This window comes from Blastococcus sp. SYSU DS0619 (assembly GCF_054051035.1).
In genome coordinates this window covers 57,672-113,393 of the sequence record NZ_JBJHAM010000006.1, presented here as the reverse complement: position 1 = coordinate 113,393, position 55,722 = coordinate 57,672, and the positions used below count along the sequence as shown (strand labels likewise).

General features: G+C 74.3%; 55 protein-coding genes and 1 riboswitch (2 of these 56 running past the window's edge). Of the genes, 33 read left to right on the top strand and 22 right to left on the bottom strand.

The annotated features are described in order from the left end of the window. A protein-coding gene (locus ACI79T_RS10380; RefSeq protein WP_456609982.1) for an MFS transporter crosses the window boundary here: on the bottom strand, positions 1–1,058 show its 5' portion. The gene continues 214 nt to the left of window position 1, outside the view; 1,058 of the gene's 1,272 nt are visible here — the first part of the coding sequence; the start codon lies at positions 1,056–1,058; its stop codon lies beyond the left edge, outside the window. A 148-nt stretch (positions 1,059–1,206) separates the two neighbouring features. Between ACI79T_RS10380 and ACI79T_RS10375 the strand changes: the two genes are divergently transcribed. After that, positions 1,207–1,869 carry a YqgE/AlgH family protein gene (locus tag ACI79T_RS10375; protein WP_456609981.1) on the top strand — a complete coding sequence of 221 codons (663 nt, stop codon included), beginning with the start codon at positions 1,207–1,209 and terminating at the stop codon, positions 1,867–1,869. Positions 1,870–1,987: 118 nt separating this feature from the next. On the opposite strand, the gene ACI79T_RS10370 is transcribed toward ACI79T_RS10375, so the two are convergent. From ACI79T_RS10370 to ACI79T_RS10360, 3 genes are all read right to left on the bottom strand, one after another. Next, entirely contained in the window at positions 1,988–2,764 is a 777-nt protein-coding gene (locus tag ACI79T_RS10370) for a hypothetical protein (RefSeq protein WP_456609980.1), read from the bottom strand. 98 nt (positions 2,765–2,862) lie between these two features. Further along, positions 2,863–3,942, bottom strand: coding sequence for an inositol-3-phosphate synthase (locus ACI79T_RS10365; RefSeq protein ID WP_456609979.1), 1,080 nt, complete (start codon positions 3,940–3,942; stop codon positions 2,863–2,865). 93 nt (positions 3,943–4,035) lie between these two features. Further along, positions 4,036–4,686: a PadR family transcriptional regulator gene (locus ACI79T_RS10360; RefSeq protein ID WP_456609978.1), complete on the bottom strand. Its 651-nt coding sequence runs from the start codon at positions 4,684–4,686 to the stop codon at positions 4,036–4,038. A gap of 159 nt (positions 4,687–4,845) precedes the next feature. Here ACI79T_RS10360 and ACI79T_RS10355 point away from each other — a divergent pair, with 159 nt between their 5' ends. The 3 genes from ACI79T_RS10355 to ACI79T_RS10345 all read left to right on the top strand — a co-directional run bounded on the left by ACI79T_RS10355 (position 4,846) and on the right by ACI79T_RS10345 (position 9,381). Continuing rightward, positions 4,846–5,262, top strand: coding sequence for a DUF5318 family protein (locus tag ACI79T_RS10355; protein ID WP_456609977.1), 417 nt, complete (start codon positions 4,846–4,848; stop codon positions 5,260–5,262). Between the two features lie 144 nt (positions 5,263–5,406). Then, positions 5,407–7,842, top strand: coding sequence for a transglycosylase domain-containing protein (locus ACI79T_RS10350; protein WP_456609976.1), 2,436 nt, complete (start codon positions 5,407–5,409; stop codon positions 7,840–7,842). Between the two features lie 66 nt (positions 7,843–7,908). Beyond that, positions 7,909–9,381 (top strand): glycosyltransferase family 87 protein, encoded by a 1,473-nt coding sequence (locus tag ACI79T_RS10345; protein ID WP_456609975.1) that lies wholly within the window; start codon positions 7,909–7,911, stop codon positions 9,379–9,381. A 254-nt stretch (positions 9,382–9,635) separates the two neighbouring features. Here ACI79T_RS10345 and ACI79T_RS10340 read toward each other — a convergent pair whose 3' ends face one another. Then, the gene (locus ACI79T_RS10340; protein ID WP_456609974.1) at positions 9,636–10,451 is read right to left on the bottom strand and encodes a deoxyribonuclease IV; all 816 of its coding nucleotides are present in this window, start codon (positions 10,449–10,451) and stop codon (positions 9,636–9,638) included. 124 nt (positions 10,452–10,575) lie between these two features. Here ACI79T_RS10340 and ACI79T_RS10335 point away from each other — a divergent pair, with 124 nt between their 5' ends. The 7 genes from ACI79T_RS10335 (at position 10,576) to ACI79T_RS10305 (ending at position 17,468) form a co-directional block, all read left to right on the top strand. Continuing rightward, entirely contained in the window at positions 10,576–11,595 is a 1,020-nt protein-coding gene (locus tag ACI79T_RS10335; RefSeq protein WP_456609973.1) for a hypothetical protein, read from the top strand. A gap of 211 nt (positions 11,596–11,806) precedes the next feature. Next, a complete protein-coding gene (gene rpsF, locus ACI79T_RS10330; RefSeq protein ID WP_346620780.1) occupies positions 11,807–12,094 on the top strand; it encodes a 30S ribosomal protein S6 in 288 nt (95 codons plus the stop codon). 2 nt (positions 12,095–12,096) lie between these two features. Continuing rightward, positions 12,097–12,591, top strand: coding sequence for a single-stranded DNA-binding protein (locus ACI79T_RS10325; protein WP_456609972.1), 495 nt, complete (start codon positions 12,097–12,099; stop codon positions 12,589–12,591). 38 nt (positions 12,592–12,629) lie between these two features. Next, entirely contained in the window at positions 12,630–12,866 is a 237-nt protein-coding gene (gene rpsR, locus ACI79T_RS10320; protein WP_073422051.1) for a 30S ribosomal protein S18, read from the top strand. A gap of 11 nt (positions 12,867–12,877) precedes the next feature. After that, on the top strand, positions 12,878–13,324 hold the full coding sequence (rplI, locus tag ACI79T_RS10315; protein WP_456609971.1) for a 50S ribosomal protein L9: 447 nt from the start codon (positions 12,878–12,880) through the stop codon (positions 13,322–13,324). A gap of 654 nt (positions 13,325–13,978) precedes the next feature. Further along, on the top strand, positions 13,979–15,349 hold the full coding sequence (gene dnaB / locus ACI79T_RS10310; RefSeq protein ID WP_456569046.1) for a replicative DNA helicase: 1,371 nt from the start codon (positions 13,979–13,981) through the stop codon (positions 15,347–15,349). A gap of 256 nt (positions 15,350–15,605) precedes the next feature. Beyond that, positions 15,606–17,468 (top strand): hypothetical protein, encoded by a 1,863-nt coding sequence (locus ACI79T_RS10305; protein ID WP_456609970.1) that lies wholly within the window; start codon positions 15,606–15,608, stop codon positions 17,466–17,468. 86 nt (positions 17,469–17,554) lie between these two features. On the opposite strand, the gene ACI79T_RS10300 is transcribed toward ACI79T_RS10305, so the two are convergent. Together ACI79T_RS10300 and ACI79T_RS10295 are read right to left on the bottom strand one after the other, a co-directional pair. Then, positions 17,555–18,754, bottom strand: coding sequence for a fatty acid desaturase family protein (locus ACI79T_RS10300; RefSeq protein WP_456609969.1), 1,200 nt, complete (start codon positions 18,752–18,754; stop codon positions 17,555–17,557). 26 nt (positions 18,755–18,780) lie between these two features. Then, positions 18,781–19,890: a ferredoxin reductase gene (locus ACI79T_RS10295; protein WP_456609968.1), complete on the bottom strand. Its 1,110-nt coding sequence runs from the start codon at positions 19,888–19,890 to the stop codon at positions 18,781–18,783. Between the two features lie 93 nt (positions 19,891–19,983). On the opposite strand from ACI79T_RS10295, the gene ACI79T_RS10290 reads away from it, so the two are divergent. The 3 genes from ACI79T_RS10290 to ACI79T_RS10280 all read left to right on the top strand — a co-directional run bounded on the left by ACI79T_RS10290 (position 19,984) and on the right by ACI79T_RS10280 (position 22,597). Further along, positions 19,984–21,195 carry a PucR family transcriptional regulator gene (locus tag ACI79T_RS10290; protein ID WP_456609967.1) on the top strand — a complete coding sequence of 404 codons (1,212 nt, stop codon included), beginning with the start codon at positions 19,984–19,986 and terminating at the stop codon, positions 21,193–21,195. Between the two features lie 94 nt (positions 21,196–21,289). After that, complete coding sequence (locus tag ACI79T_RS10285) at positions 21,290–22,177, top strand: hypothetical protein (protein ID WP_456609966.1); 888 nt, start codon at positions 21,290–21,292, stop codon at positions 22,175–22,177. A gap of 114 nt (positions 22,178–22,291) precedes the next feature. Then, the gene (locus ACI79T_RS10280; RefSeq protein WP_456609965.1) at positions 22,292–22,597 is read left to right on the top strand and encodes a hypothetical protein; all 306 of its coding nucleotides are present in this window, start codon (positions 22,292–22,294) and stop codon (positions 22,595–22,597) included. Between the two features lie 191 nt (positions 22,598–22,788). On the opposite strand, the gene ACI79T_RS10275 is transcribed toward ACI79T_RS10280, so the two are convergent. The 3 genes from ACI79T_RS10275 to ACI79T_RS10265 are packed head-to-tail and all read right to left on the bottom strand — an operon-like array spanning position 22,789 to position 26,441. Then, positions 22,789–23,403, bottom strand: a complete 615-nt coding sequence (locus ACI79T_RS10275; protein ID WP_456609964.1) for a class I SAM-dependent methyltransferase — start codon at positions 23,401–23,403, stop codon at positions 22,789–22,791. Positions 23,404–23,412: 9 nt separating this feature from the next. After that, positions 23,413–24,990: an FAD-binding oxidoreductase gene (locus ACI79T_RS10270; RefSeq protein WP_456609963.1), complete on the bottom strand. Its 1,578-nt coding sequence runs from the start codon at positions 24,988–24,990 to the stop codon at positions 23,413–23,415. Next, on the bottom strand, positions 24,987–26,441 hold the full coding sequence (locus tag ACI79T_RS10265; RefSeq protein WP_456609962.1) for a DNA polymerase IV: 1,455 nt from the start codon (positions 26,439–26,441) through the stop codon (positions 24,987–24,989). The genes ACI79T_RS10270 and ACI79T_RS10265 overlap by 4 nt, the downstream gene beginning before the upstream one ends. A gap of 23 nt (positions 26,442–26,464) precedes the next feature. Here ACI79T_RS10265 and ACI79T_RS10260 point away from each other — a divergent pair, with 23 nt between their 5' ends. Both ACI79T_RS10260 and ACI79T_RS10255 read left to right on the top strand, forming a co-directional pair. Beyond that, positions 26,465–27,019 (top strand): hypothetical protein, encoded by a 555-nt coding sequence (locus ACI79T_RS10260; RefSeq protein ID WP_456609961.1) that lies wholly within the window; start codon positions 26,465–26,467, stop codon positions 27,017–27,019. Further along, entirely contained in the window at positions 27,016–28,551 is a 1,536-nt protein-coding gene (locus ACI79T_RS10255; RefSeq protein ID WP_456609960.1) for a flotillin family protein, read from the top strand. Before ACI79T_RS10260 ends, ACI79T_RS10255 begins: the two co-directional genes overlap by 4 nt. An 11-nt stretch (positions 28,552–28,562) precedes the next feature. Here ACI79T_RS10255 and ACI79T_RS10250 read toward each other — a convergent pair whose 3' ends face one another. From ACI79T_RS10250 to thiM, 4 genes are all read right to left on the bottom strand, one after another. After that, the gene (locus ACI79T_RS10250; protein WP_456609959.1) at positions 28,563–29,234 is read right to left on the bottom strand and encodes a thiaminase II/PqqC family protein; all 672 of its coding nucleotides are present in this window, start codon (positions 29,232–29,234) and stop codon (positions 28,563–28,565) included. Then, the gene (thiD, locus tag ACI79T_RS10245) at positions 29,231–30,043 is read right to left on the bottom strand and encodes a bifunctional hydroxymethylpyrimidine kinase/phosphomethylpyrimidine kinase (RefSeq protein WP_456609958.1); all 813 of its coding nucleotides are present in this window, start codon (positions 30,041–30,043) and stop codon (positions 29,231–29,233) included. Before thiD ends, ACI79T_RS10250 begins: the two co-directional genes overlap by 4 nt. Beyond that, positions 30,040–30,702, bottom strand: coding sequence for a thiamine phosphate synthase (thiE, locus tag ACI79T_RS10240; protein ID WP_456609957.1), 663 nt, complete (start codon positions 30,700–30,702; stop codon positions 30,040–30,042). Before thiE ends, thiD begins: the two co-directional genes overlap by 4 nt. After that, positions 30,702–31,496: a hydroxyethylthiazole kinase gene (gene thiM / locus ACI79T_RS10235; protein WP_456609956.1), complete on the bottom strand. Its 795-nt coding sequence runs from the start codon at positions 31,494–31,496 to the stop codon at positions 30,702–30,704. The genes thiE and thiM overlap by 1 nt, the downstream gene beginning before the upstream one ends. Next, positions 31,490–31,583: riboswitch (TPP riboswitch) on the bottom strand. (Overlaps the previous gene by 7 nt.) 87 nt (positions 31,584–31,670) lie before the next feature. Here thiM and ACI79T_RS10230 point away from each other — a divergent pair. Both ACI79T_RS10230 and ACI79T_RS10225 read left to right on the top strand, forming a co-directional pair. Further along, positions 31,671–32,174 carry a DUF3291 domain-containing protein gene (locus ACI79T_RS10230; protein ID WP_456609955.1) on the top strand — a complete coding sequence of 168 codons (504 nt, stop codon included), beginning with the start codon at positions 31,671–31,673 and terminating at the stop codon, positions 32,172–32,174. Continuing rightward, complete coding sequence (locus ACI79T_RS10225) at positions 32,171–32,842, top strand: Type 1 glutamine amidotransferase-like domain-containing protein (RefSeq protein WP_456609954.1); 672 nt, start codon at positions 32,171–32,173, stop codon at positions 32,840–32,842. The genes ACI79T_RS10230 and ACI79T_RS10225 overlap by 4 nt, the downstream gene beginning before the upstream one ends. A 6-nt stretch (positions 32,843–32,848) precedes the next feature. On the opposite strand, the gene ACI79T_RS10220 is transcribed toward ACI79T_RS10225, so the two are convergent. Continuing rightward, complete coding sequence (locus ACI79T_RS10220) at positions 32,849–34,612, bottom strand: helicase (RefSeq protein ID WP_456609953.1); 1,764 nt, start codon at positions 34,610–34,612, stop codon at positions 32,849–32,851. A gap of 229 nt (positions 34,613–34,841) precedes the next feature. Here ACI79T_RS10220 and ACI79T_RS10215 point away from each other — a divergent pair, with 229 nt between their 5' ends. The 5 genes from ACI79T_RS10215 (at position 34,842) to ACI79T_RS10195 (ending at position 38,760) form a co-directional block, all read left to right on the top strand. Continuing rightward, positions 34,842–36,089, top strand: coding sequence for a DUF3152 domain-containing protein (locus tag ACI79T_RS10215; RefSeq protein WP_456609952.1), 1,248 nt, complete (start codon positions 34,842–34,844; stop codon positions 36,087–36,089). Between the two features lie 48 nt (positions 36,090–36,137). After that, on the top strand, positions 36,138–36,983 hold the full coding sequence (locus tag ACI79T_RS10210) for an alpha/beta fold hydrolase (protein WP_456609951.1): 846 nt from the start codon (positions 36,138–36,140) through the stop codon (positions 36,981–36,983). Next, positions 36,980–37,315 carry a YnfA family protein gene (locus ACI79T_RS10205; protein WP_456609950.1) on the top strand — a complete coding sequence of 112 codons (336 nt, stop codon included), beginning with the start codon at positions 36,980–36,982 and terminating at the stop codon, positions 37,313–37,315. The genes ACI79T_RS10210 and ACI79T_RS10205 overlap by 4 nt, the downstream gene beginning before the upstream one ends. Before the next feature lie 162 nt (positions 37,316–37,477). Then, entirely contained in the window at positions 37,478–38,332 is an 855-nt protein-coding gene (locus ACI79T_RS10200; protein WP_456609949.1) for a helix-turn-helix domain-containing protein, read from the top strand. Continuing rightward, positions 38,329–38,760: a VOC family protein gene (locus tag ACI79T_RS10195; protein ID WP_456609948.1), complete on the top strand. Its 432-nt coding sequence runs from the start codon at positions 38,329–38,331 to the stop codon at positions 38,758–38,760. The genes ACI79T_RS10200 and ACI79T_RS10195 overlap by 4 nt, the downstream gene beginning before the upstream one ends. Position 38,761: 1 nt before the next feature. Here the strand turns inward: ACI79T_RS10195 and glpK (ACI79T_RS10190) are convergent, their stop codons facing one another. Together glpK (ACI79T_RS10190) and ACI79T_RS10185 are read right to left on the bottom strand one after the other, a co-directional pair. Beyond that, a complete protein-coding gene (gene glpK / locus ACI79T_RS10190) occupies positions 38,762–40,264 on the bottom strand; it encodes a glycerol kinase GlpK (RefSeq protein ID WP_456609947.1) in 1,503 nt (500 codons plus the stop codon). 21 nt (positions 40,265–40,285) lie between these two features. Continuing rightward, positions 40,286–41,041: an IclR family transcriptional regulator gene (locus ACI79T_RS10185; protein WP_456609946.1), complete on the bottom strand. Its 756-nt coding sequence runs from the start codon at positions 41,039–41,041 to the stop codon at positions 40,286–40,288. A gap of 167 nt (positions 41,042–41,208) precedes the next feature. Here ACI79T_RS10185 and ACI79T_RS10180 point away from each other — a divergent pair, with 167 nt between their 5' ends. From ACI79T_RS10180 to ACI79T_RS10160, 5 genes are all read left to right on the top strand, one after another. Beyond that, positions 41,209–43,170 (top strand): alpha/beta fold hydrolase, encoded by a 1,962-nt coding sequence (locus ACI79T_RS10180; protein ID WP_456609945.1) that lies wholly within the window; start codon positions 41,209–41,211, stop codon positions 43,168–43,170. 2 nt (positions 43,171–43,172) lie between these two features. Continuing rightward, entirely contained in the window at positions 43,173–44,747 is a 1,575-nt protein-coding gene (gene glpK, locus ACI79T_RS10175; protein ID WP_456609944.1) for a glycerol kinase GlpK, read from the top strand. A gap of 91 nt (positions 44,748–44,838) precedes the next feature. Further along, on the top strand, positions 44,839–46,569 hold the full coding sequence (locus ACI79T_RS10170) for a glycerol-3-phosphate dehydrogenase/oxidase (RefSeq protein WP_456609943.1): 1,731 nt from the start codon (positions 44,839–44,841) through the stop codon (positions 46,567–46,569). 47 nt (positions 46,570–46,616) lie between these two features. Continuing rightward, complete coding sequence (gene pgm / locus ACI79T_RS10165) at positions 46,617–48,251, top strand: phosphoglucomutase (alpha-D-glucose-1,6-bisphosphate-dependent) (RefSeq protein WP_456609942.1); 1,635 nt, start codon at positions 46,617–46,619, stop codon at positions 48,249–48,251. A 91-nt stretch (positions 48,252–48,342) separates the two neighbouring features. After that, the gene (locus tag ACI79T_RS10160; RefSeq protein ID WP_456609941.1) at positions 48,343–49,071 is read left to right on the top strand and encodes a hypothetical protein; all 729 of its coding nucleotides are present in this window, start codon (positions 48,343–48,345) and stop codon (positions 49,069–49,071) included. A 10-nt stretch (positions 49,072–49,081) separates the two neighbouring features. On the opposite strand, the gene ACI79T_RS10155 is transcribed toward ACI79T_RS10160, so the two are convergent. The 3 genes from ACI79T_RS10155 to ACI79T_RS10145 form a co-directional block, all read right to left on the bottom strand. Continuing rightward, positions 49,082–49,648 (bottom strand): HAAS signaling domain-containing protein, encoded by a 567-nt coding sequence (locus tag ACI79T_RS10155; protein WP_456609940.1) that lies wholly within the window; start codon positions 49,646–49,648, stop codon positions 49,082–49,084. A gap of 10 nt (positions 49,649–49,658) precedes the next feature. Continuing rightward, complete coding sequence (locus tag ACI79T_RS10150) at positions 49,659–50,003, bottom strand: PadR family transcriptional regulator (RefSeq protein WP_456609939.1); 345 nt, start codon at positions 50,001–50,003, stop codon at positions 49,659–49,661. A gap of 72 nt (positions 50,004–50,075) precedes the next feature. Continuing rightward, complete coding sequence (locus tag ACI79T_RS10145) at positions 50,076–50,972, bottom strand: GGDEF domain-containing protein (RefSeq protein WP_456609938.1); 897 nt, start codon at positions 50,970–50,972, stop codon at positions 50,076–50,078. 154 nt (positions 50,973–51,126) lie between these two features. On the opposite strand from ACI79T_RS10145, the gene ACI79T_RS10140 reads away from it, so the two are divergent. The 3 genes from ACI79T_RS10140 (at position 51,127) to ACI79T_RS10130 (ending at position 53,335) form a co-directional block, all read left to right on the top strand. Further along, positions 51,127–52,062, top strand: a complete 936-nt coding sequence (locus ACI79T_RS10140; RefSeq protein ID WP_456609937.1) for a hydroxymethylglutaryl-CoA lyase — start codon at positions 51,127–51,129, stop codon at positions 52,060–52,062. Further along, positions 52,062–52,577, top strand: a complete 516-nt coding sequence (locus ACI79T_RS10135) for a flavin reductase family protein (RefSeq protein ID WP_456609936.1) — start codon at positions 52,062–52,064, stop codon at positions 52,575–52,577. Before ACI79T_RS10140 ends, ACI79T_RS10135 begins: the two co-directional genes overlap by 1 nt. Positions 52,578–52,651: 74 nt before the next feature. Further along, on the top strand, positions 52,652–53,335 hold the full coding sequence (locus tag ACI79T_RS10130) for a hypothetical protein (protein ID WP_456609935.1): 684 nt from the start codon (positions 52,652–52,654) through the stop codon (positions 53,333–53,335). A 19-nt stretch (positions 53,336–53,354) separates the two neighbouring features. On the opposite strand, the gene ACI79T_RS10125 is transcribed toward ACI79T_RS10130, so the two are convergent. Both ACI79T_RS10125 and ACI79T_RS10120 read right to left on the bottom strand, forming a co-directional pair. Continuing rightward, a complete protein-coding gene (locus tag ACI79T_RS10125) occupies positions 53,355–53,795 on the bottom strand; it encodes a hypothetical protein (RefSeq protein WP_456609934.1) in 441 nt (146 codons plus the stop codon). Then, positions 53,788–54,153, bottom strand: a complete 366-nt coding sequence (locus ACI79T_RS10120) for a hypothetical protein (RefSeq protein ID WP_456609933.1) — start codon at positions 54,151–54,153, stop codon at positions 53,788–53,790. Before ACI79T_RS10120 ends, ACI79T_RS10125 begins: the two co-directional genes overlap by 8 nt. A gap of 175 nt (positions 54,154–54,328) precedes the next feature. Here ACI79T_RS10120 and ACI79T_RS10115 point away from each other — a divergent pair, with 175 nt between their 5' ends. Together ACI79T_RS10115 and ACI79T_RS10110 are read left to right on the top strand one after the other, a co-directional pair. Then, positions 54,329–55,342 (top strand): siderophore ABC transporter substrate-binding protein, encoded by a 1,014-nt coding sequence (locus ACI79T_RS10115; protein ID WP_456609932.1) that lies wholly within the window; start codon positions 54,329–54,331, stop codon positions 55,340–55,342. A 37-nt stretch (positions 55,343–55,379) separates the two neighbouring features. Continuing rightward, positions 55,380–55,722, top strand: the 5' portion of a protein-coding gene (locus tag ACI79T_RS10110; RefSeq protein ID WP_456609931.1) for an ABC transporter permease. Its footprint extends 677 nt past the window's final position; only the first 343 of its 1,020 coding nucleotides appear in the window; it begins with the start codon at positions 55,380–55,382; its stop codon lies beyond the right edge, outside the window.

The following is a 55,722-nucleotide window of genomic DNA, read 5'->3' as shown; positions in this document are numbered from 1 at the left end:
CAGATCTTCACGCCCTGCCCCATCAGGCCCAGCCCGAAGCCGGCCAGCACGGCGGCCGGCGGCTGGACCAGCAGGCCCAGGGCGACCTGGGCCAGCCCGCCGCCGGTGAGCAGCAGCGCGATCCAGCCCCCCTTGCCGATCCGGCGCACCGCCGCCGGTGTCACCGCGGCAGCGGTCAGGGTGCCGACGGCGCCCGCGGCCACCACCTCGCCGAGGCCGACCAGGCCGCCGGGGAAGAGGCCGGATGCGTCGGTGAAGGTGTTGCGGTAGAGCAGCAGCGCCATCAACGTCAGGACGCCGTACCAGACCCGGTGCAGGGTGATGGCGGTGAGCGCGGCCGCCGCGTGCCGGTCCTGCCAGGCGTGCCGCGCGCCCGAGGCCATGCCGGCCAGCACCTGGCCGGCCGAGAGCCGGGCCGAGCGGGCCATGTGGTCGGGACCCAGGTGCGCACGGGTGAAGCCGGCGACGACCGCCGCCGCCCCCAGGTACGGCAGCGCCGCCGACAGGGCCAGGGAGGCGTAGCCGGCGTCGTCGGAGCCGGTGAGCTGCAGGAGGGCGAGGGCGACGCCGCCCCCGGCCACCGTGGCCACGGCGCCCGATGTCGTGGACAGCGCGTTGGCCGACACCAGCGAGGCGTCGTCGGTGGTGTGCGGCAGGCCGGCCGAGAGCGCGGCCAGCACGAAGCGGTTCACCGAGAAGACGGCGAGACCGGCCGCGTAGAAGGCCGGGCCCTGGACACCGGCGAGGACCAGCGCCGCGACGACGGCGACCAGGCCGGCGCGCAGGACGTTGGCACGGAGCAGGACCTGCCGGCGGCTCCAGCGGTCCAGCCAGACCCCGGCGAACGGCCCCACGAGGGAGTAGGGCAGCAGCAGCACGGCGAAGCCGGCGGCGACGTCCACGGGGTCGGCGGCCCGCTGCGGGTTGAACAGCACGGTGCCGGCGAGCGCCGCCTGGAAGACGCCGTCGCCGAACTGGGAGAGCAGCCGGGTCCCGAGCAGCCGGAGGAAGTCCCGGCGCGCCAGCAGGCTGCGCACGGTCGTCCCCGCCTCGGCCACCCGATCACCCTAGGACGAGGCCGCGCGGCCGCAGGGTGACCGCCGCCCCGGCGGCTGTCGCGGCGGGGCCGCGCGACGGTTCCGGGGGGACCGGGGGACGGGGGCCGGGGCCCGCCCCGACGGCCGTATCTGGGGCACACTGGGAAAGATGTCGCCGGCGTCTGCGTCACCCGAGCCCGAGTCCGGTCCGCCCACGCGGCCCGCGGCTGGTCGCCGCCGTGCCGGGGCGGTACCGCAGCTGTCCATCGGCTGCCTGGACGACGTCAGCGCGGGGGCCCTGCTGGTCGCCATGCCGTCGCTGACCGACCCGACCTTCGCCGGGGCGGTCGTCTTCGTCCTCGACCACTCCGACACCGGCACGCTGGGTGTGGTGCTCGGCCGGCCGAGCCAGGTCGAGATCCGGGACGTGCTGCCGGGGTGGTGCGACCTCGCCGTGACCCCCGGGGTCTTCCACGTGGGTGGACCGTGCGAGACCGACACCGCCCTGTGCCTGGCCACCGCGTCGGCGGACGAGCCGGTCGCCGGCCTGCGTCCGGTGGCCGGGGACGTGCACCTGGTGGACCTCGACGGCGACCCGGACGACCTCGTGGGCCGGCTGAGCGGCCTGCGGGTCTTCGCCGGGTACGCGGGCTGGTCCCCCGGCCAGCTGGCCGGGGAGATCGCGGAGGGCGCCTGGGCCTGCGTCCCGAGCCGCCCCGGTGACGTGCTCGCCGACCTCTCCGGTCCGGAGCTGTGGCGGCGGGTCATGGGCCGGCAGCGCGGCCGGCTGGCGGTCCTGTCGTCGGCGACGGCCGATCCGACGGCCAACTGATCCGCGCGCCGTGCGGCGCGACCGCCGGCGATCTGGTAGGAAGGTCTCCGGGAAGGGGCGGTCTGGGGAAGAGGCCGCCCCTTCCCGCTTTTCTCCCGGCGGTGACGTCCTCCCGCGCCTACACCCCGAACGCGTCGGCGATCTCCGGGTGGTCCGCCGCCGCCGCGGTCTCCTCCTCGCCGGGCAGCGCGAGCCTGCGGGTGCCGTGGTCGGCCAGCGTGACCGTCAGTTCCTGGTCTCCGCCGGGCAGCGGCGTGCGGTACTGGACCAGCGTCTCGTCGGAGTCGTCGACCGCGACCGTGCGCCCGTCCCGCAGCCGGTAGACCGTCGTCGGCTCTCCGTCGATCGCCTGATCCCCGCCCCACCGGTAGGAGCCGTCCAGGAAGTCCCCGGGGTCGTCGGCGTTCTCCGCCGAGAGGTTCTGCAGCACCCGGACGACGACGTCGATCAGCTCGGCCTCCCCCAGCCCGGCCTCCCCCGCCTCCGCGGGCAGCGCCCGGCGCAGGTAGCTCGCCGTGGGGTCGCCTGCGGCGGCGAGGGCCTCGGGCAGGCCCGGGAGGTCGCCGGACCACAGTGCGTCACGGTCGAAGAAGAGGGTGCGGGTGTCGCGGTCCTCCCCGTCGACGACGGTGACGGCCTGCGCCTGCCCGACCGCGCGGCGGAAGTCGATCTCCCCGGTGACGGTCAGCACCGCGTCCTCGGAGAACGGGACCGTGACGACGAAGTCCGCCCCGCCGTCCTGGTGGTTGCGGTGCAGCAGCTCGGCGAGCACCGCGGCGTCGTCCTCGGTGACCGGTTCGCCGACCTGCCGCTCGCTGCCGGTGCAGCCGGCGAGCAGCAGCACGATCAGCCCGGCGGCGCCCGCCCGGGGGACCAGCTGGCGGCGGGCAGGCATGGCGGCAGCGTAGGCAGCGCGGGCCGCGAACCGGGGGAGGAACGCGCGGGGCCCGCATCCCCGAGGAGATGCGGGCCCCGTGACAGGTCCGGCTGCGCTCAGCGCTCGATGTCGCCCCGGATGAACGCCTCGACGGCGTCGCGGGCCTGGCTGTCGTCGTACTGCACCGGCGGGCTCTTCATGAAGTAGCTCGACGCCGACAGGATCGGGCCACCGATGCCACGGTCCTTGGCGATCTTCGCGGCGCGGACGGCGTCGATGATGATGCCGGCCGAGTTCGGGGAGTCCCACACCTCGAGCTTGTACTCGAGGCTCAGCGGGACGTCGCCGAACGCGCGGCCCTCCAGCCGGACGTAGGCCCACTTGCGGTCCGACAGCCACGGCACGTGGTCCGACGGGCCGATGTGCACGTTGCCCTTGCCCATGTCGCGGTCGACCTGGCTGGTGACCGACTGGGTCTTGGAGATCTTCTTGGACTCCAGGCGCTCACGCTCGAGCATGTTCTTGAAGTCCATGTTGCCGCCCACGTTGAGCTGCATCGTGCGGTCCAGCTGCACGCCGCGGTCCTCGAACAGCTTGGCGAGCACGCGGTGGGTGATGGTCGCCCCCACCTGGCTCTTGATGTCGTCACCGACGATCGGGACGCCGGCCGCGGTGAACTTGTCCGCCCACTCCTTGGTGCCGGCGATGAAGACCGGGAGGGCGTTGACGAACGCGACCCCGGCGTCGATCGCGGCCTGGGCGTAGAACTCGGCGGCCTGCTGCGAGCCCACCGGGAGGTAGCAGACCAGGACGTCGGCGCCGGACTCGCGCAGCGCGGAGACCATGTCGGCCGGCTGCTCGTCGGACTCCTCGACGATCTCGCGGTAGTACTTGCCCAGCCCGTCGAGGGTGGTGCCGCGCTGGACGGTCACGCCCAGCGGCGGGACGTCGCAGATCGTGATGGTGTTGTTCTCGCTGGCGACGATCGCCTCGGAGAGGTCGCGGCCGACCTTCTTGGCATCGACGTCGAACGCGGCGACGAACTCGATGTCGGAGACGTGGTACTCGCCGAACCGGACGTGCATCAGACCCGGCACGGACGCCGACTCGTCGGCGTCGCGGTAGTAGTGGACGCCCTGCACGAGCGAGGCGGCGCAGTTACCGACGCCGACGATGGCGACCTTGACTGACCCCATGACTCTCCTTCTCCCTGGACCGTTGGTCCCGTGTACGTGAACCGCGAGCGGTCCGGATGACTGCGGACGGGGCCGGAGGACCCGCCGCCTGTTTCACGTGGTGCTCGGCTGCTCCGGGTCGGGCCGCGCGGCTCCGCCCGCTTCCCGGCGCTCTGTTCCTGGCTCCGTCGCCTCCCGGCGCGCGGGCTCCGTCGCCTCCCGGCGCTCGCTGTCGATCAGCTCCGAGAGCCAGCGGACCTCCCGGTCCACCGACTCCAGACCGTGGCGCTGCAGCTCGAGCGTGTACCGGTCGAGCCGCTCCCGGGTGCGGCTCAGCGAGGTCCGCAACCCCTCGCGCTGCTGCTCCACGGTGCGCCGGCGGCCCTCGAGGATCCGCAGCCGGACGTCGCGGGCCGTGTGCCGGAAGAAGGCCAGCCGGACGCCGAAGAGCCCGCCGTCGTCGTAGGCCTCCGGGCCGGTCTGGCCGACCAGCTCGTGGAAGCGCTCCTTGCCTTCCGCGGTGATCGTGTAGACCACCTTCCCGCGCCGGCCGGTCAACGGCGGTGCGTCGGCCGGCAGCAGGGCACGCGGCGTGGGCTCATCGGTGGTGATCAGCCCGGCCGCCTGCATCCGCCGCAGGGCGGGGTACAGCGATCCGTAGGAGATGCTGCGCAGCCCGCCGAGCACCTGGGCGAGCTGCTTGCGCAGCTCGTACCCGTGCATCGGGGCCTGGTGCAGCAGGCCGAGGATGGCGAACTCGAGCACCACGCCCTCCTCGGTCGGCCCTGCGCATCGATGTATCGGCACGATACATCGGCGCCATCGACGTATCCATCTGGCAGCAGTGGGGCGCGTGGGCCGCCCGGGACGGACGACGGACCGGAGAACCGCACGTCGGACGGGCTGGTGCGTACATTGGCCGCCGTGCCCGGACGTCGATCCGTCGTGGATTACTCGCTGCAGCGGCGAGCCGTCCTGGCGGGAGTACATGCCGGCCGCACCGGGTTGTTCGAGGTGTGCGACGCGAGCCCGTACCTCTCCCGCGCCGCCAAGTACCACGGGCGACCCACGGACGTGGCCTGCCCGGTGTGCCGCCGGGAGCGGCTCACCCAGGTGAACTACGTGTACGGCGAGCACCTCGGGCCAGTGGCCGGTCAGGCCAAGACCGAGGCCGAGCTCGCCCGCATGGACGCCGCCCAGGAAGAGTTCTCCGTCTACCAGGTGGAGGTCTGCCGCAGCTGCGGGTGGAACCACCTGGACTGCTCGTACGTCCTCGGAGCTGAGCCCGAACCGGGGCGCAGGCCCCGCCGCGGCCGGCGCCGGGCGGCCACCGAGCCGTGACCGGCCGGTCGGCACCCGGCCCGCGCGATGCGCGGACCCGAGCCCGCGACGACGCGGACCGGGCCCGCGCCCACAGCTGAAGTCGATTCCCCGTGTCCGGGCAGGTGCCCGGACGACCATGACAGTCCAGGAAGGGGTGTGCTCGTGCCCAGCCACGACGAGACCTCGCCCGTCGCACCGAGGGCCGGTTCGGTCCGCCGGCCGCCCGCCGCCCGTACCCGCAGCACCGGCGGCGGCGGGGGTTCCGGCCGCCCGCCCGGCGGCTCCGGCCGTCCCCCGGCGGGTGGCGCGGGGCGCGGTCGCCCCCCGGCCGGCCGCGGTGGCACCTCGTCGTCCCGGAACGGCACGAGCGCCTCGCGCGGCGGCTCCGGCCGCCCGGCTGCCCGGCCCGCGCCGAAGGGCAAGGCCCGCCCGAAGAAGCAGCGGCGCAAGCGCCGGCTGAAGATCGCCGCCGGCGTCATGGGCGGGCTGTTCGTCCTCCTCTGCGTCTTCGTGGGCGTGGTGTACGCCAGCACCGAGGTGCCGAGCCCCGACTCGGTCTCGACCAAGCAGACGACGGTCCTCTACTACGCCGACGGCGTGACCGAGATGGCGCGGCTGGGCGACGAGAACCGCACCAACGTGCCGCTGGCCGAGGTCAGCGAGGCCGCGCAGCGGGCGGTGCTCGCGGCGGAGAACCGCAGCTTCTACACCGACCCGGGCATCTCGTTCACCGGCATCGTCCGGGCGGCCTGGAACAACGTGACCGGTGGTTCCACCCAGGGTGGCTCGACGATCACCCAGCAGTACGTGAAGAACGCGTTCCTGACGTCGGAGCAGACCTTCAGCCGCAAGTTCCAGGAGCTCTTCCTGGCCATCAAGCTGGACAACAACTTCTCGAAGGAGCAGATCCTCGAGAACTACCTGAACACCATCTACTACGGCCGGGGTGCCTACGGCATCGAGGCCGCGGCGAACACCTACTTCGGCGTCTCCGCGGCCGAGCTGACCCCGCAGCAGGGCGCGGTGCTCGCCGTCCTGATCCGCAGCCCCTCTGGCAACGACCCGGAGGTCAACCCGGAGGGCGCGCAGGAGCGCTGGGGCCTGGTGCTGGACGCGATGGTCGACGAGGGCTGGCTCACCCCGGCCGAGCGGGAGGCCTCGGTGTACCCGCCGGTGCTGCCGCGTGGCGACTCGCCGCTCGGCACGCCCGAGGGCCCCGAGGGTCACATCGTCAAGCAGGTCCGGGACGAGCTGGAGGCCGAGGGCTACGACGAGCAGCAGATCAACGCCGGTGGGCTGCAGATCATCACGACGATCAGCAAGCCGGCGCAGGACGCCGCCGTCGTCAGCGCGCAGGAGACCCTGAACGGTCAGCCGGACAACCTCCGCACGGCCCTGGTCTCCATCGACCCGCGCACCGGTGGGGTCATCGCTTACTACGGCGGCAGCAACGGCGTCGGGACCGACTACGCGCAGGCGCAGCGGCAGCCGGGCTCGTCGGTGAAGCCCTACGTCCTGGCCACGGCCCTGGAGCAGGGCATCGGCATCCAGGCCCGGCGCGACGGCAGCTCGCCGCAGACGTTCCCCGACCGGGAGCAGCCGGTGACCAACTCCGGCGGCACCAGCTGCCCGGCCTGCACGCTCACCGAGGCGATCACGCGCTCGCTGAACACCACGTTCTACGGCCTGGCCTACGAGGTGGGCCCGGAGAACGTCCGGGAGACGATCCTGGCGGCGACCGGTCTGCCCGACACCTGGGAGAGCGGCAACCTCGAGGGCAGCGCGACCCTGGCGAACGCCAACGGGGGGACCGGCTCGTCCATCGGCATCGGCGAGTACGAGATGCGCCCCTTCGACCAGGCGCAGGGCTTCGCCACGCTGGCCGCGGGTGGCGTCTACCGGGATGCCTACTTCGTCTCCCGGGTCACCGACAACGCCGGCGCGCTGCTCTACGAGCAGTCCGGCGAGCCCGGTGAGCAGGTCCTGCCCGCCGACGTCGTCAACGACGTCACCGTGGCGCTCAAGGACGTCGCGTCCTACTCGCGCCGTTCGCTGGACGGCGGCCGAGAGGTGGCCAGCAAGACCGGTACCCAGGGCCTCAACCGTGAGGACAACTCCGACGCCTGGATGGTCGGCTACACCCCCTCGGTCTCCACCGCGGTGTGGATGGGTGCCGACGTCCTGGAGCCGATCCGGACGACCCAGGGCCAGATCATCTACGGCTCGGGGCTGCCCGGTGCCATCTGGCAGGAGTACATGAACGCCGCCCTCTCCGGGCTTCCCGCGGAGGAGCTGCCGGACAGGGCACTGATCAGGGGCGACTCCGGTCAGGGCGTCCCGGAGCCGACGACCGAGGCGCCGGCGCCGGTGAGCACCCCCGCCGCGCCGTCGACGCAGAGCACCCCGACGCAGACGGCGCCGCCGACGACGACCGCCCCGCCGACCACGACCGCGCCGCCGACCACGACCGCCCCGCCGGCCACGACGACGCCCGGCACCGGTGACGACGGCGGCGGGACCAACCCGGGCGGCGACACCGTGGGCGGTAGCCCCGCCAACGGCTCGCCGGGGCCCGTCGTCCCGCCGCCGGTCGACTGACCGATCCCGCACACTGCTCGTATGAGCAGCTCGCCCACGGGCCCGTCCGCCACCGCGGACGGGCCCGTGGCCGTTCCACGTGGAACGTCGGAGCCCGGAGCGCCCGACCGGGTCGTCCCCTCCTGGACCGATCCGGTGGTCCGGCAGGCCAGCGAGGCCGTGGGCGGCCCGTGGGGCCGCTTCGCGGTCACCGGGCGCGCCTGGTTCTGGACCCCGCTGCGCGTGTGCCTGCTGTTCGCCACGCTCGTCCTGGCCGCGGCGTGGGTGAAGCAGGCGCCGTGCTCGGACGGCAACTGGCCGGGGCAGCTGCAGTACACGCACCTCTGCTACTCGGACCCCGTGCCGCTCTTCGGCGTCTACGGGCTCGACGGGTCGCTCCCCTACCTGGACGTCGCGGTCGAGTACCCGGTCCTCACCGGTGGCTTCATGGCGCTCGCCGCGACCCTGTCCGGCGGCTACGACCGGGCGGCGGCCGCCACGCACCTGCTGCCCACCGTCCCCCCGGTGCAGAGCTACTACGTCGTCACCTGCCTGCTGCTGACCGGCTGCGCGCTGCTCGTCGTGCGCAGCACGCTCGCGCTCGCCGGCCGCCGCCCCTGGGACGCGGCCATGGTCGCGCTGTCCCCGCTGCTGCTCGTGCACGCGTTCACGAACTGGGACCTGGTCGCGGCCGCGCTGGCCGGCCTGGGGATGTGGGCCTGGGCGCGACGGCGTCCGGTGCTGGCCGGCGTCCTGCTGGGGCTGGGTGTCGCCGCGAAGCTCTACCCGCTGTTCGTGCTGGCGGCGCTGTTCCTGCTGTGCCTGCGTGCGGGGCGGCTCCGGACGTGGCTGCGCACCTCGATCGCCGCGGTCGCCGCCTGGGCGGCCGTGAACGTGCCCGTCGCGCTGGCGGAGCCCGCCAACTGGTCGTACTTCTTCGCCTTCAACAGCACCCGGCCGGTGGATCCCGACTCGATCTGGAACCTGGCGCTGCACGTCGCCGGGGACGGAGCGGCCAACGGCGTGCCGGGCGCCGGTCCGGCGCCGATCCTGGTCAACGCCGCCGTCGCGGTGTCGCTGCTCGCCGGTGTCGCGGCGGTCGCCTGGCTCACCCTGGCCGCACCGGTCCGCCCCCGGGTGCCCCAGGTGGCCTTCCTCCTGGTCGCCGTCTTCCTGATCACCAGCAAGGTGTGGAGCCCGCAGTACTCGCTGTGGCTGCTGCCGCTCGCGGTGCTGGCCCGGCCGAGATGGCGTGCGCTACTGGCCTGGCAGGCCACCGAGGCGCTGCTCTGGGTCCCCCGCATGCTCTGGTACCTCGGCACGGACAACATGGGCATCGACGTCGAGTGGTTCTTCCTCGCCGTCGCCCTCCGCGACGTCGCGGTCGTCGTCCTCGTGGCGCTCGTCGTGCGGGACGTCCTCGATCCCGACCGGGACGTCGTCCGCACCAGCTGGCCCGGCATGGACGACCCGGCAGGCGGCGTCCTCGACCACCACATGGACGCCGTGTCATTGCGGTCCTCCGGACCGCACCGCGGCCCGGTGCCGTCCCCCGGCTGAGCTGAGCGCGTCCGTCCCGCCTGCGCGGAGCTGTGTCATCGCGGTCCTCCGGACCGCACCGCGGCCCGGTGCCGTCCCCCGGTCGGGCTGAGCGCGTCCGTCCCGCCTGCGCGGAGCTGTGTCATTGCGGTCCTCCGGACCGCACCGCGGCCCGGTGCCGTCCCCCGGTCGGGCTGAGCGCGTCCGTCCCGCCTGCGCGGAGCCCTCCGGGCCCCACTCGGCGGGACCGTGCTGACCCCGTTCCGGGCTCCCGGTCAGCCGGCCAGCGCCTCGCGGAGCAACGCGATCTCCTCGGCGTGGTCGGCTGCGTCGCCGGGGGTCTCCAGCACGATCGGGCAGCCGGCGGCGCGGGCGACGTCGACCAGCACGTCCGCGGGGATCTCGCCGGCGCCCAGCGGCGCGTGCCGGTCCCGGCTCGACCCGGCGGGGTCGCGGCTGTTGTTCAGGTGCAGCAGGTCGATCCGGCCGGTGACCGCGCGCACCGCGTCGACGACGGTGGACAGGTCCCAGCCGGCGGCCCAGGCATGGCAGGTGTCGAGCACGAAGCCGGCGCCGAACTCACCGACGGCGTCCCACAGCCGACCGAGCGCGTCCAGGTCGCGCGCCATGGCGTTCCCGCCGCCCGCCGTGTTCTCGATGAGCACCGGGACCGGGAAGCCGCCCTGCTCCGCCTGGCGCGCGAAGGTCTTGCGCCAGTTGTCCACACCGGCCGCCGGATCGTCCTTCGCCAGCACGTGCCCGCCGTGCACGACCAACCCGCGGGCACCCACGTCCGCGGCGGCCTGCGCGTGCTTGCCGAGCAGCGTCCGGCTGGGGATGCGGATGCGGTTGTTCGTCGTCGCCACGTTGAGGACGTACGGCGCGTGTACGAAGACCGCGACGTCGGAGGCCTGCAGCTCCGTGGCGTCCGGGCGGGGACGGGGCGCCTTCCAGCCCTGCGGATCGGCGAGGAAGACCTGGACGCCGTCGGCATCCATCTCCGCCGCGCGGGCCAGTGGACCACCCCGGTCCAGCTCGCCGTCGTCGGTGAGGCCTGCGCCCACGTGTACGCCGATCGGGTGCACTGCCATGCCGGTTCTCCGCATCTGGACGAGTTCCTGGTTTACCCGTATCGCGTGCGTCACATCATCGTTGGGATCGTGACGGGGGTTACTCGCCGGTCGTGGTGTGACGTCGACGTGGAGGTAGCAGAACATGGCAGCGGATCGCATCCGTCGCACCGCCCGCCGGGGCATCGCCGTGGCCACCCTGAGCTGGCTGGGTGTGGCCGTCGCCTCGGTGGCGGCGGCTCCGGTCGCCGGCGCCGCGCCCACCGCCACCGTGCCGATCCGGGATCTGACCCAGCTGGTCGTCTCGGTGGACCAGGGCGGGTCGGTCACCTTCGTGAACGAGCTGCAGGACAGGACGGTCAAGGTCGGCGGCACCCTGCTGCCGGCGCTGGTCGACGTCACGGCCAAGACCTCGGTCACGCTGACCGTGCCGTCCGGTCAGAAGCCGCTCGCCCCGGGCGCCAGCGTCACCGAGACGTTCGACCGCAGCTGCGTGGCGGGCTGCTGGCTGACCTTCAGCTACACGTACGAGAGCGGGGCCTCGCTGACCCAGCCCCTCCTCGATGCGGCCGCCGCGCTGCTGCCCCCGCTGCCCCGGCCCCAGCCCCTGGTGGTCAACACCCTGCTGCCCCTGCCCAACCTCGAGGGCGTGAACCTGCCGCAGCTCCCGCCGGTGGCGCTGCCCGCCGCCCCGCCGCAGGTGGCGCCGCCCGCGCCGCCGACGGAGGGCGCTCCGGTTGCGCCGGCGCCCACGGCACCGGCGGCTCCGGAGGCCGCTCCCACCGTCCAGGGCGTCCCGGGTGACCAGTACACCTACGACACCGGCTCCGGCGGCGCCGCGCAGCTCGCCCCGGGTACCCGGTCGGCCGGCGCGGCCTTCGACCCGTCCCGTTCCGTGCGACCGGAGCCCGGTTCCGGCGGCGCCGATGCCGCCGGCAGCGGTGGCCTCACCGGCTCCTACGACAACGCCTCGGTCCCGGTGTTCGGTCAGCTGGCCGGCCTGAGCTCGGGGGGACCGGACGGGGAGGAGGCCGACCGGGTCGCCACGGTGTCCGGGACCGAGCCGGCCACCCTGCCGGCCGCCGCGCTCGCCGCGGTGGTGGCGCTGGCGACGGTCACCGCGGCGCTCGTGCGCACCGCTCAGGCGGCCCGCGGGACCCGCTGACGCAGGAGGAGACCCACGACGGCTGCTCTGCTCTCCGGGCCGGTGGTCGTCGTCGCGGGCAGCCCTGTGGACAGCGCCTGGTGGCCGGTCCCGCATCGCTGGTAGCCTGGGCCCGCGCGTTCCGGCTGCTGCCGGGGCGCGCGACGCATGTACGACCCTCCTGCTGCAGATCGTCTGCGGCCGCTGAGACCAGAGGAGGTGGGGTTTCTCCATGCGCAACTACGAACTGATGGTCATCCTCGACCCCGATCTCGAGGAGCGCACGATCGCGCCCTCGCTCGACCGGTTCCTGACCGTCGTCACCAACTCCGGTGGCACCGTCAAGACCGAGATCTGGGGCCGTCGCCGGATGGCGTACGAGATCAAGAAGCAGGTCGAGGGCATCTACGCGGTCATCGACATCCAGGCCGAGCCCGCCGCGGTCGCCGAGCTGGACCGCCAGCTCAACCTGAACGAGTCGGTGCTGCGCACGAAGCTGATGCGCCCCGAGGTCCACTGACCATGGCCGGCGAAACCGTCATCACCGTCATCGGCAACCTGACCGCCGATCCGGAGCTGCGCTTCACGCCGTCGGGCGCCGCCGTCGCGAACTTCACCGTCGCGTCGACGCCGCGCACCTTCGACCGCCAGTCCCAGGAGTGGAAGGACGGCGAAGCGCTGTTCCTCCGCTGCAACGTCTGGCGTCAGGCCGCGGAGAACGTCGCCGAGTCGCTCACCCGCGGCTCGCGGGTCATCGTCAGCGGCCGCCTCAAGCAGCGTTCCTTCGACACGAAGGAAGGCGAGAAGCGCACCGTCATCGAGCTGGAGGTCGACGAGATCGGCCCGTCCCTGCGCTACGCCACCGCGAAGGTCACCAAGGCCTCCCGCGGTGAGGGCGGCGGCGGCTTCGGTGGCGGCGGCGGCGGTGGCGGCGGCTTCGGTGGTGGCGGCGGCGGTGGCGGGGCGAGCGACCCGTGGTCGACGCCCGCCGGTCCGTCCGACGAACCGCCGTTCTGATCCTCTTCCTCTCTGACTGAATCTCTCTGGAGAACCAGGTGCCCAAGCCCCCTGTTCGCAAGCCCAAGAAGAAGGTCTGCCAGTTCTGCAAGGACAAGGCGACCTACATCGACTACAAGGACACGACCCTGCTGCGGAAGTTCATCTCCGACCGCGGCAAGATCCGTGCCCGCCGCGTCAGCGGCAACTGCAGCCAGCACCAGCGCGACGTCGCCACGGCCGTGAAGAACAGCCGTGAGATGGCGCTGCTGCCCTACACCTCCACGGCGCGCTGATCATGAGCACCATGAAGCTGATCCTGACGCAGGAGGTCACCGGTCTCGGGTCCTCCGGCGACACCGTCGAGGTCAAGGGCGGCTACGGCCGCAACTACCTCCTGCCCCGCGGGCTGGCCATCGTGGCCACCCGGGGTGCCGAGAAGCAGGTCGACTCCCTGCGCCGGGCGCGTGCCGCCCGCGAGGTGGCCTCCCACGAGGAGGCGCAGGCCCTGGCCGGCCGGCTCAACGGCCTGACCGTGCAGGTGCCGGCGCGCGCCGGTGACGGCGGTCGCCTGTTCGGCCGCGTCACCACCGCCGACGTCGCCGCGGCGGTCACCGCGGCCGGTGGCCCGGAGCTCGACCGTCGCCGGATCGAGCTGCCCAGCAGCATCAAGACCACGGGCCAGCACACCGTCACCGTGCGGGTGCACCCCGAGGTCACCTCCCAGCTGACGATCGACGTCGTCGCCGGATAGGCAGCAAGGCCCTCCCGCCGGAAGGCGGATGCACCGCCCACGAGGGGCGTCGGACACCTGTCCGGCGCCCCTCGTGGCGTTCCGGAGGTGTGCAATTGGCGCCGGACCGCCGGCCGGGTCGGAACCCGCTGAGACGGCCGGGGCCGGTCCGGGAGTGCCGGCCCGGACGTCGGACCGCCCACCGGCGCCCGCACGCCCGCAGGGGCCCGTCAGGGGCGCCGGCGCCCCGGCCCACTGCGACGCGGGCGGGCTCGGAACCGGGCCCGGGGCACCGCTGTGACACGTGGTGCGACGCCGCGAAGTTTCTCGAGAAGTTTCTTCCGTCCACACCCGGTGGGCGGCGTCCGTGCAGGTGGGGCGGGGTGCGCGCGGGTACGGCAGCTCGCCGTCCCCCGCTTTCTCCACATGTCGACACGCCCCCGTCCACCGACTTGTCCACAAGTTGTGCAGATCGACGTGCACAGCGGTGGTGGACTCTCCCGCCGCAGCTTCCTAACGTCCTCTCCGGCCACCACGGGGACGGCGGACTGTCGGTCCCCTCCGGTAGGCATGGATCGAACGGACGTTCGGTCCGGCGGCGCCCGCCGAGCTCGCGCACTTCCCCTGCGTGCAGTGGTCATGCGGGCGCGCCCGCAAGGAGATGGAGGTACCCCCGTGGCGGTGGCCGACGAGTTCAGCCGACCGTCCGTGACGGCGCCGGAGTACGACCGGCAGCCGCCCCAGGACGTCGCGGCGGAGCAGTCGGTGCTCGGCGGCATGCTGCTGAGCAAGGACGCGATCGCCGACGTCGTGGAGGTGCTGCACGGCAACGACTTTTACCGGCCGGCGCACCAGGTGATCTTCGACTGCATCCTGGACCTCTACGGCCGCGGCGAGCCCGCCGACGCGATCACCGTCGCCGCCGAGCTCAACCGCACCGACCAGCTGTCCAAGATGGGCGGTGCGGTCTACCTGCACACGGTCATCGCCTCGACGCCGACGGCGGCCAACGCCGGCTACTACGCGGCGATCGTCGCCGAGCAGGCCGTGCTGCGCCGCCTGGTCGAAGCCGGCACCCGAGTGGTGCAGCTCGGGTACGGCGCCGCCGGCGGCAAGGGGGACGTCGACGACATCGTCGACCGCGCCCAGCAGGAGATCTACGACGTCACCGAGAAGCGGATGAGCGAGGACTACTCGCGCCTCGAGGACGTCCTCCAGCCGACGATGGACGAGCTGGACGCCATCGCATCCCGCGGCGGCACCGCCCGCGGCGTCCCCACCGGCATCCGTGATCTCGACGAGCTCACCAACGGGCTCCAGGCCGGCCAGATGGTGGTCATCGCAGCCCGTCCCGGTGTCGGCAAGAGCACGCTGGGGCTGGACATCGCCCGCTCGGCCACGGTGAAGCACCAGATGCCGGCGGTGATCTTCTCGCTTGAGATGAGCAAGCACGAGATCACCATGCGTCTGCTGTCGGCCGAGGCGAAGGTGCCGCTGCACCACATGCGCGCCGGCACGCTCTCCGACGAGGACTGGGCGAAGCTCGCGCGGCGGATGGGCGAGGTGGCCGACGCGCCGCTCTACATCGACGACTCGCCGAACATGACCATGATGGAGATCCGCGCCAAGGCCCGGCGGCTCAAGCAGCGCAACGACCTCAAGCTCGTGGTCATCGACTACCTGCAGCTGATGACGTCGGGCAAGCGCGTCGAGAGCCGCCAGCAGGAGGTCTCGGAGTTCTCCCGTGCGCTCAAGCTGCTGGCCAAGGAGATCGAGGTCCCGGTCATCGCGATGTCGCAGCTCAACCGTGGCTCCGAGCAGCGTCAGGACAAGAAGCCGATGCTCTCGGACCTCCGTGAGTCCGGCTCCATCGAGCAGGACGCCGACATGGTCATGATGATCCACCGCGAGGACATGTACGAGAAGGAGTCCCCGCGGGCCGGCGAGGCCGACATCATGCTGGTCAAGCACCGCAACGGCCCGACGGCCAACGTCACCGTCGCTTTCCAGGGCCACTACAGCCGCTTCGTGGACATGGCTAACTGAGCAGCACCGATCGACTGCGTGAGCGAGGCCCGGGACCGGTCGGTCCCGGGCCTCGCTGCGTGACGGCGTCCGCCGGGGAGGGTGCATCTCCGACTGGGCGCGGAGCACTGCCGACGGACCGTTCCGTCCAGCACAGCGCTGCGACCTGCGGAGATGCGGGCATCCGGCGTTGTGGCCCGCGTCACCGTCGGCTAGGAAGAGGGCCCCCACAGTCATTGGAGACCTCTTGTCCTCACGTTCCTGGCGTCGGGCGACCGTGTCGGTCGTCGGCGCCCTGGCGCTGACCGCCACGGCCTCGCCGGCGCTCGCCGCCCCCGCCAAGGCCCAACCGGTCTCGGTGTTCCCCTCGAACGACCTGACCGTCCCCGACCCGCGGCAGCTCACCGGCCTGCGGGTGGCCCTGCCGACCGAGGGCTGCGGCGCGGCCCTCACCTGCGGCCTGGTCGAGCGCCTCAACGAGCTCGACGGCTTCGACCTGGACCCGCGCCTCGCGGTGCAGTTCGACGCCGCGGTCGACCCGGCCGAGGCCGCGCAGCGGATCACCGTCCAGGAGGCGCGCGGCAGCTGGCGGACCGGCGTCGACCGCGTCGTCTGGGACCCGGCCACGAACACGCTCTACGCCCACCCGGCCGAGCAGCTGGCGCCCGGGACCACCTACCGCATCAGCGTCCAGAACGGCCCCGGGGCCGCAGCCACGGACGAGACCTTCACGACCCTGAGCGCCACCGACGGGCTCGTCGACCTCAACCTCCAGATCCAGTCCGGCCGCGCCCTCCGTGCGGTCGGCATCGAGCGCCCGGGCCTGGAGATCGACGGCGTCTTCCCGGCGGCGGGGACCACCCTGCAGTTCCAGGCCGACGCCGGTCCCGTCGACCCCCTGCCGGCGTCGGTCATCCAGCCGGTGGCGAACGGCACCCTGGTCTTCGGTTCCTACCTGGCGCCGTCCTGGCTCCGTCCGGACGTCACCATCGAGCAGACCCCCACCCGGGACATCGGCCCGGCGCCGGTCGAGGCCGAGCGGCTGCCGTTCGTGGCCGTCCTCCCCGAGGGTCCCGCCCCGCGCGGTGGCTGGCCGGTGGCGGTGTTCGGGCACGGCTTCACCGGCTCGACGGCGAACGTCTTCCTCGCTGCCGCCACGAACGCGCAGAGCGGCATCGCGACGATCTCCACCAACGTCGTCGGCCACGGCTTCGGCCCGGAGAGCGGGTGGCTGGTCACCAGCGGCGGGGTCACCACGACGCTGCCCAGCTACGGCCGGGGTGTCGACCAGGACGACGCCGGTGCGGACATCGGCAGCACCGAGGGCTCCTCGGCCACCGGTGCCGCCGCCGCGGTCTCCTCGCGGGACGCGCTGCGGCAGACCGCGGCCGACATCATGACGCTGGTCCGGTCGCTGGACGGGACGGACGTCGACGGGGACCGGCGCGCGGACCTCTCCGGCGCGCGGGTCACCTACTTCGGCCAGAGCTTCGGCGGCATCTACGGCACCATGCTGGCCGGTGCCGACCGGACGATCGCCCGCTCGGTGCTCAACGTGCCCGGCGGTCCGGTGACCGAGATCGCGCGGCTGTCGCCGTCGTTCCGCCTGCTGATCACCCAGTCGCTGGCGGCGGCGGGGCTGACCAACAGCACCGACGCGACGCGGGCCTACTTCCAGGAGCAGATGCCGCTGCGCGGCGAGGGGCCGGTCACCGCGACCGTGCCCGGTGCGCTCGCGATCCAGGACTACCTGGCCAGGGCGACGTGGCTGACCCGGCCGGGCAGCCCCGAGACCTTCGCCCCGCTCATCCGGGACGACCGAGTGCTGGTGCAGGTCACCTACGGCGACCGGACGGTGCCGAACCCGACGTCGTACACGTTGATCGACGCCGGTGACCTGTGGGCGCGGACGAGCCTCTTCCGCAACGACAAGGCCCCGGACCCGGTGGCCAACCCGCACAGCTTCCTGCTGAACATCGCCTCCACGGGCGGGCTGCAGGGGCAGGCGCAGGTGGCTGCGTTCCTCGGCACCGGACGGGTCATCGACCCCGACGGCGCCGGCCCGGTGTGGGAGGTGCCGATCAGCGACCCGGCGCTGCTGCTCCCGCTGAACTTCGAGCAGCCGGCGCTCCGCCCCTGATCCCCGGGACGCCCTGAACCACGGAGGCCCAGAACCGATCCGGTTCTGGGCCTCTGTGGTTCATCCCCCGCAGGGGAGCTGCTGGGTCAGGCGGCGGCCTGCTGCTGCAGCGCGCGACGGACCTTGGGTCCGCCGGTGGTCATCTTGTACAGCTTGGCCAGCTGGGCCGGCGCGTTCTTCGGGGTCGTCTCCGCCAGCCAGCCGTTGGGCAGCGACAGGCGGATGACCTTGTGCCACGCGCTCGCGACCTGCTTGTACAGCGGGGCGGAGTGGTAGGTGAGGTCGTAGCGGTCGAAGATCTCCTTCACCCGCGGGGCGATCTCGGCGTACCGGTTGCTCGGGATGTCGGGGAACAGGTGGTGCTCCACCTGGTGCGACAGGTTCCCGGTCATGAGGTGCATGGCCTTGCTGCCGGAGATGTTGGCCGAGCCGAGCATCTGGCGGACGTACCACTCGCCGCGGGTCTCGCCGTCGATCGACGTCTTCTCGAACGTCTCGACGCCCTCGGGGAAGTGACCGCACATGATGACCGAGTGCGACCAGAGGTTGCGCACCACGTTGGCGGTGAAGTTCGCCGCCAGGGTCGGCAGGAACGACGGGCCCGACAGCAGCGGGTGGACGACGTAGTCCTTCGTCGCCTGGTTGCGGATCTTCTTCAGCACCTGCTTGGCGGCGGCGCGGAACTTCGGGTCGCTGCGGCGCTTCTTGGTGGCCAGGTTCTTGCCCAGCTCGAGGTCGTAGGCGGCGATGCCGTACTCGAAGAAACAGGCGTTGATGAAGTTCCACAGCGGCTGCGCCAGGTACATCGGGTGCCACTTCTGGTCCTCGTCGACGCGCATGATCCCGTAGCCGAGGTCGTTGTCCTTGCCGATCACGTTCGTGTACGTGTGGTGCAGCTCGTTGTGCGAGTGCTTCCACTGCTCGGCGGGGCTGGCCATGTCCCACTCCCACGTCGTGGAGTGGATCTTCGGGTCGCGCATCCAGTCCCACTGGCCGTGCAGGATGTTGTGCCCGATCTCCATGTTCTCGAGGATCTTGGCGACGGACAGGCCGGCGGTGCCGACCAGCCACGCGGGCGGGAACTTCGAGAACAGCAGGACGGCGCGGCTGCCCAGCTCGAGCTTGCGCTGCACGTCGATGACGGTGCGGATGTACTTGGCGTCGTCCTCGCCCAGGCTGTCGCGGATCTCCTGGCGGATGGTGTCGAGCTCCTTGCCGATGAGCTCGATGTCCTCGGGGGTGAGGTGGGCGATCGGGTTCTCGGGCTTCTTCTGGATGACGGTCATGTCCGGGCTCCTGGGGCTCGAGGTGGTCAGTGGTCGATGTCGCAGGCGCCGGCGGCGGCGCTGACGCAGGTCTGGATGAGGACGCCGTCACCGACGTCCTCGGCGGTGGTGATCTCGCCGTTGCGCAGGTCCCGGACCGCGCCCGAGCGCATGGGGAGCACGCAGCCGTAGCAGATGCCCATGCGGCAGCCGCTCGGCATGAGCACGCCGGCGTCCTCGGCTGCGTCGAGGATCGGGGTCGCGCCGTCGGCCTCGACGGTGGTCCCGTTCTTCGTGAAGGTGACCGTGCCGCCCTCGCCGGTCACGAGGATCCGGGGGCGGAAGCGCTCGGTGTACAGCCGGTCGGCGATACCCACCGACGCCCAGTGCTCCTCCAGCGCCTCGAGCATGCCCACGGGCCCGCAGGCCCAGGTGGCGCGCTCGTGCAGGTCGGGCACCAGCTCGGCGATGGACCGGGCATCGAGCATCCCGGCGCTGTCGGTGTGCTGCTCGATCAGCCGGATCCGGCCGTCGGCGGCCATCTGCCGCAGCTCCTCGCCGAAGACGACGTCGTCGGAGGTGGGCGCGGAGTGGACCAGGACCGTGTCGGCCAGCGAGTCCGCGTGGTTGCGCAGGATGCCCATGACCGGAGTGATGCCCGACCCGGCGGTGACGAACAGCGCCTTGCCCGGGACCTCCTCCGGCAGGCAGAACTCGCCGGTGGCCTGGTCGAGCTGGATGATCGTGCCCGGCTGGACCCGGTGCACCAGGTGGTTGCTGACCTTGCCGTCGGGGATGGCCTTCACCGTGATGGTGAAGCAGCCGTCGGCGCGATCGAGCACCGAGGTGATCGAGTACGCGCGCCACTGGCGGACGCCGTCGATGTCGATGCCGATGCGGACGTACTGGCCCGGCACGTGGGGCAGCCAGTCGCGGCCGGGGCGGATGACGATGCTCGCCGCGTCGCGCGTCTCCTTGTGCACGGCCTCGATGCGACCGCGCAGCGCCGCACCGGACCGGAGCGGGTCGAACAGGTCGAGGTAGTCGACCGGCAGCAGCGGGGTGGTCACCAGCTCGGCGGCCCGGAGCACCCGGTCGCGCAGCGCGACCCGCGCCGGCGGTCGAGCCGTCGGAGGACGGGGGGCGGTAGCGGTCATGCTCTTAGCTTTCCCAGTCCGACGGTCAAATACCTGTGCCGCGGACGTGAATCGGCAGGTAGGTTCTGTTCGCCGAAGACAAAGGAGCGCACGATGACGTCGGGCTACGACCCCTTCCCCGAAGCGGTCGCGGAGGCGATGCGCCGGGAGCTGTCGAAGGTGGCCGAACGCGCGGTCGAGGAGATCATCGTCGCGGTGCCGAGCTACGCCGACGCGTTCTCCGGCCCGATGGGCCGCAAGATCTCCGGCGCCGTCGAGCTGACCCTGCGCGGGTTCCTGCAGCTCGCGGCCGCCGGTGGCAACGCCGACGCGGCCACCCCGGGCGGCCAGGTCGTCGAGGCCGCGTACGCGCTGGGCAGGGGAGAGGCGCGCAGCGGCCGCTCGATGGATGCCCTCCTGGCGGCCTACCGGGTCGGCGCGCGCGTGTCCTGGCGGGACATGAGCGCCGCCGCGGTCGCCGCCGGCCTGGGGCCCGAGCCCGTGGCCCGGTTCGCCGAGCTGGTGTTCGCCTACATCGACCGGCTCTCCGCCGCGAGCGTGGCCGGGCACGCCGACGAGCTCGCCTCCAGCGGCCGGGCCCGCCAGCGGCTGCTGGAGCGCCTGGCGCACGGGCTGCTGACCGGCAGCCCGCACACGGAGCTCATCGCGATGGCGCAGCGGGCCGAGTGGACACCGCCGCGGACCCTGACGGCCGTGCTGCTCCCGGACGGCCGCACCCGGGGGGCGCTGGTCTCCCTCGACCCGCGCACGCTGGTCGCCGCGGAGGACCTGCCCGACCTCGACCGGACCGATGACCTCGCCGTCCTGCTGGTGCCCGATGCCGAGGGCGCCGCGCGGGGGGCGCTGCTCCGCGGGCTCGGCGGTCGCCAGGCGGTGATCGGCCCGGCGCGGACCTGGTGGAACGCGCAGGCGTCGTTCCACCGGGCGCTGCGCGCGCTGCGCCTCGGGATGGCGTCGGACGACGGCGACCCGCTGGACACCGATGCCCGCCTCGCGGAGCTGGTCGTGCGCGCCGACGAGGAGGCCCTGGCCGACCTGCGGGCCCGGGTGCTGGCGCCCCTGGAGTCGGTGGGGGACACCGCGCGCGAGAAGCTCACCGAGACCCTGCGCTGGTGGTTGCTGCACCACGGCCGCCGCGACCAGGTCGCCGCCGCCCTGTTCGTGCACCCGCAGACGGTGCGCTACCGGATGACGCAGCTGCGCCAGATCTACGGGCCGCAGCTCGAGGACCCGCTGATGGTCCGGGACCTCACCGTGGCCCTCGGTGTCGTGCTCCCCGCGGTCCCGCCGCCCGCCGAGGCATGAGGCCCCTGCCGGGCCCGGGTGTTTCACGGGAAACGGGCCGGCCGACCGGGGACGGCGGGTCGACCCGGTCGGGGCGGTGCGCCAGGGTGGGCGCATGACCGTCGACCTGGCCGCCGCCGCCGACTTCCTCGCCGGCGCGGGCCGCGTGCTGGACCGGCGGCGCTTCGACCTGCTGCTCGGCGGCGGTGGGCCGGACCCGGTGCTCGCCGCCGTCGACGCCTTCCGCAACGCCGACGGCGGCTACGGCTGGGGCCTGGAGCCCGACCTGCGGTCGCGGACCAGCCAGCCGGGTGGCGCGCTGCACGCGTTCGAGGTGTTCGCCGACGTCGCGCCGGTGTGCACCGCGCGGGCGCGAGAGCTCTGCGACTGGCTCGCCTCCGTCACCCTGCCCGACGGCGGGCTGCCGTTCGCGCTGCCCGTTCCGGACCCGGCGGCGAGCGCCCCGTTCTGGACCGGCGCCGATCCCGCCCGCTCCTCGCTGCAGATCACGGCCGTCGTCGCCGCGGTGGCGCACCGGGTGGCCGGCGCCGACCCCGCGGTGGCCGCCTCCCCCTGGCTGACCCGCGCGACGGAGCACTGCCTCGCCGCCATCGGTGGCCTGGACCGCGGTACGCACGCCATGGAGCTGGCGTTCGCGGCGCAGTTCCTCGACGCCGCCGCACCGGCGCGACCGGAGGCCGCGGACCTGGTGGACCGCCTGCGCCCGCTCGTGCCGGCCGACGGGCTGCTGCACGTGGCCGGGGGCGCGGAGGACGAGTACATGCGGCCGTTGGACTTCGCCCCGCTGCCCGGTGGGCCGGGGCGGAGCCTGTTCGCCCCGGCCGTCGTCGAGGCGGAGCTCGACCGGCTGGCTGCCGGGCAGCGGGCCGACGGCGGCTGGGCGGTCGACTTCGCCAGCTACTCGCCCGCGGCCACCCTCGAGTGGCGCGGCCACCGCACGGTGCAGGCGCTGGTGCTGCTGCGCGGCAACGGCCGCCTCTGACCACGCCCGCATCCACGGGGAACTGCCATGGCGCTCACAGGCGGGTGCCATGCGGGTCGGCGACCGTCGTCCTCGAGCGGCCCACCGGGGCCGACGGTCGAGAGGAGCAGTGCCATGGAGCACACCGCGGACGAGCAGCCCGCCCCCCGCGAGCGCATCGGCAGCCGCGCCTGGGTGCGCACGGTCGGCCTGGTAGGCGGCGGCCTGCTGGCCGGCGGCATCCTGGCCGGCACGGTGTCGGCGACGGCTGCCGAGGGGACGACGACCCCGGAGGTCACCCAGGAGCAGGGGACGACGTCGGCCGAGGACTGCCCGGAGGGCGGCGCCCGCGGGGACGCCGGCACGCTGCCGGGCAGCGGGACCGACGAGGCCACCCCCGAGAGCAGCACCGAGTCGACGGACGTCGGGTCGGCGGCCTGATCCGCCGGTGGGCGGCCCGGTCGGGGGGCCGGCGGGCCGCCCACCGGCACCCGGCGCTCCCCCATCCGGGGAACCGCCGGGCTGCGAACGCCGGGTGCGCCGTGCGGGCCGTCGCTGACCCTGACGGCCCGCACGGTGCCCCGGTGCGCGCCCTCCGTCAGGCGGGATCCCCTGTCAGGCGGGGTCCTCCGTCAGGCCGGGCGGAGGACGGCGACGAGGAAGTCCGACCCGGCGGTGAACGGCCGCAGGTCCCAGGTGGACAGCAGCAGGTCCGGCTCCCAGCCGGCGGTACGGGCATCGGCGAGGAACTCGTCGAAGTCGTAGCCCCGGCCGGCGCCGAAGCCGATGACGGCGCGGCCGTCGGGGGCCACGTGCGCCCGCAGCCGGCGCAGCACCGCACCGCGCGTCGAGGTGGCCAGGAACGCCATCACGTTGCCGGCGCTGACGATCGCGTCGAACGGCTCGGGGATGCCGTGGGCGGGCAGGTCCAGCTCGGCCAGGTCGCCGACCAGCCAGCGCGGGCCGGGGTGGTCCTGCTCGGCGGCCGCCACGAGGACGGGGTCGACGTCCACGCCGACGACGGAGTGCCCGACCTCGTGCAGGTGCGCGCCGACCCGCCCGGGCCCGCAGCCGGCGTCCAGCACCCGGGACCCGCGCGGCAGCATCGCGTCGACCAGCCGCGCCTCGCCGACCAGGTCCATCCCCTGCTCCGCCAGCGTGCGGAACCGCTGCACGTAGGCCGCCGAGTGCTCGGGGTCCTCCTGGGTCATGCGGATCCATGCGCTGGGTTCGGGGCGTTCGGTCATGGGGCCGTTCTACAGGGCGGGCTCCGTCGGGGCGTCCAGCAGGACGCCGGGGTTGAGGATCCCCGCGGGGTCCAGGGCGCTCTTCGTCGCGCGCAGCGCCAGGGCGAACGGTTCGGGGCGCTGCCGGTCGTAGCCGGGCCGGTGGTCGCGGCCGACGGCGTGGTGGTGGGTGATCGTGGCGCGCAGCCGCCCCAGCGCCTCGGACGCCGCCGTCTTCACGTCGTCCCACATGGCCACCTCCGAGCCGGGCCGGCCGGCGGCGAGGACGGTGAAGTACGGCGCCGCCCCGTCGGGGTAGACGTGGGTGAGGCGGCAGTTCAGCAGCCCCGGCGCGCCGGTCACCGCCGTCACGGCGGCCCCGACCTCGTCACGGACGGTCGCGTACAGCTCCGGCAGGCGGTCCCAGGTGCACGCCGTCTCGAACGTCTCGACGATCGCGCTCATCCGCGCCAGGCCGTCCCGGACGTAGGGCATCCGGAGGAACGTGCTGCGCCAGGCGTCCGCCGCGGCGTCCGTCCCGCCCTCCCCCGTGGCGACGACCCCGCCGGAGGCGCGGGCCAGGTCGGTCAGCTCCGTCAGCCGGCCGTCCACCGGGTGGGCGGCCGACTCGACGCCGAGCACCAGCACCGACTCCCCCGCCGACGCGCCGGCCAGCGCGGCCTCGCCCGGGTCGAGCAGCCGGCAGTTCGCCGGATGGAGGCCTGCTTGCGCGATCGCCCGGACGGCGTCGAACGCCGCGCCGACGTCGTCGAAGGTCACCGACGCCGAGGCCTTCCACCGGGGCCGGTCCTGCAGCCGCATCCACGCCTCGGTGATCACGCCGAGGGTGCCCTCCGAGCCGAGGAAGAGCCGGTCCGGCGACGGGCCCGCGCCCGAGCCGGGCAGCCGCCACGACTCGCTGACGCCGGCCGGGGTGACGACGCGCAGCGACTCCACCAGGTCGTCGACGTGCGTGTGCAGCGTCGCGTAGTGGCCGCCCGCGCGGGTGGCCAGCCAGCCGCCGAGCGTGGAGAACTCGAAGCTCTGCGGGAAGTGCCGCAGCGTCAGCCCCGAGGGGCGCAGCTGCGCCTCGAGCACGGGCCCCAGCGCGCCGCCCTGGATCCGCGCGGCCCGGCTGACCGGGTCGACCTCCAGGACGCGGTCCAGCGCCGTGAGGTCCATCGACAGCCACGGCCGGTCCCCGCGGTACTCGACCCCGCCGACGACCGAGCTCCCGCCCCCGAACGGCACGACGACCACCCCGGCCGATCCGGCCCAGTCGAGCAGGTCGACCACGTCGGCCTCGCTGCGCGGGAAGGCGACGAGGTCCGGCGCGCCGGAGAGGTTCCCGGCCAGCGCCCGGACGACGTCGCGGTAGGCCTTCCCGTACGTGTGCGCGGCCCGGTCGGCGGGCGCGGCGGACACCGGCAGGGACGGCGGCGCGCCGACCCGGGACGGCGGCAGCGCGACGTCGGCCAGGTCCGGCACCGCGCGCGGCCGGTCCGGCAGGCCGGGCAGCAGCGCGCCCAGGGTGGCGCACTCGTCGTCGCCGAGCGCGCGGTCGGTCGTGCCCCAGCCCCACCAGGAGCGGGTCGCGGTTCCGGTCACTCGGTCGTCCTCCAGGGCGGGGGGTCGGCGGGCTGCAGCAACGGGTCGTCGGCGGCCAGCGTGCGCACCGGCCCGGGCGGCGTCAACGGTCCCTCGAAGCGCACCGTCACCCGGCCGAGCCCCCGCCCCCACACCCAGCCGGAGCCGAGCTCCTCGTGCCGCACGTCCTGCCCGGGCCACCAGCGCTTCTCGGCCGGCAGCTCCAGTGGCTCCACCGGCTGCTCGGGGCCGGTGGGCACCGGCGACTCCTGCGGGAGCTCCTCGTCGTCGGCGAACAGGTCGCCCTGCGCGTAGAGCGACAGCCCGGAGACGCCGACGCCGAGCAGCCGCAGCCCCCCGCTGGTCCCGGCCTCGGTGAGCAGCCGGCGGGCGGTCGCGGCGATCGTCCGGGCGTCGTCGGTGGGCTGGGGCAGCGTCTGCGAGCGGGTGATCGTGGTGAAGTCGTACCGGCGCAGCTTCAGCGTGACGGTCCGGCCCGAGTAGGCCGAGGACCGCAGCCGGCTGCCCACCCGGGTCGCCATCGAGTCGATCTCGCGGCCGAGGACGTCGATGTCGGTGAGGTCGCGCTCGAACGTCTCCTCGTGCGATACCGACTTCACCTCCCGGTCGGGGACGACGGCGCGGTCGTCCTCCGCCCGGGCCAGCGCGTGGAGCCCCGCGCCGTGGGCCCGACCGGCCAGCGCCACCAGATCGGGCAGCGACTTCGCCGCCAGGTCGGCGACGGTCTTCACCCCGACCTGGTGCAGCCGCTCCGCCGTCGCGGGGCCGACCCCGCCGAGCCGGGTGACCGGCAGCGGGTGCAGCACGTCGAGCTCACCGCCCGGCGGTACGACGACGAGGCCGTTCGGCTTGTCGAGGTCGGAGGCGATCTTGGCCATGAGCTTGGAGCTGCCGATGCCGACCGATCCGGTGACGCCCCCGGTGGCCACCGCGATCCGTTCCTTGAGCCTCCGGCCGAGTTCCGTCACACCGGAAACGGTGAGGTCGTGTCCCGGCCCGGCGGCGAGGTCGACGTAGGCCTCGTCGATCGAGACCGGCTCCACCAGCGGGGAGAGTTCGCGCAGCAGCTCCATGACCACGTCGGAGGTCCGCCGGTACGCGGCGAACCGGCCGCCGAGGAACGCCGTGCCCGAGGGGCAGCGCCGCCGGGCCTCCGCCGTCGACATCGCCGACCGCGCGCCGTAGGCCCGCGCCTCGTACGACGCCGTCGCGACGACACCGCGTCCGCCGACGCCGCCGACCACGACCGGCCTACCGCGCAGCGACGGCTTGTCCCGCTGCTCGACGGCGGCGAAGAACGCATCCAGGTCCAGATGCAGGATGCTCGCCTCCCGCCGCATGCCCCCGATGATCCCCGGCCGACGGCGAGCGCTCGCCACGGCCCGCCGTTCCACCGCGCGGGGAACTTCCTTGCCCGCTCCGTCCAGCAACTGCCAGGCTGCGGCCTCCACGATCTCGGAGGAGGACGCGCGCGGTGACTGCGGTCTTCCTCGTCATCGGCGTCGTCGGGCTCCTGGTGCTCCTGCTCTCGCTCTTCGTCGGTGAGCTGGGCGATCTCGGCCTCGGTGACGTCGACGCCGACGGCCCGTTCTCGGTCCCGGCGATCGCCGCCCTGCTGGGCGGCACCGGATTCGGTGGTGCGGCGGCGACGGCGCTGCTCCCCGACGGCCTCCCCGATCCGGCCCGGGCCTCGCTCGCCGCGCTGGCCGGCCTCGCAGTCGCGGTGCCGTTGGCGTGGGGTGCGGTCCGCCTCTCCCGGGCGCTGAAGGACATGCCGACCCAGGAGACGCTGACCCGCCACCACCTCGCCGGCGCGCAGGGGGTCGTCGTCTCCTCGGTGCCCGTGGACGGGTTCGGCGAGGTGCGGCTGACGATCGCCGGGCAGTCGCTGAAGTTCGCCGCCCGCAGCGATGCGCCGCTACCGGCCGGCACCCCCGTCTACGCGACCGAGGCGCTCAGCGAGACCGCCGTCCACGTCGTGTCCACCGCACCCGATGCCCTGCCCGAACCCGGAGGCAACCACCCGTGACGCTGCTCTACGCGATCGGCGGCATCGCCGCGCTGATCATCCTGCTGGTCCTGCTGGTGCTGTCCCGGATCAAGGTCGCGGGGCCCAACCAGGCGTTCCTCGTCACCGGCCGCCAGGGCCGGCAGGTGACCGACTCCGCCGGTGTGGTGTCGCGGGACAGCTCGGGTCAGAAGGTCGTCATGGGCGCCAGCGTCTTCGTGCTCCCCGTCGTGCAGAAGCTGCACACGATGGACCTCTCCAGCCGCCGCATCCCGGTCGGCATCCGCGGCGCGGTCAGCAAGCAGGGCGTGAAGTGCGACCTGGAGGGCGTCGCGATCGTGAAGGTGGGCGGCACGGAGAGCTCGATCCGGGCCGCGGCGCAGCGCTTCCTCAACCAGCAGCAGGGCATCGACACCTTTACCTCGGAGGTGCTCGCCGGAGCGCTGCGCTCGATCGTCGGCCGGCTGACGATCGAGGAGATCATCCGCGACCGTGCGGCGTTCGCCTCCGCCGTCGCCGAGGAGGCCGAGTCCTCGCTCACCGGGCAGGGCCTGGTGCTGGACACCTTCCAGCTGCAGGACATCCAGGCCGAGGGCTCGTACCTGGCCGACCTGGGCCGACCCGAGGCCGCCCGGGTGCTCAAGGAGGCGAGCATCGCCGAGGCCCGCGCCCGGCAGGCCGCACAGCAGGAGCAGCTGCTGGCCGACGAGGCGATCGCCATCGCCCAACGACAGCTGGCGCTCAAGCAGGCCGAGATCACCGCGGAGACAGACGCGGCGAGGGCGCGGGCCGCGGCGTCCGGGCCGCTCGCCCAGGCCGCACAGGACCAGGCGATCCTCATGGAGCAGGAGAAGGTGGCCGAGCGGACGGCGGCGCTCACCGAGCGGCAGCTGGACACCCAGGTCCGCCGCCCCGCCGACGCCGAGCGGTACAAGGTGGAGCAGGAGGCCGAGGGCCGCAAGAACTCCGCGATCCTCACGGCCGAGGCGCAGCGGCAGGCGACCATCGCCGCCGCCCAGGCCGCCGCCGAGCAGGCCCGGCTCTCCGGTGAGGGTGAGCGGGCCCGCCGCTCCGCCCTGGCCGAGGCCGAGGCGATCGAGGGCGCCAAGCGGGGCGAGGCGGAGAAGCAGCGGCGGCAGGCGATCGCCGACGCCGTCGAGCGGGAGGGCGCCGCGGAGGCCGCCGCCATCCTGGCCCGCGGGCAGGCCGAGGCCGAGGCGCTGGACGCCCGCTCGGACGCCTTCGCCAAGTACGGCGAGGCCGCGGTCCTCGAGATGCTGGTCAAGGTGCTACCGGACGTGGTCGGCGCCGCCTCGGCACCGCTGTCGGCCGTCGACAAGATGACGGTCATCTCCGCCGACGGCGCGGGCGCCCTGGGCAAGTCGGTCGCCGCCAACGTGGCGCAGGGTCTGCAGCTGTCCGGAGACCTCACCGGCATCGACGTGGCGGCGCTGCTGCGCCGGCTCAGCGGGGCGGGCGGGACCGACGCCGTCACCCGCGTGCCGATCACCGCCGACGGCGACGGCGCTGCGCGGAACGGGTCGGGTGGCTGAGGGCAGCGGCGTCAGATCAGGACGGCCCAGCTCTCGCGGGCGTGGGCGGAGCGCCAGAACTCCAGCTCGTAGCGCGTCGCGACGGCGAACGCGGTCAGCATCGCCGGTTCGTCGGCGGGCGACGACCGGGCCGCGGCGTCGGTCAGCCGGCGCGCCTGCGCCGTCGCCACCTGGAACGGCTCGGCGTCGTAGGCGGCCACCCACCGGCGGTACGGGTGCTCCGCCGCGGCCCGTGCCTGCGGAGCCAGGCGCGCTCCGACGTCGGCGTAGATCCAGTAGCAGGGCAGCACGGCGGCCGCGGCGACGGCGTAGGGAGCGGTGGCCGCCGTCGCCACCAGGTAGGAGGTGTAGCCCAGGCAGGTGGGCGACGGGGTCGGCGGGGCGGGCGCCGGCCCGAGCAGCTCGGAGGCCAGCAGGTCGGCGTGCAGCTGGGTCTCCACGACGGCGCAGTTCTGCGCCGAGCCGGCCCAGAATGCGGCCGCGGCCGGGTCGGGGGCGCGGGCGGCCAGCAGGGCGAGCGCACGGGCGTAGCCGCCGAGGTAGAGGGTGTCCTGCTCCAGGTAGTGGCGGAACGACCCGGCAGCGAGCGTTCCGGCGCCGAGCTCGGCCAGGAAGGGCAGCTCGTCGATCGCGCGGCGGACCTCCGCGGTCGCCGCCCAGGCCCGGTCGCTGAACCCGCTCACGCCGGCCAGATCCCGGCGAAGTGGTGCACCGGACCGTTCCCGGAACCGATGCTCAGCGCGCTGCCCTCGGTGAGCGCCCGGTGCAGGTAGTCGCGCGCTCCCTCGACCAGCGGCGCCCAGTCGGGTGGACCACCGGTCCGCGCGGCCAGCGCGGCGATCGCCGAGGAGAGGGTGCAGCCGGTGCCGTGCGTGGCCGCCGTGCGCACCCGGGGCCGGCGGGTCACGGTCGTCCCGGCGGCCGTGGCGAGCACGTCCACGCTCTCCTCGCCCCCGAGGTGGCCGCCCTTGAGCAGCACGGCGCCGGGGCCGAGCCCCAGCAGCGCCCGGGCCTGCGTGCGCATCCCGTCGACGTCGCCGGCCGGTGCGGTCCCCAGCAGCGCGGCCGCCTCGGGGACGTTGGGCGTCACCAGGTCGGCCACCGGCAGCAGGTCCGTCCGGACGGCGGCGACCGCGTCGTCGTCGATCAGCCGGTCGCCGCTCGTCGCGACCATCACCGGGTCGCAGATCACCGGGCCCGGGCGGCGTTCGGCCAGCACCGCCGCCACCTCGCGGACCACGGCGGCGCTGCCCAGCATGCCGAGCTTGGTGGCGTGCACCTCGACGTCGTCGAGGAGCGTGCGCAGCTGCTCGCCCACGAACCCGGCCGGGACCGGGTGGACGCCGGTGACCCCGTGCGTGTTCTGCGCGGTGAGCGCGGTGAGGACGGCGGTGCCGTAGGCGCCGAGGGCGCTGAACGTCTTCAGGTCGGCCTGGATCCCTGCGCCCCCGCTGGGGTCGCTCCCGGCCACGGTGAGGGCGGTGGGGGTCACGACGCACGCGCCGGGGCCAGTGCCGCCCGGAGCCGGGCGGCGGCCGCCTGCGGGTCGGCTGCCGCGCAGATGTCGGACACCACGCAGATGCCGTCCACCCCGGTGGCCACCACCGCGGCCGCCCGGCCGGCGTCGATGCCGCCGATGGCCACGGTGCGCAGCCCGCCGGCGCGGGCCCTGGTGGCCAGCTCCCGGACGGAGTCCAGCCCCAGCCCGGGCCCCGCCTCGGGCTTGGTGGGCGTCGCCCACACGGGGCTGAGCCCGACCAGGTCCACGGTGCCCGGTGGCAGGCGCAGGGCCGCGGTCAGGTCCGCGGCGCTCTCGACGGACAGGCCGAGCAGCCGGTCCCGCCCGATGAGCAGCCGCACCTCGGCCGCCGGCAGGTCATCCTGGCCCACGTGCACGCCGTCGGCGCCGGCGAGCAGCGCGACGTCCACGGCGTCGTTGACGATCACCGGCACGTCCGGCCGGTCGGCCAGGGTGTCGCGCACCGCACGGGTCAGCGCCAGCAGCTCCCGGCGCGCGGCGTGCTTGTCGCGCACCTGGACGGCGGTGACCCCGCCGGCGACGGCCGCACGCACCACGTCGGCCACCGGTCGTGGCAGGCACAGCCGGGTGTCGGTGACCAGGTAGAGCGTGGGATCGAACGGGCGCCCCATCAGGCGGCCCGGACGTCGGCGCGGGCGAGGTCCTCCGGGGCCACCGAGTCCAGCGCGTCGAGCCAGGCGGCGGCGAAGGTGCCCGGTCCGGCGGCGGTGCGGGCGGCCTGCTCGGCGGCGAGGGCGACGTGGGCGTGGGCCGCCACGGCACCGGTCAGCGCGTCGCGGGTCGCGGCGACGTAGGCGGCGACCAGGGCGCCCAGTGCGCACCCGGCACCGGTGGTGCGGGTCAGCAGGGGGGAGCCACCGCCGACCCGCACGGTCCGGGCGCCGTCGGTGAGCAGGTCGACCTCGCCGCTCACCGCCACGACGCCGCCGGTGCGCGCCGCCAGCTCGCCGGCCGCGGTCGCCGCGTCGTCGGCCTCGGCGGTGCTGTCCACCCCGCGCCCACCGGCACCGGCGCCGGCCAGGGCCATGACCTCCGAGGCGTTGCCCCGGACGACGGCGGGCGACAGCTCGACCAGCTCGGCGGCCAGCCGGGTGCGGTACGCCAGGCCACCGACGGCCACCGGGTCGAGCACCCACGGCGTGCCCGCCGCGCGGGCCGAGGCGGCGGCCAGCCGCATGGCCCCGGCGGTGCGCTCGTGCACCGTCCCGACGTTGATCAGGACGGCGGAGGCGACGGCGGCGAAGTCGCCGGCCTCCTCCGGCGCGTCCACCATCGCCGGGGCGGCGCCCACCGCGAGCAGGGTGTTGGCGGTGAACGTCTGCACGACCGTGTTGGTCAGGCAGTGCACCAGAGGTGCGTGCTCGGTCAGCGCCGTCCGGGCAGCGCGCAGGTCGATGGCTTCCACGCCGGTGACATCCCTTCGCCAGTGCGAACTGGAGCAGGTTCGACGGGTGTGATCTCAGTCCCGGGCGGGACACCCCGTGCCACGTACGCCCCGAACCTAACCCAGCCCGCGCCCGGCGTCACGGGGGAGGTGGGCGCTGGCCTGCCGCGGCCCCGGTGCCCTAGGTTCCGGCGCGTGGATCACCATCTCGCGCAGGTGAACGTCTCCCGGCTGCTCGCGCCGCTGGACAGCCCGGTGCTCGCCGACTTCATGGCCGCCCTGGACGAGGTGAACGCCGAGGCCGACCGGGCTCCCGGGTTCATCTGGCGGCTGCAGACCGAGGACGGCAACGCCACGTCGGTGCAGGCCTTCGGCTGGGACGCCGCGGGCAGCCACGGCGTGGTCGTGAACCTCACCGTCTGGCGGGACGTCGAGTCGCTGGCCGGCTACGTGTTCGCCGGGCGGCACGTGCAGATCATGCGGCGGCGCCGCGAGTGGTTCGCCCGCGCGGCGGAGGCGACGACCGCCCTGTGGTGGGTCCCGGCCGGCACGCTGCCCACCACCGACGACGCCGAGGCGCGGGTCCGCCACCTGCGCGCCCACGGGCCCACGCCGGAGGCGTTCACCTTCCGCACCCACTTCCCACCGCTCGACGAGGTGCCGGCGCCCGCCGCGGACGACTGGCTCTGCCCCGCGTGAGCGCAGCCCCGGCCGACGGGTCGATGCGGCTGCTGCTGACCTCCGGCGGACTGTGCGACCCCTCGCTGGTCCGCGCGGTGGAAGAGCTGGCGGGCCGCACGGCCGCGGGGCTGCGCGCGGCCGTCGTCCCCACCGCCGCGAACGTCGTCCCCGGTGACAAGGGCTGGCTCATCAACGACTACGTCCTGCTGCAGCAGGCCGGCTTCGCGGAGGTGGACATCGTCGACGTCTCCGCCGTGGGGACCGACGTCTGGGAGCCGCGACTGGCCGCCGCCGACGTCCTCGTGCTCACCGGTGGCGACACCACCCACCTGCTGCACTGGCTGCGGCGGTCCGGCCTGGACCGGCTGCTCCCAACGCTGCTGGTCGAGCGGGTCCTCGTCGGGATCAGCGCCGGCAGCATGGTGCTCGGCCCGCACCTGGACCTCAGCCTGTCGGCCCGGCCGCGCCCGGAGGACCGGGTGGGGCTGGGGCTGGTGGACTTCCTGGTGATGCCGCACCTGGGATCGCCCTACTTCTCGAACGCGTCCGAGGAGGCGCTGCGGGAGGCAGCGCGCGACCTGACGCACACCCTGTACGGGCTCGCCGACGGCACTGCGGTGGCCGTCGCGGACGGGCGCGCCACCGTCGTGGGCGCCGGGCGGCACGTGATGCACCTCCCGGGGTGACCCTGGTCAGCCCTCCGAGAGGGCGGTAGCGGGGAGCCAGTCGGCGTCCAGCAGCTCGGCGATCTCCCGCAGCGCCGCGGTGTCCGCCCCGGCGGTGGAGCCGCTGACCGCCAGCCGCTCCACCATCACCCGGGCCACCTGCTCCTCCACCGTGTCGGCGGCGAACGCCACCCGCCACGGCGAGGTCTTCCCGTCCCGGTGCGTCCGGCCGGTCACCTGCCGGGCCTGGATGCCGGAGAACCGCGGCTGGTGGAACAGCCCCACGCGGGGCGCCTCCGACGCCGTCGACCCGTCGGGCAGCAGCTCACCGGCGTGCAGGCTGATCGACGCGGTCACGGTGAAGACGCAGACGGCGGCCTCGCCCCGCTGGAACCGCAGCCGCTCGGCCTCGACGTCGAAGCGGTCCCTCCCGGATCCAGCACTGCCGTAGATGCCGGCGACCGGGATGCCCGCGTCCAGCAGCGCCTCTCGGATCGGGTCGGCCGCGGTCTCGACGAACTCGACCGACACCGCCACCTGCCGCTCGGCCTCGACCTGCGCCCTGATCCAGTCGACGGTGGCCTGCACGCGGATCAGCCCGGCCTTCTGCCGGAAGCGCAGCAGGGCCGCCCGGCCGCGCGCGGTCTGCCGCCCGCGGCGGGCGAGCTGCATCTCCGCCCGGAACTCCGACCACTCCGCCTCGTAGGACGCCCGCTCGGCCGGTGTCAGCAGCACCGGCGTGCCGGTGACCGAGACCGGCCCCCACGGCGCCGGGCGGTGCAGGGTGGCCGGCGGGTCGGCCCGGGCCAGCCAGGACTGCAGCCGGGCGAGGTCGGCCCGGCGCTCGTCGGCGTCCTCGGTCCACTGCCAGCCGTAGCGACCACGTTCCACGTGGAACGTGTGCCGCTCCAGCGCCTTGGGCAGGTCGGCCCACTCCTTGATCGACTCCCCGTGCCGGGCGGCGAACTCCGGCGCCAGGTACGGCAGCTCGAGCGGCGTGTGCGCCGGCGTCGCGGTCGCGGCCAGCACGTACGGGGTGTCCTTGACCCGCGCGGCGCCGGAGACGGCTTTCCAGTGCTTCCACCGCTGCGTCGTCGTGTGCCGCACCATGTGCGCCTCGTCGGCGACGACGACGTCGAACCGGAGCTTCGCCACCTTGCCCAGCCGGTCCCAGGTCGTGACGCACCAGCGCAGCCCGCCGTCACCGAACCCGGCGATCGAGCGGGCCCAGTGCGGGATGGTGATGGCGGCCGGCCGGTCGGCGATGACCAGCACGGTGCGGACGTCGCGTTGCTCGGCGATCGCCTTGACCGCGAGGATCGCCGTCCCGGTCTTCCCCACGCCCGGGTCGTCGCCGAGCAGGAAGACCCGGCCCCCCGCCGCGGCGTGCGCCGCCACCACGTCGGCGCCGTCGCACTGCTGGTCGCGTGGCGTCAGCGGCCGGGCTTCGGGGAGCGGGCGGGGCGCGGTGTTCAGCTCGTCCTCGAGGAACCGCTCCAGGCTGTAGGCGGGCGGGTCGTACGGCGCCAGCTCGGGCGGTAGCGCCCGGCCGACCCACACGTGCGCCTGCAGCCCCGGGTGCCAGACGGCGCCCGGTGCCGGCGCGCGGAACGGCACGGCCAGCACCCACACCCGCTCCCCCGGCGCGGCGGTCGGCAGCTCGGGCGCGGCCTGCTTCGGCGCCGCCTTCCGCGGGGCTGCCTTCCGCGGCGCCGCCTTCGCCGTCGTCCGGCGGGTGCGGGTGGTGCTGCTCGTGCGGCCGCTGCTCGCGCTCCGGCGTCGTCCTGGCATCTGCGTCCCCCTCGTGGATCCCCCGGCACGGTAGAGGCGGGGACCGACGGGGGCGCGCAAGCGGTCGAGCGCGGCGTCGCCGGATCGTCATGCGGAGCCACCTTCACCGGCCGGCCCGGATGCGGTAGACCGGTTCCCGTCAGAAGCCGGCTCCGAGCGGGAGCGTCCGCCGCGCGCCGGCCCCGACGTCGACCGGACGCGTGGGCGATCGTCCGCGCCGGAGGACTCCATGACCCGAGCTGCCCGTCTCCTCATCGCCGTCCTCGTCGCGCTGGCGGGGGTGGTGCTGATCCCCTCCGGCGCCTCGGCCGCGGAACGGACGGTGACCTACACCGTGTCCACGCGCGGCGCCGTCGCCGGTGATCTCGGCACTTTCGCGGCGGTCGCCCGCGAGGCGCTCACCGACTACCGGGGCTGGAGCCTCGGAGGCACCCTGGCGTTCGAGCAGGTCGACGCGGGCAGCGACTTCGACCTGATCCTGGCTTCGCCGTCCGTGATCGACGCCGCGGCGCCCGGCTGCAGCGCCCAGTGGAGCTGCCGGGTGGGGCGCTCGGTGTACATCAACGACGAGCGCTGGCGGTTCGGGACGGAGGCGTGGCCGCACAGCCTCGCGCTCTACCAGCGGTACGTGATCCTGCACGAGGTCGGGCACTGGATCGGCATCCCGCACACCGACTGCCCCACCCCGGGGCGGACGGCATGGGTGATGCAGCAGCAGTCGATCTCGCTGCAGGGCTGCCGGGCCAACGTGTGGCCGGTCATCGCCGAGCGGGAGCAGGCCGGGGAGCGGATGGGCGTCTCGGTGAGCTGGTCGGGGATCGAGGCGCACTACCGGGCGCTGGGCCAGGAGGGCGGGCTGCTCGGGGTGCCGGTGGACTGGGAGCAGTCCTCCCCGGACGGGGTCGGCGTCTACCAGAACTTCGCCCGGCCGGGGACCATCTACTGGAGCCCGTCCACCGGGGCGCACGAGATCTACGGGGCCATCCGCGGGCACTACGGGTCGCTGGGCTACGAGCTCGGCCTGCTGGGCTACCCGACGACCGGGGAGCGGGGTTCGCCGGACGGGGTCGGCGTCTACCAGAACTTCTCCCGCCCGGGGACCATCTACTTCACGCCGGCCACCGGGGCGCACGAGATCTACGGGGCCATCCGCGGGCACTACGGGTCGCTTGCCTACGAGCTGGGTCCGCTGGGCTACCCGATCACCGGTGAGCGCGGCTCTCCGGACGGCGTCGGGCGCTACCAGAACTTCTCCCGGCCCGACGGCGCCTCGATCTACTTCACGCCGGCCACCGGGGCGCACGAGGTGTACGGGCCGATCTGGTCCCGCTGGGGGGAGACCGGCTGGGAGCTGGGGCAGCTCGGCTACCCGGTGAGCGGGGTGTACGACGTCGAGGGCGGCAGCCGGACAGACTTCGAGGGCGGGTACATCACGCTCGACGCCGCGACCGGCGAGACCGAGGTCGTGCTGGACTGATCGCGGCCGGGAGACCCACGGCGCCTCGCGCTCTGGTGGAATCGCCCGGTGACGGAGAACCCCGACGAAGCCCTGGCCGCCCGGACGCTGGGCGAGGCCGGCCCGCGCGTCGTCTTCGTGCACGGCCTGTTCGGCCAGGGCAAGAACTGGACGACCATCGCCAAGGGGCTGGCCGAGGACCACCGGGTGACCCTGCTCGACCTGCCCAACCACGGCCACTCCCCGTGGACCGACCGGATCGACTACGTGGACATGGCCGAGATGGTCGCCGCGGAGCTGGCGTCCTTCGGCGAACCGGTCACGCTGGTCGGGCACTCGATGGGCGGCAAGGTGGCGATGCAGCTGGCGCTGCGCCGGCCGGAGCTGCTGCGGGCCCTGGTCGTCGTGGACATCGCCCCGGTCGAGTACCCGCTGCAGGGCGGCCGCACCGAGGACCCCGACGAGGAGGCGTCGCCGTTCGCCGCCTTCATCGCCGCCATGCGCGAGGTGGACCTGGAGTCGCTGGACTCCCGGACCGACGCCGACGCCGCGCTGCGCACCGCCGTCCCCAGCCGGATGGTCCGCAGCTTCCTGCTGCAGAGCCTGGTCCGGGAGGGGACCGGGGACGACGGCGGCTGGCGCTGGCGGCTGAACCTGGAGCTGCTGGAGCGCGACCTCGGCGAGCTCCGGGGCTTCCCCGACCCACCGGACGGCGCGACGTTCGACGGGCCGGTGCTCTGGCTCGCCGGGGCGAACTCGCACTACGTGCTCCCCGAGGACCGGCCGCACATGGACGCGCTCTTCCCCGCCACCCGGCTGGTGAAGGTCAAGAACGCCGGGCACTGGGTGCACTCCGAGCAGCCCGAGGTCTTCCTGGCGACGCTGCAGCGCTTCCTGGCGGCGGTCGAGGAGTGACCGTCACCCGCTCGCTGCTGCTGTTCGCCCTCGCCGCGCTCGCCGAGATCGGCGGTGCCTGGCTGGTGTGGCAGGGCGTCCGCGAGCACCGCGGCTGGGCCTGGATCGGTGCCGGGGTGGTGGCGCTGGGCCTGTACGGCTTCGTCGCGACCCTCCAGCCCGACGCGAACTTCGGCCGCATCCTCGCCGCCTACGGCGGCGTCTTCGTCGCGGGCTCCCTGGCCTGGGGCATGGTCGTCGACGGCTTCCGTCCCGACCGGTACGACGTCGTGGGCGCGCTGGTCTGCCTGGTCGGCGTCGCGGTGATCATGTACGCCCCGCGCGGCGCCTGATGCGGCACTCGCCTCCCACCCTCACCTGCGGCACGCGAGCCACGTGTTCGACCGCGAGGTCGCCGTGCCGCAGATGAGGACGGTGCACCGGGTTCTCGGGTCGAGGTCTGCCGGCGCTCGCGACCCCTGGAACCCGGCCCTCTCCGCTGCCATCCTGGCCGGGTGCGGCAGGAGTCGGTGGTGCACCGCCCGCACCCCGCGCTGCGCCCGTACGTCGCCGCGGCCGTCGGGTACCGGCACGAGGGCCTGCCGCCCGGGGAGCACCTGGGCCTGCCGTCCCCCTGGCTGACCGTCATCCTCGCGCTGGACGAGCCGTTGGGCATGGCCGCCCACCCCGATCCGGCACAGGCGCCCGGCCGGTACGACACCGTCGTCGGCGGGCTGCACACCCGGCCGGCCCGGATCGTCCACCCCGGCCGGCTGGTCGGGCTCCAGCTGTCCCTCACGCCGGTCGGGGCCCGGGCCCTGCTCGGCTGCCCGGCGGGCGCCCTGGCCTCGCTCGACGTGCCGCTGGACGCCGTCCTCGGCCCGGCGGGGCGCGAACTGGCCGAGCGCGTCCGGGCCGCCGACGGCTGGGCCGGGCGGTTCACGGCGGTGGAGGAGGTCCTGCTGCGGCACCTGCGCCGGGATCCCGGCCCGCCGGCGGAGGTCGCCGAGGCGTGGCGGCTGACCACGGCGACCGGCGGCCGGCTGCGGGTGGCCGAGGTGGCCCGGCAGGTCGGCTGGTCGCCCCGGCACCTGGAGCAGCGGTTCCGCGCCGAGACCGGTCTGGGCCCCAAGGAGGCGGCGCGGGTGGCCCGCTTCGACCGGGCCCGCCGGGCCCTGGCCTCCCGGGTCGCGGCCGGCCGGGCGCCGGATCTCGCGGCGCTGGCGGTGGCCGGCGGGTTCTCCGACCAGGCGCACCTCACCCGGGAGTGGCGGTCCTTCTCCGGCCTGCCGCCCACCCGCTGGCTGGCGGCGGAGTTCGGATTCGTGCAAGACGCCCGTGCCGTGAGCACGGCACTGTCGACGCCATGACGACGACAGCGCAGCAGAGCGACCAGCAGCGGACGACGCCGGCCCCCACGGTCTGGCCGGCCTTCCGGGCCCGCGACGCCCGGGGGCTGATCCGCTTCCTCGTGGACGTCCTGGGGTTCGAGGAGACGGTGGTGCACGGCGAGGGCGACCGGGTGGACCACGCCCAGCTGTCCTGGCCGGAGGGCGGCGGGGTCATGCTCGGCTCCGTCCGGGACGACGGTGGCCAGTGGCCGGTGGAGTCGGCCGGCTGCTACGTGGTCACCGATGACCCGGATGCCGTGCACGCCCGGGCCGTCGCCGCGGGTGCGGAGGTCGTGCGGGCCCCGTACACCACCGACTACGGCTCCCGCGACGTCACCATCCGCGATCCCGAGGGCAACCTCTGGCAGTTCGGCACGTACCGCGGGGAGCCGCGCCGGGCGGGTTGAGCTAGCGGCCCCAGGCGATGCTGAGCTCGACGGCCCGCTGCCAGCGCGGGTACTCCGCGGTCAGCGCGGCGGCGCGGTCGGGCCGGGGTGACCACTGGGCCGACCGGTGCCAGTTGCGGCGCAGCGCCGCGACGTCGGACCACACGCCGACGGCGAGGCCGGCGGCGTACGCGGCCCCGAGGGAGACCGTCTCCCCCACCATCGGCCGCACCACCGGGGTGTCCAGGACGTCGGCGAGGAACTGCATGAGCAGGTTGTTGGTGGTCATCCCTCCGTCCACCCGCAGCGCCGGCAGGGGGAGCCCGGAATCGGCGTCCATCGCCTGGACCACGTCGCGGGTCTGCCACCCGGTGGCCTCGAGCACGGCCCGGGCCAGGTGTCCCTTGGTGACGTAGGAGGTCAGGCCGGCCACCACGCCGCGGGCCTCCCCCTCCCAGTGCGGGGCCAGCAGGCCGGAGAACGCGGGCACCACGTAGCAGCCGCCGTTGTCCTCGACCGTGCGGGCCAGCGTCTCGACCTCCGCCGCCGAGCCGATCAGCCCCAGTCCGTCGCGGAGCCACTGGACCAGCGACCCGGCCACCGCCACCGAGCCCTCCAGCGCGTAGTGCACCGGCTCGCCGGCCAGCTGGTAGGCGACCGTGCTGATCAGCCCGTTGGTGGAGCGGACCAGGTCGGTGCCGGTGTTCTGGAGCAGGAAGCTGCCGGTGCCGTACGTGCACTTGGCCTCGCCGGCGCGGAAGCAGGCCTGGCCGAACAGCGCCGCCTGCTGGTCGCCGAGGGCACCGGCGATGGGCACGACGGTGGGCAGCGCGGTGGTCGAGCCGATGACGCCGACCGACGGGCGGATCTCCGGCAGCACAGCGGCCGGCACGTCGAAGAAGGCCAGCAGGTCCGGGTCCCAGCGGCAGGTGTGCACGTCCATCAGCAGCGTCCGGCTGGCGTTGGTGACGTCGGTGACGTGCACCCCGCCGTCGGGGCCGCCGGTCAGGTTCCAGATCAGCCAGCTCTCCATCGTGCCGAACAGCAGCTCGCCGCGCTCGGCCCGCTCCCGGGCACCCGGGACCGAGTCGAGCAGCCAGCGCAGCCGCGGCCCGGCGAAGTAGCCGGCGATCTCCAGCCCGCTGCGCTCGGCGACGACGCCCGCGTCGGGGCGGGCGGCGAGCTGCGCCACCAGGTCCGCCGTCCGGGTGTCCTGCCAGACCAGCGCGCGGGCCACCGGCCGGCCGGTGCGGCGGTCCCACAGCACCGTCGTCTCCCGCTGGTTGGCGATGCCGACCGCGACCAGCTCGCCGGGTCGCGCCCCCAGGTCCGCGATGACCTGCGCCGCGGTCCGCTGGGTGTTGGCCCAGATCTCCTCCGGGTCGTGCTCGACCCACCCGGGGCGCGGGAAGTGCTGCTGGTGTTCGCGCTGGCGGACCGCCACCAGCCGCCCGGCGCGGTCGAAGACGATCGCCCGGGTCGAGGTGGTGCCCTGGTCGATGGCGAGCACGTACCGGTCAGCCACGGCGGCGCCCCGGTCCCCCGGTCACCGGTCCACCAGCTCGCGCGAGACGGCGGCCGCGGCGTCGGTGACCATGGCGACGAGCCCTGGGCGGACGACGTCGCGGGCGTCGACGACCGAGGACACGGGCGCGGTGACGCCCAGCGCCCCCACGACCAGCCCGGCCGCGCCCCGGACGGGCGCGGCCACCCCCGCGACGCCGTGCTGGTGCTCCTCGCGCTCCAGGGCCCAGCCCCGGGCGCGGACCTCCTGGAGGTCGGGCGCCAGCTCCCCCGCCGTGGGAACGGTGGCGTGGGTGAACCGCTCGAGCTCCGCGGGCACCGGCGGTGGAGGTACCTGGAAGGCGAGGAGCACCTTGCCGAGGGCGGTGGCGTGCGCGGGCAGCGCGGTGCCGACCTCGAGCTCCTGGGCGGAGTCGTCCGGACGGAAGACGTGGTGCACGACGACGACCTGCGTGCCCGCCAGCGTGCCCAGCCGGACGGCGCTGCCGCTGCGGGAGGCCAGTGCATCGGCCCAGTTCGAGGCGCGGGCGCGCAGCTCGTTGACGTCCAGGTAGCTGGTGCCCAGGCGGAGCAGCCCGGCGCCGAGCTCGTAGCGGCCGGTGTGCCGGTCCTGCGCCACGAAGCCCACGGTCACCAGGGTCCGGAGCAGGCCGTGCGCCGTCGTCTTGGCCAGCCCCACCGCCCCGGCGATCTCGCCCAGCCCCAGCCGGCCGCCGGCGCCCGCGATCACCTGCAGGATCGCGGCCGCCCGCTCGATCGACTGCACGGTGCCCGGCATGGCGTGACGGTAGGCCATGGCCACGCTCACCCGGACGGGTGGTGTACGACATCGTCGTACGGCAGTGGTTGAGAGGCGCAACGGAAGGACCCTACGTTTCGCCAGCCGTCGTGCCGCATCCACCGGCCCGACGCCGCCCCGTCACCGTCGATGAGGAGCCCCCTCCCATGACCACCCCTGTCCGGTCCCGGCCGTCGAGGCTCTGGAGCCTCCTGCTGGTGTCCCTCGCGCTGGTGCTGCTGGGAGGCGGCGTCGCCGCCGCCGTGCAGACCGACAACGGCGACGTCGGGCTCACCGACGTCCGGTTCACCGGGAACGGCGGCCAGACCCTCTCCGGCCTGCTCTACGTGCCCGACGGCGTCACCGCGGAGAACCCGGCCCCGGCGATCCTCGCCGTCCACGGCTACATCAACAGCCGCGAGACGCAGGACGCGTTCGCCATCGAGTTCGCCCGCCGCGGGTACGTGGTGCTGGCCCTCGACCAGTCCGGGCACGGCTTCTCCGGCGGCGCCGCGTTCGAGAACGGCTACGGCGGCCCCGCCGCACTGGCCTACCTCAGCTCGCTGGACATCGTCGACCCCGACAACATCGGGCTCGAGGGCCACTCGATGGGCGGCTGGACCGTCCTCACCGCCGCCGCGACGATGCCCGACGCCTACCGCTCCGTCGTGCTGGTCGGCTCCTCGACCGGCTCCGGCGTCGCGCCCGAGGGCGACACGGAGTTCCCGCGCAACCTCGCGCTGGTCTACGGCCAGCACGAGGAGTTCTCCACGCTGATGTGGAACGAGGCCGACGCGGACGACGTGCAGTCCAACGAGAAGATGATGTCGGTCTTCGGCACCGACGAGCCGGTGGAGACCGGCCGGGTGTACGGCTCGATCGACGACGGCAGCGCCCGCGTGGTCTACCGGCCCGACGCCACGCACCCCGGTCTGACCCTCGACCCCGTCGCCGTCGACCACGCCATCGACTGGTTCGACCAGACCCTGGAGGGCGGTCAGCCCGTGTCCGGGCAGACCTGGTGGCTGAAGGAGGCCGGCACCCTCGTCGCCTTCCTGGGCGGGATCCTCTTCCTGTTCCCGTTCGGCGCGCTGCTGCTGCGGAGCCGCTTCTTCGCGGGCCTCGCGGGCACCCCGGCGTCGGGCGTCGGCGTGCGCGGCCTGCCCTGGTGGGGCGCGGCGCTGCTCACCGCGGTGATCTCCGCCGTCACCTACTTCCCGTTCCAGATCTGGGGCAGCGAGTGGCTGGCCCCCAACAGCCTGTTCCCGCAGGAGATCACCACCGGCGTGATGTTCTGGGCGCTCGGCAACGCGATCATCTCGCTGGTGCTCTTCCTGATCTGGCACGCCACCGGTGGGCGCAGGGCCGGCGGTGACGCGCGGACCTACGGGCTGGCCGGCCCCGGCGGGTTCTCCTGGCGGCTGGTCGGGAAGTCCGCCCTCTTCGCCGCCGTCGTCACCGGGGCGCTGTACCTGCTGCTGGCCTTCTCCGGCTGGGCGTTCCAGACCGACTTCCGGTTCTACGTCTTCCAGCTGCACCTGATGGACGCCGCCCGGTTCCGGGTGTTCCTCACCTACCTGCTGCCGTTCACCGTGTTCACGCTGGTCATCGCCACGGTGCTGCACGGCCAGCTGCGCTCGGCGGAGTCGGGCTGGAGCACCGGCCGGCGGATGCTGGCCAACGGCGTGGCGCTGGCGATCGGTGTCCTCGCGCTGATCGTGCTCAACTACGCGCCGCTCATCGCGGGCGGCACGCTGTGGGTGGACACCCAGCCGCTGCTGGCGATCGTCGCCTACCAGTTCGTGCCGCTGCTGTTCGTGATCGGCCTGCTGGCCACGTACTTCGCGGACAAGACCGGCACCGTCTACGCCGGCGCCTTCATCGCCGCCATCCTCATCACCTGGAACAACGTGGCCGGCACCGCCAACCAGGTCGCGGTGAGCGCCTGGGGCGGTGGCACGCAGCTGGTCCGGGTGTGGCTGCCGATCGCCGTGGCGCTGGGTCTCCTCGTCGCCGCGGTGCTCCGGGCCCGGCGCCGGGACACCGGCACCCCGGGAGGCGGCGGGGCCACCGCCGTCTCCGGCCGGGCAGGCGAGCCGGCGCTCGCCGGCGATCGGGCAGCGCGCTGAGCGTGGGCACCCGGGCAGTCCCGGCGGCCGCCCCCTCCCCGGGGGGCGGCCGTCCCGGCCGGTACGTCGGGGCGCTCGACCAGGGGACGACGAGCACCCGGTTCATGGTCTTCGACGCCGCCGGCCACGAGGTGGCCCGCGCGCAGGCCGAGCACGCCCAGGTGCTCCCCCGGCCCGGCTGGGTCGAGCACCGCCCGGAGGAGATCTGGGACCGCACCCGCGAGGTCATCGCGCAGGCCATGGCGGCGGCCGGGCTCACCGCCGAGGACCTCGTCGCGGTCGGGCTGACCAACCAGCGCGAGACCACGCTGCTGTGGGACCGGCGCACCGGCCGGCCGCTCGGCAACGCCCTGGTCTGGCAGGACACCCGCACCCAGCCGCTGATCGACGACCTGGTCCGGCGCGGCCTCGCCGACCTGGTGCGCCGCCGCTCCGGCCTGCCCCCGGCCACCTACTTCTCCGCCGGCAAGCTGCGCTGGCTGCTCGACGCGCACGCCGACGCGGTGGCCGCGGCCGGCGGGCACGTCGTCGCCGGCACCGTCGACAGCTGGCTGCTGTGGCAGCTCACCGGCGGCCCGGACGGCGGGGTGCACGTCACCGACGTCACCAACGCCAGCCGGACGATGCTCATGGACATCGACACCCTGGAGTGGGACGCCGAGCTGCTCGACGTCTTCGGCATCGACCGCGAGCTGCTCCCCCGCATCGTCGACTCCACCGACCCGGCCGGCCACGGGACGGTGCGCACGGTCCCCGAGCTGGCCGGCGTCCCGGTCACCGCCGTCCTCGGCGACCAGCAGGCGGCCATGGTCGGCCAGACCTGCTTCGCCCCCGGCGAGGCCAAGAACACCTACGGCACCGGCAACTTCCTGCTGCTCAACACCGGGAAGGAGGCCGTCCGCAGCGAGGCCGGCCTGCTGACCACGGTCTGCTACCGGTTCGCCGGGGAGGACCCGGTCTACGCGCTCGAGGGCTCGATCGCGGTGACCGGGTCGGCCGTGCAGTGGCTGCGGGACCGGATGCGGCTGATCGACGAGGCGGCGCAGATCGAGGAGCTGGCGGCGGCCGTGGAGGACAGCGCCGGCGCCTACTTCGTCCCGGCCTTCTCCGGGCTGTTCGCCCCCTACTGGCGGCCCGACGCCCGCGGCACGATCGTCGGCCTCGCGCACTTCCACGGCCGGGAGCACCTCGCCCGGGCGACCCTGGACTCCATCTGCCACCAGTCCGCCGACGTGGCGGCGGCCATGGAGGCCGACTCCGGGGTGCGGCTGGAGGTGCTGCGGGTCGACGGCGGCGTGACCGCCAACGCGCTGTGCATGCAGATCCAGGCCGACGTCCTCGGCGTCCCGGTGCAGCGCCCGGCCGTCGCGGAGACGACGGCGCTGGGCGCGGCGTACGCCGCGGGGCTCGCGGTGGGGCTGTGGCCCGACACCGACGCCGTGCGCGCGCTGGCCGAGGGCCACCGCACCTGGCGCCCGGAGTGGGACGCCGCCACGCGGGAGCGGGCCCGCGCGGGCTGGCGCCGGGCGGTGAGCCGGTCCCTCGACTGGGCCGGTGAGGACGCCGCCGACCGCTGACCCCGTTCGGCATCGTCGAACGCCGCACGTCGACCCCGTGTGTCGCCGGACCTAGCGTGGACCGGCACGATCCATCTCCCGAGGAGCACCGATGACCGCAGTACCGCCGCTCGGCCCCGAGCAGCGCGCCCGTGCCTGGGCCGAGCTCGCCGACGGGGAGTTCGAGGTCCTCGTCGTGGGTGGCGGGGTCACCGGGGCCGGCGTCGCGCTCGACGCGGCCACCCGGGGCCTGCGCACGGCGATGGTCGAGGCGCGGGACTTCGCCTCCGGCACCTCCTCGCGCTCGTCGAAGCTCTTCCACGGCGGCCTGCGGTACCTGGAGTCCTTCGACTTCGGCCTGGTCCGGGAGGCGCTGCACGAGCGCGACCTCAGCGTGAACCGGCTGGCGCCGCACCTGGTCAAGCCGGTGCCCTTCCTCTACCCGCTGACCCACCGGGTCTGGGAGCGCCCCTACGTCACCGCCGGCCTGGCCCTCTACGACGGGCTGGCCCGCTTCGGCGCGCTGGCCGACCCGATGCCCGCGCAGAAGCACCTGACCCGCACCGGCGCCCGGCAGCTGTTCCCCGCGCTCAAGCCCGACGCCCTCGTGGGCGCCGTCCGCTACTTCGACGCGCAGGCCGACGACGCCCGGCACACCCTCACCCTCGCGCGCACGGCAGCCGCCTACGGCGCCACGGTGCTGAACTCCGCCGAGGTCGTCTCGTTCACCCACGCCGGCGGCCGGGTGGTCGGGGCCCGGGTGCGGGACGTCGAGACCGGCGCCGAGGTCGACGTGCGCAGCGAGGTCGTCGTCAACGCCACCGGCGTGTGGACCGACGACCTGCAGACCCTCGTCGGCGGCCGCGGCCGGTTCCACGTCCGCGCCAGCAAGGGTGTGCACATCGTCGTCCCCCGCGACCGGATCAACGGGGAGACGGGGCTGATCCTGCGCACCGAGAAGTCGGTGCTCTTCGTCATCCCGTGGGGCAGCCACTGGATCGTCGGCACCACGGACACCGACTGGGCGCTGGACAAGGCGCACCCCGCGGCCAGCCGCGCCGACATCGACTACATCCTCGAGCACGTCAACGAGGTGCTGGCGGTGCCGCTGACCCACGATGACATCACCGGCGTCTACGCCGGGCTGCGCCCGCTGCTGGCCGGGGAGTCGGAGCTGACCAGCCAGCTCTCCCGCGAGCACGCCGTGGCCCGGCCGATGCCCGGGGTGATCGCCGTCGCCGGCGGCAAGTACACGACCTACCGCCCGATGGCGGCCGACGCCGTCGACGCGGTGGCCGAGGACGTCACCCGACGGGTGCCGCCGAGCGTCACCGAGAACGTGCCGCTGGTCGGCGCCGAGGGCTACCACGCCATGGTCAACCAGCTCGACGCCCTGGCCGAGCGCTGGGGCATCCCCCGGTTCCGCGCGCAGCACCTGCTCGACCGCTTCGGGTCGCTCACCCCCGAGGTCCTGGCGCTGGCCGCCGACGACCGGGCGCTGCTCGAGCCGGTGCCGGGCGCCGAGGAGTACCTGATGGTCGAGCTCGTCTACGGCGCCGCGCACGAGGGTGCCCAGCACCTCGACGACCTGCTGGCCCGCCGCACCCGCATCTCCATCGAGACCGCGCACCGGGGGGTGCTCTCCGCCGAGCCGGTCGCGCGCGCGGTCGCCGGCGTCCTGGGCTGGGACGAGGAGCGGATCACCGGGGAGGTGGCCGGCTACGCCGCCCGGGTCGAGGCCGAGCGCCGCTCCCAGACCGTGCTGGACGACCAGGAGGCCGACGCCGTCCGTGTCGCGGCGCCCGACACCCGGGCCGTCGCGGTCGGGCGGGCACTGGCCTGATCGGTCAGATCTCGCGCGGACGCCGTCGGGACGCCAAGATCAACGGCATGAGCGACGCCCGTGCCGGACAGCCCGCCCAGCCCGCCGACCTGATCGACGTCGCCTCGCTGGTCAGCGCCTACTACACGGTGGAGCCCGACCCGGCCGAACCGGCGCAGCAGGTGTCGTTCGGCACCTCCGGCCACCGGGGGTCGGCGCTGGACGCCGCCTTCAACGAGGCGCACATCCTCGCGACCACCCAGGCGATCTGCGAGTACCGCGCGGAGCAGGGCTACGACGGGCCGCTCTTCCTGGGCCGGGACACCCATGCGCTGTCCGAGCCGGCCTGGGCGACGGCGCTCGAGGTGCTGGCCGCCAACGACGTGACGGTGCTGGTCGACGCCGGTGAGCGCTACACCCCCACCCCGGCGATCAGCCACGCCATCCTGCGGGCCAACGCCGGCCGCACCTCGGGGTTCGCCGACGGCATCGTCGTCACCCCGTCGCACAACCCGCCGCGCGACGGCGGGTTCAAGTACAACCCGCCCAGCGGCGGTCCCGCCGACACCGACGCCACGTCGGTCATCGCCGGGCGGGCCAACGAGCTGCTGCGCGCCGGGCTGAGCGGGGTGCGCCGGGTGCCGCTGGACCAGGCCCGCTCCGCCGCGGAGTCCTACGACTTCCTCGGCACCTACGTCGACGACCTGCCCTCGGTCGTCGACCTCGACGCGATCCGCGACGCCGGCGTCCGGATCGGCGCCGATCCCCTCGGCGGTGCCAGCGTCGACTACTGGGCGGCCATCGCGGAGCGGCACCGGCTCGACCTCACGGTGGTCAACCCCCTGGTCGACCCCACCTGGCGGTTCATGACGCTGGACTGGGACGGCAAGATCCGGATGGACTGCTCCTCCCCGTCGGCGATGGCCTCGCTGGTCGCCCGCCGGGACGAGTTCCAGATCGCCACCGGCAACGACGCCGACGCCGACCGGCACGGCATCGTGACCCCCGACGGCGGGCTGATGAACCCCAACCACTTCCTCGCCGTGGCGATCGCCTACCTGCTCAGCCACCGTCCGGGATGGGCCAAGGAGGCCGCCGTCGGCAAGACGCTGGTGTCCAGCTCCCTCATCGACCGGGTCGTCACCGATCTCGGCCGGACGCTGGTCGAGGTGCCCGTCGGCTTCAAGTGGTTCGTGCCGGGCCTGCTGGACGGCTCGGTGGGCTTCGGCGGCGAGGAGTCCGCCGGCGCCTCCTTCCTGCGGCGGGACGGCAGCGTCTGGACGACGGACAAGGACGGCATCCTGCTGGCCCTGCTGGCCGCCGAGATCCAGGCCGTGACGGGCCGGTCCCCCTCGAAGCTGCACCGGCAGCTCACCGACCACTTCGGCGAGTCCGCCTACGCCCGCATCGACGCCCCGGCCTCCCGTGAGGAGAAGGCGGCCCTCGGCAAGCTCTCCCCCGAGGCCGTCTCGGCGACCGAGCTGGCCGGCGAGCCGATCACGGCCAAGCTCACCCGGGCGCCGGGCAACGACGCCCCGATCGGCGGCCTCAAGGTGACGACGGAGAACGCCTGGTTCGCCGCCCGCCCGTCCGGCACCGAGGACGTCTACAAGATCTACGCGGAGTCCTTCCGCGGACCCGAGCACCTCGCGCAGGTGCAGGAGGAGGCCCGCGCCGTCGTCAGCGCCGCGCTCGGCGGGTAGCCGGCGCACCGGGCGGCCGGTACCGCCCGCGCGGGTGAGCCGATCCGCGTCGGAGCCGGTTCCGGCCGTGGCGGCGGGCAGACTGACGGGCATGAGCGACCCCCAGCACTGGGCGCCCCCGCCCGGCGGTCAGCCCGGCCCCCAGCAGCCGGGCCAGCCCCCGTACGGCGAGGCCCCGTACGGCCAGGCCCCGTACGGCCAGGGGGGCTACGGCCAGCCCGCGTACGGGCAGGCGTCCTACGGCCAGCCCCCGTACGGCTCTGCCGGGTACGGCCAGCCCCCGTACGGGCAGCCCCCGTACGGGCAGCCGCCCTACGGCTACGCCCCCTACGGGCAGCCCCCGTACGGGCAGCCGCCCTACGGCTACGCCCCCTACGGGCAGCCCCCGTACGCACCCCCGGGGTGGGCGGGGCGGTCCCCCGGCGAGGCCCGGCCGGGCGTGGTCACCGCGGCCGGCGTGCTCGGCATCGTCACCGGGAGCCTGACCGCGCTGGGCTCCCTGCTCATGCTCGTGATGCTGATCGACGGGGAGCGCGACCCGGCGACGGCCCTGCTGACCCTGGGCCTGCCCTGCGCGGTCGTCCTCGTGCTCGGCGGCGTCCGGCTGCTGCAGGGCCGGGCGGCCGGGCTGCTCTTCGTCTCGGCGCTGGCCGCCGTCGGCGTCCTGGTGGCTGCCCTCGTCGCCGGCTGGGTGGCCCTGGACGAGGACGGCCGGCTCGGCGTCACCGCCTTCGTCGCCTTCGCCTGCGTGCTGCCCGTGGTCACCGCGGTGTTCGCCCGGCTCCGCCCGGTGACCGCCTGGGCGGGGGCCGAGGGGTAGGACCTCCGGCTCAGCGGGCGAGGAGCCCGCCGACCACCGCCATGGCGAGGAACAGGATCGGCACGGCCGCCAGGAGTGCGACCTGCCCCCGGCCGAACGGCGCCATGTCCGCGCCGGTCCGGGGATCACGCACCGGATCGCCGTCGGGTTCGTGCCGGGCGACGACGACGAGCCTGGCGGTGCAGCCGCCCAGCACGAGCGCGCCGACGACGCACACCACCCAGGCGGGCAGCGAGAACAGCGACGTCCGGCCCTCGGCGAGCGACCACAGCCCGTCGAAGAGGGCGAAGGCGGCCACCCCCGTGACGACCATCTGCACCACGTCCCGCAAGGAGAAGTTCCGCCGGACCTGAGCCCAAGGGCTCGTCGGGACGATGCCGAGCGCGGCGGCCACCTCGTCGGCGTACTCCTTCGGGCTGCCGAACGCCTCCCGAGGGTGCTCCCCGGTCTCGGCGACGTGGCTCTGCACCTCGGCGAGGACCTCCCCGATCCGGGCACCCGGCACGTCGCGCAGCCGCAGCCGGAGCAGCAGGTCGTCGCGCCAGGCCTGCTCGGTGCTGTTCAGGACCTTCCCCATGGTGGGCTCCTCAGGCGGGGACGGAGGGGGACGAGAGGAGGCCGGCGGCCCGCTCGGTGAAGACCTGCCAGAGCTCGGTCCGCTCGCGGAGGAACTGCGCGCCGCCGTCGGTGAGTGCGAAGAACTTGCGCCCGGGGCCGCCGTCGCCCGCCTCCCAGGAGCTGGACACCAGCCCCTCGGCCTCGAGGCGGGTCAGGATCGGGTAGAGCGTGCCGCCCTTCACCGAGCCGAGACCCGCGTCGGCCAGCCGCGCCGCGATGGCGTAGCCGTACGTCGGCCCGTCGGCGACCACGCGCAGGACGCAGAGCGAGAGGACGCCCCGCATCCACTCGCCGGGCCAGCGGTCTTCCGTCACGGGCTAGACAGTACGACTGACTACTCAGCTGCACAAGCTAGTGAGGCAGGTGATCGGTCGGCGTGGGCGGGATCAGCGACGGGCCGACCGGCGACGCGCCTTGTCGGCGTACATGTCGTCGTCGGCCGCGCGCACGACCCGCTCGTACACGTGCTCGGGCTCCTCGCCGCCGAGGGCCGTGCCGATGCCGATGCTGATGCCCACGGGCACCCGGGCGCCCTGGAGATCCAGCGGCTCGGTGACCGTCGTGCGCAGCCGGTCGGCCAGCGCCTCGGCGTCCGTCCGCTCGGTGTTCTCGCACACGATGCTGAACTCGTCGCCACCCAGCCGGGCGGCGGTGTCGCTGGCCCGCAACACCGAGCCCAGCCGCTCGGCGAAGGTCACGAGCACCTGGTCACCCATCGGGTGGCCCAGCTCGTCGTTGATCGCCTTGAACCCGTCCAGGTCGATGATCAGCACGCAGGTGGGCGTGTTCTCCCGGTGCCCGCGGTCGAGGGCGTGCCGCAGCCGGTCGTGGAACAGCAGCCGGTTGGGCAGCCCGGTGAGCGGGTCGTGCAGCGAGCGGTGCACCAGCTGCGCCTCGAGCGCCTTGCGCTCGGTGATGTCCTCGATGATGAGGACCAGGTGCGCGGCCTGGCCGTCGGTCTCGGCCACCCACGAGGCGGTGATCTGCACCGGCACGTCGGACCCGTCCGGCCGGCTCAGGCGGGTCTCGTGCCGCATCGGCCGGTCGGGCCGGGCGGTCAGGGTGGCGTGCGCCTCCTGGGCGGCGGCGGCCGCGTCGGGGTGCACCAGATCGATCACCGAGCGGCCGTGCAGCTCCTCCGCGGTGTGGCCCACCATCTCCGCCAGGGCAGGGTTGACGTCCACCAGGAAACCGTCAGGGGTCGTCAACGCGATCCCCATCGGCGCATTGGCGAAGGCGCTCCGCCGATCCGCCGGGGGCAGCGAGCCGGCCACCTCGATCACTCCACACCTCCCGTGCTGCACTCATCTTGCGGGACGGGCCTGACGATCTGCTCCCCGGACCGGCCGCGGCGATCCCGGAACGCCTGATCGAGGGAACGCCGGGCGGTGGGGGCAGGATGCAGACGTACCCGCTGCCCGCGCCGAGGAGACCCTGATGTCCGAGTTCGACCTGGTGCTGCCCGCCTCCGTCGACGTCCGCGAGGTGGGCATGCGCGACGGGCTCCAGCTGGAGGCCCCCGTGCCCCTCGAGGCGAAGCTGGAGATGCTGGAGGCGCTCGTGGCCACCGGCGTCCGCCGGATCGAGGCGACGTCGTTCGTGTCGCCGAAGGCGGTGCCCGCGCTCGCCGACGCGGACCAGGTGGCCGCCGAGCTCAGCAGGTGGCCGGAGGTGCACTGGTCGGCCCTGGTCGCGAACCCGCGGGGCGCCGTCCGCGCGGTGGACGCCGGCGTCGCCGAGCTGGAGTACGTCGTCTCCGCCACCGACGGGCACAGCCGGGCAAACGCCGGGCGGAGCACGGCCGAGGCGCTGGCCGCGGTCGGCGAGATCGCCGGCCTCGCCCACGGCGCCGGCGGCTCGCTCGAGGTGATCATCGCGACCGCCTGGGACTGCCCGTTCGACGGCCGCACGCCGGTGACCCGAACGGTCGACGTGGCCCGCGCCGCCGTCACCGCCGGCGCCGACCAGCTCTGCCTCGGCGACACCATCGGGACGACGACGCCCCTGCGCGTCGTCACGCTCGTCGACGCCGTCCGGCGGGCCTGCCCGGGCATCGCCGTGGGCGTGCACTTCCACGACACCCGGGGTACCGGCCAGGCCAACGCGCTCGCCGCGGTGCAGGCGGGGGTCACCCAGCTGGACGCCTCGGTCGGCGGGCTGGGCGGCTGCCCGTTCGCCCCGGGCGCCAGCGGCAACATCGCGACGGAGGAGCTGGTCTACATGCTCGAGGAGTCCGGGGTCCGGACCGGCCTGGACCTCGACGCCCTGCTGGCCGCCGCCCGCGTCACCGAGCAGGTCGTCGGCCACGAGCTGCCCAGCTCGCTCCACCGGGCCGGTGGCCGGTCGGTCCCACGTCCCGACGGGTCCCGCTGATGCCGGCCGACGCGGTCTCCGAGCCGCCGCGGATCGTCGATCCCCGGGTGATGCGCGACGTGCTCGGGCACTTCGCGTCCGGGGTCACCGTGGTCACCGCGGACACCCCGGACGGGCCGATCGGCTTCACCTGCCAGTCCTTCAGCTCGCTCTCCCTGGACCCGCCGCTGGTCGCCCTCGCCCCGGCCCGCACCTCCCGCACCTGGGCGCGGCTCCGGGAGATCGGCCGGTTCTGCGTCAACGTGCTGGCCGAGGGGCAGGACGCCGTCTCGCAGAACTTCGCCCGCTCAGGCGCGGACAAGTTCGCCGGGGTGCCGTGGCGGGCCAGCGCCCACGGCTCACCCGTGCTCGACGACGTCGTGGCCTGGATCGACGGCGAGCTGTGGGCGGAGTACGACGGCGGCGACCACACGATCGTCGTGGCCCGGGTGCTCGACCTGGGTGCCGCACCCGATCGCCGGCCCCTGCTGTTCCACCGCGGCGCCTACGGTCTGCTGCGCAGCGGCGAGGACTGACCGGGGTTCCCACAGCCGGTTCCGGGGCACCGACTGCGGCGGGTGCGTGCACCCCCTACGCGAGGAGGGATCCCATGGGACTGCTGGACCGGCTCTTCGGTCGCCGACGGCGCGACGGCTACGGCTCGGGCTACGGGCAGGGCTACGGGCAGGGCTACGGCTCGGGCTACGGGCAGGCACCCCGCTCGGCCGACGAGCAGGCGCTGGAGCGCTACCGCTACCTGCTGCGCACCGCACCACCGGACCAGGTCGAGCAGGCGCACACGGAGGCGTTCGAGCAGCTGACGCCCGAGCAGCGGCGGCAGGTGCTGGCACAGCTGGCCGAGGCGGTACCCGCCGGTGAGCGGCCGGCCGGTGACGACCCGCGGACCCTCGCCCGTGCGGCCACCCGCGCCGAGCTCCGGCAGCCGGGCTTCATGGAGCGCACGTTCGGGAGCCGCGCCGGCTACGGCGGTGGCTATGGCGGTGGCTACGGACGCGGTGGCTACGGCGGCCCGGGTATCGGGGGGATGGTCGGCGGCAGCCTGCTGGGCACCATCGGCGGGCTGGTGGTCGGCACCGCGGTCGCCGATGCGCTGTTCGACACCGGCCTGGGCGACGGGGGCCTGTTCGGCGGCGGCGACGAGGAGGCCTACGCCGCGGGCTACGAGGACGGCGCTGGCGGCTGGGGCGATCCCGGCGCGGACTACGGCGGCGGGGACTTCGGGGGCGGGGACTTCGGCGGTGGCTTCGGCGACTTCGGGGGCGGGGACTTCTGAGGCCGCCCCGGGGGACCGGTCAGCCGGCTGCGGGGTCCCGCCTGCGGCGCCGGAGCAGGAGCAGCCCGAGGACCGGCAGGACGAGCGGCACGTAGCCGTAGCCCCGGCCGTAGCCGGACCACACGGTCTCGTCGGGGAAGGCCGCCGGATCAGCCAGCGACAGCGTGCCGACGACGAGGACGCCGACCAGCTCGACCACGATGGCGGCCAGCGCGATCCGCCGGCCGCTGCTCCCGCCGCGGGCCAGCCCGACGGTGGCGACCACGTAGACCACGGCCGCGAGCGCCGACAGCAGGTAGGCCACCGGCGCCTCGTCGAAGCGCGTGGCCAGCTGCACGCCGGCCCGTGCCCCGGCCGCCAGGGCGAAGATGCCGTAGACCAGCACCAGCACCCGCGCCGGTCCGGCCGTGCCGTCCGCGGGCGCCGGCTCCGCCGGCCGCCCGAGGCCCCGCTCACGCACCGGTGGCCTCCCACAGCTGGAGCAGCCGCCACACCATGACGCCGACGGCGGCGGCCGCGACCGCGAGCACCGTGCCGGCCCAGCGGGTGCGCTCGGTCCGGGCCCACAGCACGCCGGCGACCGGGATGAGCAGCACGCCGGAGAGGTAGCCCAGGAACGTGGGGGTGTCGGCGGGGGTGTCGCCCCCGGCCATGGCGACGCCGGCCAGCACGGCCTGGACGACCAGCACCGTCTCGAGCAGGGCCGCCCCGGCCAGGTGCAGGACGCCGATCCGCCGGCCGGCGGCCGTGGAGGCGAGCCCGAGCGCGACCACGAGCGCCGCGGCGACGGTGGCGGCGACGACGAGGACGACCGTCACCGCACCCCTCCGCGGGAGAAGACAGGTGCCGGCACGGGGCTCATCCTCCCGCCGGGCCGTCCGCACCCCGGATCGGGGGCACCCGGGGGACCCCCCGGTGGTGACGTATCCGAACCGGTGTGGCAGGTTAGGCCCGCCTTAGTAAGGCATGCCTACCCGTATCGATCGGAGTCCCATGCGCACCGCCGTCCGGCCCCTCGCGGCCCTCGCTCTCCCCCTCTCCGCGGTCCTGGCCCTCTCGGCGTGCGGCGGTTCCGACGCCGGAACCGAGACCGCCGCCGCAGACACCGAGACCGTCTCCTTCACCTGGGACCGGAACGTCGCCGCCGAGGACGCGGACCCCGAGTTCGAGGAGACCTCGGTCGAGGTCCCGAAGAACCCCGAGAACATCGTGGTCTTCGACATGGCGAGCCTCGACACCATCGGCGCGCTCGGCGGCGAGGTCTCGGGCGCGCCGCTCGACTCGGTGCCCGACTACCTCCAGGACAACCTCGCCGAGGACGCCTACAACGTGGGCACCCTGTTCGAGGCCGACCTGGTCGAGATCGAGGCGCAGCAGCCCGACCTCATCGTCATCGGCGGTCGCTCGTCGGCGCTGTACGAGGACCTCAGCGAGATCGCGCCGACCGTCGACCTCAGCCTCCGCGGCTCGTACACCGAGACCCTCGAGCGCAACACCACCTTCCTCGGCGAGGTGCTGGGCGCCGAGGAGGAGGCCGAGGAGGCGATCGCCGAGGTCGAGGCGGGCATCGAGGAGGCCCGCGCCGCCACCGCCGATGCGGGCACCGGCCTGGGCCTGATGGTCTCCGGCGGGGAGCTGAGCGCGATGGCCCCGTCGGCCGAGGGCGACACCGGGCGCGGCGCGCGCGGCGGGCTGATCTACGACGCCTTCGGCGTCGAGCCCGTGGTGGAGGACATCCAGGCCGCCACGCACGGGGAGCCGGTGTCCTTCGAGTTCCTCCTCGAGACGAACCCCGACTACCTGTGGGTCGTCGACCGGGACGCCGCGACGAACGCCGAGGGCGCGCAGGCTGCCGCGGCGGTCCTCGACAACGAGATCGTCGCCCAGACCACCGCCGCCCAGGAGGACCAGATCGTCTACCTGGACCCGGCCGCCTGGTACGTCGTGTTCGGCGGGATCGAGACCACCAAGATCATGATCGACGACGTCCTGCAGATCGCCGGATGACGAGCGCGTTCCCGGTGGAGCGGGCGTCCCGACGTCCGTGACCACGCTCGACCGGACCCCGACGAGCACCTCTGCCCCGGTGCGGCCCCGCCGCACCTGGGTGGGGGTGCTCGTCGGCGTCCTCCTGGTCGTCCTCGCGTTCGCGAGCCTGTTCGTCGGCGTCTCCGACGTCTCACCCGCCTCGGTCCTCACGGGCGGCGCGGACGGCAACGCGGCCTTCCTGCTCGTGGCCAGCCGGATCCCGCGCACGGTCGCCGTGCTCCTCGCCGGCGCATCGCTGGGCATCGCCGGCCTGATCATGCAGATGCTGGTGCGCAACAAGTTCGTGGAGCCCGGCACCACCGGCGTCAGCGAGTTCGCGACGCTCGGCATGCTCGTCA

Bases quoted from the DNA above. Each gene is read 5' to 3' on its own strand.
- ACI79T_RS10295 (WP_456609968.1), bottom strand. From the start codon at position 19,890: ATGACCGCTACCGCCCCCCGTCCTCCGACGGCTCGACCGCCGGCGCGG.
- ACI79T_RS10215 (WP_456609952.1), top strand. From the start codon at position 34,842: ATGACCCGAGCTGCCCGTCTCCTCATCGCCGTCCTCGTCGCGCTGGCG.
- ACI79T_RS10290 (WP_456609967.1), top strand. From the start codon at position 19,984: ATGACGTCGGGCTACGACCCCTTCCCCGAAGCGGTCGCGGAGGCGATG.
- ACI79T_RS10300 (WP_456609969.1), bottom strand. From the start codon at position 18,754: ATGACCGTCATCCAGAAGAAGCCCGAGAACCCGATCGCCCACCTCACC.
- ACI79T_RS10195 (WP_456609948.1), top strand. From the start codon at position 38,329: ATGACGACGACAGCGCAGCAGAGCGACCAGCAGCGGACGACGCCGGCC.
- ACI79T_RS10275 (WP_456609964.1), bottom strand. From the start codon at position 23,403: ATGACCGAACGCCCCGAACCCAGCGCATGGATCCGCATGACCCAGGAG.
- ACI79T_RS10130 (WP_456609935.1), top strand. From the start codon at position 52,652: ATGGGACTGCTGGACCGGCTCTTCGGTCGCCGACGGCGCGACGGCTAC.
- ACI79T_RS10115 (WP_456609932.1), top strand. From the start codon at position 54,329: ATGCGCACCGCCGTCCGGCCCCTCGCGGCCCTCGCTCTCCCCCTCTCC.
- ACI79T_RS10155 (WP_456609940.1), bottom strand. From the start codon at position 49,648: ATGGGGAAGGTCCTGAACAGCACCGAGCAGGCCTGGCGCGACGACCTG.
- thiE (WP_456609957.1), bottom strand. From the start codon at position 30,702: ATGGGGCGCCCGTTCGATCCCACGCTCTACCTGGTCACCGACACCCGG.
- ACI79T_RS10375 (WP_456609981.1), top strand. From the start codon at position 1,207: ATGTCGCCGGCGTCTGCGTCACCCGAGCCCGAGTCCGGTCCGCCCACG.
- ACI79T_RS10180 (WP_456609945.1), top strand. From the start codon at position 41,209: ATGACCACCCCTGTCCGGTCCCGGCCGTCGAGGCTCTGGAGCCTCCTG.
- ACI79T_RS10335 (WP_456609973.1), top strand. From the start codon at position 10,576: ATGGCAGCGGATCGCATCCGTCGCACCGCCCGCCGGGGCATCGCCGTG.
- pgm (WP_456609942.1), top strand. From the start codon at position 46,617: ATGAGCGACGCCCGTGCCGGACAGCCCGCCCAGCCCGCCGACCTGATC.
- ACI79T_RS10170 (WP_456609943.1), top strand. From the start codon at position 44,839: ATGACCGCAGTACCGCCGCTCGGCCCCGAGCAGCGCGCCCGTGCCTGG.
- ACI79T_RS10340 (WP_456609974.1), bottom strand. From the start codon at position 10,451: ATGGCAGTGCACCCGATCGGCGTACACGTGGGCGCAGGCCTCACCGAC.
- ACI79T_RS10280 (WP_456609965.1), top strand. From the start codon at position 22,292: ATGGAGCACACCGCGGACGAGCAGCCCGCCCCCCGCGAGCGCATCGGC.
- ACI79T_RS10220 (WP_456609953.1), bottom strand. From the start codon at position 34,612: ATGCCAGGACGACGCCGGAGCGCGAGCAGCGGCCGCACGAGCAGCACC.
- rpsF (WP_346620780.1), top strand. From the start codon at position 11,807: ATGCGCAACTACGAACTGATGGTCATCCTCGACCCCGATCTCGAGGAG.
- ACI79T_RS10365 (WP_456609979.1), bottom strand. From the start codon at position 3,942: ATGGGGTCAGTCAAGGTCGCCATCGTCGGCGTCGGTAACTGCGCCGCC.
- ACI79T_RS10135 (WP_456609936.1), top strand. From the start codon at position 52,062: ATGCCGGCCGACGCGGTCTCCGAGCCGCCGCGGATCGTCGATCCCCGG.
- ACI79T_RS10140 (WP_456609937.1), top strand. From the start codon at position 51,127: ATGTCCGAGTTCGACCTGGTGCTGCCCGCCTCCGTCGACGTCCGCGAG.
- ACI79T_RS10185 (WP_456609946.1), bottom strand. From the start codon at position 41,041: ATGCCGGGCACCGTGCAGTCGATCGAGCGGGCGGCCGCGATCCTGCAG.
- ACI79T_RS10370 (WP_456609980.1), bottom strand. From the start codon at position 2,764: ATGCCTGCCCGCCGCCAGCTGGTCCCCCGGGCGGGCGCCGCCGGGCTG.
- ACI79T_RS10160 (WP_456609941.1), top strand. From the start codon at position 48,343: ATGAGCGACCCCCAGCACTGGGCGCCCCCGCCCGGCGGTCAGCCCGGC.
- rplI (WP_456609971.1), top strand. From the start codon at position 12,878: ATGAAGCTGATCCTGACGCAGGAGGTCACCGGTCTCGGGTCCTCCGGC.
- ACI79T_RS10325 (WP_456609972.1), top strand. From the start codon at position 12,097: ATGGCCGGCGAAACCGTCATCACCGTCATCGGCAACCTGACCGCCGAT.
- ACI79T_RS10285 (WP_456609966.1), top strand. From the start codon at position 21,290: ATGACCGTCGACCTGGCCGCCGCCGCCGACTTCCTCGCCGGCGCGGGC.